Raw genomic sequence first — 57544 nt, forward strand, 5'->3', positions numbered from 1 at the left:
GGAAATAAATCCTTCTCCCGGCTGCTTTTTTAATTTTCCGTCAAGCCGCTAAAGACTAAATACGTCGCTATATAGGCTTTAGTCTATCAAATCTCCAGCTCCACCTTTTTAGTCGCGATGTTTTTGCAAAACTCGCTGTCATGCTCGACAAAAAGAATCGTCGGAGCATGCTCCAGCAGAAGCTCTTCAATTTGCATCCGGGAAATAACGTCGACAAAATTAAGCGGTTCGTCCCAGACATGCAAATGAGCCTGTTCGCAGAGACTTTTTGCGAGGAGCACCTTTTTCTTCTGCCCTCCGCTGTAAGAAGCGATGTCCTTGTCGAATTGAAGGCGGGAGAAATCGAGTTTTCTTAGTATCGATTTAAACAGACTTTCGTCGATGCCGTTGCTTCTGGCGTAATCCGACAGATCGCCGCGCAATTGCGATGTGTCTTGCGAAACGTAAGATATTTTCAATTGGCTCCCGATCCGTAGCGTCCCCGCGTAAGGGATTTCCTCGCCGCAAATGAGCTTAAGCAAGCTGGATTTCCCCGAGCCGTTCGGGCCGGAGAGGGCAATGCGATCCCCCTGCTCGATCGTAAAACTGACGTCGCGGCACACTTGCTTCTCACCGTAATGAATCGAAACCCGATCCAGCTCCACAAGTTGGTGCTTATGGTACGTCAACTGGGATATTTTCAGGCTTTCCGAGCTTTCCACATTTCTCAGCAGCTGAGATTTTTCCTCGATGGCGGTTCGTTGCCTCTGCTCGATGAACTTGGACCTTTTCATCATTTTGGCGGCCTTGTGACCGACGTACCCTTTATCGACTTTGGAGCCGGAGTTACGGGTGCCGTTTTTCGTTTTTTCCACTTCGTGCGACCAGTTGCTCGTCCGCTGAGCCGCTTCGGCCAGCCGCTTGATATCTTTCCTCAGTTTCTCGTTCCCGGCCATTTCGTAATGGTCCTGCCGCTGTTTGTTCTCCCACCATTCGGAGAAATTCCCCTTTTGGACTTCGATATCGGTCTTGTTGATCGAAAGAATATGGTCGACGCAGCGATCGAGAAACGCCCGGTCGTGCGACACCAGGATAAAGCCGCTTTTGCCGCTCAAGTAATCGCTGACCAGTTCCCGGGCATGCAGGTCCAGATGGTTGGTCGGCTCGTCAATGAGCAGAAACCGGTTCTCTTTCAGAAACAGAGCCGCCAGCAGCACCTTCGTTTGTTCTCCCTGGGACAAGGATTCAAACGGCCGGTACAGTACATCTTCCGACACTTTTAGCAGTGAAAGCTCGCGCAGAAGCTGCCAATATTCATAGTCAGGGCAGATCTCGGCGACGATGTCGGCGGTATGGTACTCTTTGTTTTCGACGTGAAAGGGAAAATATTCCATGTCGACGTTGGCGGAAATCGTTCCGCTGTATTCGTATTTGCCCAGCAGCAGGTTAAGAAACGTCGTCTTGCCCCGGCCGTTCCTCCCCGTAAAACCCAATTTCCAGTCGGTATCGATCTGAAAGCTTACATTTTCAAAAATCGAATCGTAACTCCCATCATAGGCGAATGTCAGGTTCGTTACTTTAATTAATGACATGGCGGTATCCTCCTTGCCAAAATAAAAATGAGCCGCAAGAAAGTCACCTTTCTTGCAGCTCAAAAAAATACGGCAAATCCAACCCGGAAACGGGGATGGAATAGGATCTATTTTTTGAGTGAAGAGAATAAGGTAACTTCCTTGCCGAAATAGAATAAAACAAATCTGTCTTATTCCAAATAAAGGCAAGAAATTTTACATTATCCTCTTCATCTCCTGTCGTTAAGCGTTAGCGAAATTGTAGCATAACCTTTTTAACACTGCAACCTCTACGTGCGAGATTAAAAGAAGCCGATCCGGAAAGGAATAATATGACAGGAACAAGAGCATACTAGGTTAGCAGAATCCTGATTTTTATTCGAAGGGGGAACTATGTTGAAAAAACGGTTGTTTATCGGTTTGTTGGCGCTGCTGCTGACGCTTCCGTCCTGGCCGTCCGCCGTATCGGCCAACCACGGAGGGTCTCATGAGGCGGACGGGGGCATAGCATTGGCGGACAATGCGCTGTCGGCGATTTTGATCGATGCGGATACGGGAACGGTCATCTACGAGAAAAAAAGCCATGAGCAGTTGCCGCCAGCGAGTATTACCAAAATTATGACGATGCTCCTGACCATGGAGGCGGTCGATCAGGGCAAGCTGAAACTGACCGATAAGGTTGCCGCCAGCGAATACGCTTCCTCCATGGGCGGTTCGCAAATATTCCTGGAGCCGGGAGAAGAAATGACAGTGGACGAGCTATTGAAAGGCGTCGCGATGGCATCGGGCAACGACGCTTCCGTAGCACTGGCGGAAAAGATCGCCGGAACGGAAAAAGCTTTCGTCCAAATGATGAACGAGAAGGCAAAGCAACTGGGACTTAAGGACACGCATTTCTCCAACTGCAACGGCCTGCCTGTGAAAAATCATTATTCCTCGGCGCATGACATCGCCATGATGAGCCGGGAACTGCTCAAATACGAGACGATTACGAAGTATACCGGTTCGTATCAAGATTACTTGCGCAAGAATACGGAGAAACCGTTCTGGCTCGTGAACACGAACAAATTGGTACGGTTTTATAGCGGTGCGGACGGGCTGAAAACCGGTTATACGTCCGAGGCTCGGTTTTGTCTGGCGGCTACCGCCAAACGCGACGGTCTGCGGCTGATCGCGGTCGTGCTCGGCGAGCCGAACACCAAGACCCGAAATGCCGAGGTATCCGCTATGTTCGACTACGCTTTTTCCCAGTATGCCCTTCATCCGATCTACAAAGCCGGCGAAGTCATCGGCAAAATCAAGGTACAGAAGGGGGAAACCGCTCATTTGGATGTCGCCGCGTCGCGTACGATGAGCGTTCTCGTTAAAAAAGGTTCCGCCAACGGCAACATTACGCACAAGCTGGAGGTTCCGGAAAAAATCGCCGCCCCGGTTCAAGAAGGACAGATCATCGGCAAGCTTGTGGTCTACCAGGACGGCAAGATACTGAACCAATTTGAACTGAAAGCCGCCGCCGCCATCAAAAAAGCCGGATGGTGGACATTGTTTAAGCGGACGGCCTCCCAATTGTTTTTTGTAGATTCGTAGCGGTTTTCTTCTAGTTTTGTCAGCGGGAAGGAATACGGTGCGGGGTCGTAGAATTGTTGTGTTCATGTCAGGGAGGAGAGTGAACAGACGTGAATCTGCAAGTGGAAATGAGAAGACACCGGGATACGCTGATCGTTCGTTTGGTTGGAGAGTTGGATCACCATACCGCCGACGAGGTCCGTTTATCCCTGGACGAGGAAATTGCGAAGGGAACCTGCCGCCATCTATTGCTTAGCCTGGAATCGCTGCAGTTTATGGACAGCTCGGGGATCGGCGTTATTTTGGGCCGGTATAAGCTGATTAAGCAAAAGGGCGGAAGAATGGTCGTCTGCGGAGTGAATCCGCCGGTTCATCGGCTGTTTGACATGTCCGGGCTGTTTAAAATCATGTCGGTGCACGAAGATGAAAGCCAGGCGCTTTCGGAATTGGGGGTTGCCCTATGAACCAGATCGACCGTAATTTCATGAAGCTGCAGTTTGCCGCCAAATCGGAAAACGAATCGTTCGCCCGGGTGACGGTCGCCGCATTCGTCTCCCAGCTCGATCCGACGATGGATGAAATCACCGATTTGAAGACGGTCGTCTCCGAGGCGGTGACGAACTCGATCATTCACGGTTATGACGGCGATCCCGAAGGGATCGTCACCATCACGGCGTCTATTGAGGGGGACACGGTGATCCTTACGGTGGAGGATCAAGGCCGAGGCATAGAGGACGTGGAGCTGGCCAAACAGCCGCTTTATACGTCCAAACCGGAGTTGGAGCGATCGGGAATGGGCTTCACCATCATGGAGAATTTCATGGACGAATTTGAGGTAACCAGCGAGATGGGCGAAGGCACTTCCATCCGGATGAAGAAGAGGATTGTATCTAAGAAAGCTTTGTACAATTAGGGGTTGGAGCTATGGATGCCGAAGTGAAGCAAGCCTCGAGAGAATATTTGGACGATAACGAAGTCAAACGGCTGATCGCCTTAAGCCAGAGCGGCGACAACGCGGCCCGGGACCGGCTGGTGAATTGCAATATCCGGCTGGTCTGGTCGGTGGTGCAGCGGTTCATGAACCGCGGCTACGAACCGGAAGATTTGTTTCAGATCGGCTGTATCGGCCTGTTGAAATCGGTCGACAAGTTTGACCTCAGCTATGACGTCAAATTTTCAACATACGCCGTGCCGATGATCATTGGAGAAATTCAGCGTTTCCTGCGCGATGACGGCACGTTGAAGGTCAGCCGCTCGCTGAAGGAAATGGCCAACAAGGTGCGAAAAAAGAAGGATGAATTGTCCAAGGTGTTGAATCGGCTCCCCACGGTCAAAGAAGTGGCCGAGGAACTCGGGGTGACTCCGGAGGATGTGGTTTTTGCCCAGGAGGCGAACAAACCGCCGGCTTCCATTCACGAAACCGTCTTTGAAAACGACGGGGATCCGATCACACTGATGGATCAAATCGCCGATGAATCCCAGGAACGCTGGTTCGATAAGCTGGCGCTGCACGAAGCCATCGACGGACTCAGCGAACGGGAAAGGCTCATCGTTTATCTGCGATATTATCGGGATCAGACCCAATCCGAGGTGGCAAACCGGCTGGGGATATCCCAGGTTCAGGTCTCCCGTCTCGAGAAAAAAATACTGCAGAGCATTCGGGACCAGATCGCCCAGTAGCTCAGTAAATATTTTAATATGTGACACGAAAGGCCGTCCGGGGAGCATCCGGGCGGCTTTTCGTTTTTGAGTAAACCGCAGGGGGACTTGGCATACTATGGACATTACGGCAGTAGAGGGGTGTCCATGATGGAGAAAGGGACGGCAACTCCCGTTTATCTGCGACTGCGCAAGTATGTCAAACTCCAGGCCGGCCGTGCGGTTCGCTTGGAAGACATCGCCCGCATCCTGGCGGAACCTGCATATGAGGAAGAGCTTAAGGCGCTTGTGCTGGAACGGCCGGATTACCGTGAGGGAAATCTGTTGGTTGTTGACATGCTTCAAGTCATCGAATGCATTCATAAGCGCTTTCCCGGCTTACGTATCGAATTACTGGGGGAGCCCCATGTTCTCATAGAGATGGTGGCCGACGAAAAAAAACCGTCGCGATCCCTGTTTATTCTCGTCTGGTTGCTGTTGTTTTTCGGAGCGGCGCTGACGATCATGAATTTTCATGCCGATGTAAGCATGCCGCAAGTGCAAATCAGAATCGTCGAAATGCTGACGGGAAAGAGGGACGATCACCCCTATTTGTTTCAAGGCGCATACTCCATCGGGATCGGCCTCGGAATGATCATCTTCTTCAACCATCTGTTCAAGAAAAAATGGAATGAAGAGCCTTCCCCGCTGGAAGTCGAAATGTATCTGTATCAAGAGAACCTAAACCAGTATGTGATTGCCGAAGAGTACGAGAAGAAACGTCGAGCGGAAGCCTCCCGGGACCGGAAGGAGACGGAGCCTTGAGTTCCGTTCTGTCATCGTTTGTAACGCTGTTTATCGGCTTGGCGGGAGGCATCGCCGTTGGAGGCGGGGTGATCGCTTTATACATTGTTTTGGATGTGATTCCGCGGTTGGCCCAAGTGACGAAGTCATATAACAAGGTCCATTGGTATGAGGGAGCGATGGTCGGAGGTTCCTTTATCGGGACGATTGCGGATTTCTGGAATTGGAAGCTGTCAGGTCCCTGGCTTGCTTCCGGCTTTATAGGTTTGTTAAACGGCGTGTTTATCGGTATGTTGGCCGCAGCGCTTACGGAGGTGCTGAACGTTCTACCGATTCTGGCCAAAAGGCTGCGGATGCAAAACGATCTGGTCGGCCTCCTGATGGCGATGGTGTGCGGGAAAGTGGCCGGTTCCTTTTTCGAATGGTTTATCTACAGAAAGTAAACAGATTAAGGAGGCTGATGTAAGATGGTGGGTCAGGAACGAGGCGGCCCGGGAAGCGGGGAACACACTGGAGAGGAGCCGAAATTCATGCCGGCTTTTGGCGAGTACGATTGGGAGGGCAGCGAGGAGGCAAAGCGGGCCCTGCGTCATAAGGTGGAAGCCGAACGATCCGACTCCGTGAAGGAATCGATCCGTTATTGGCAGAAGAGCGATCAAATCAGCCGCAGCCTGACGACGACGAAAAAAACGCTCGAGGAAGTCGTCGGGTTGGGCCAGGGTTTCGATATCGTTTTTCGCGAAATGACGTTCGGCGGCAAGAAGACCGGACTTTTCTTTATTAATGGCTTCGTTAAGGACACGATTCTTCAGGAAGTCCTCAAACGGCTGACTTATTTGACTCCCGAAGACTTAAGTTCGGGCGCGCTGCGATCCTTTTTCGAACTGTACATTCCTCATATCCAAGTTGAGAAAACGGATGAACTGAGCAAGGCCATCAACGGTGTTCTGGTCGGCATGAGTGCTTTTTTTATCGAAGGGGAGCAGTCGGCGATTCTGCTGGATACCCGCATTTATCCGGTGCGCAGCCCCGAGGAGCCCTCCCTCGAACGGGTTGTTCGCGGCGCGAGGGACGGATTTACGGAGACTTTGGTGACGAACGTGATTCTGGTACGCAGACGCCTGCGCGACCCCGGTGTAAAATTCGAAGTGATGAAGGTAGGCCGCCGGTCGCAAACCGATGTCTGCGTGGCCTATATCGATGACATCGTGGACAAGGTGCTGGTTGACGCCGTAAAAGAAAAGATTCAGGCGGTGGAACTCGACGGGATTCCGCTGGCCGACAAGCAGTTGGAGGAAGCGATCGTCAAGAGGGGCTGGAACCCCTATCCGATGGTGCGCTATTCCGAGCGTCCGGACGTTGTCGCCTCGCATTTGATGGAGGGACGGGTCGTGATCCTTGTCGACACTTCCCCGAGTGTCATGATTTTGCCGACGAGCTTCTTCGACCTCTGCCAGCATGCGGAAGAAAACCGGCAGACGCCGTTTATGGGCACCTATTTGCGCTGGGTCAGATTTTTCGGCATCTTCGCCTCCTTATTTCTTTTGCCGTTATGGCTTCTCGTCGTCATTCATCCGGAACTAAAACCGGTAGCGCTGGACTTTATCGGACCGCAAAAAATGGCCAAAATTCCGCTGATCGCCCAGTTCCTGATGGTGGAATTCGGGGTGGATCTGATGCGCATGGCCGCGGTTCACACCCCCACGCCGCTGGCCTCCGCCATGGGGTTGATTGCGGCGATTTTGATCGGGGATATCGCGGTAAAGAGCGGTCTGTTCGTTAACGAGGTGGTGCTGTACATGGCGGTCGCCGCCATCGGCATGTTCGCCACGCCGAGCTATGAGCTGGGGCTGGCGAACCGGGTGGTCAGGTTACTGATGATTATCCTGGTGTCGATTTTCGGGGGCCCCGGGTTTATCGGCGGAATCACGGCGTTTGTCATTTTTCTAAGCTTGCAGCGGTCGTTTAATACTTCCTACCTGTGGCCGTTTATTCCTTTTAATGCAAAGGCGATGGCAGCTATCATCCTCCGTGTTCCGGTGCTCACTTCCAAGCTAAGGCCTTCCATGAACAAGACGAGGGACCGGACGAGGATGCCGCGCGAGAGACGGGATTCGTAAGCCAGTCCGAAAAAAACACAAATGATATTCCTAAAAATCCATTTTTCAGTTGGGTGGTTGTTTGCTATACTGATGAAAACTGAAAGTGGAGGACTGCATAGATGTATTTACACGGTACCAGCAAAATCAATTCCAAGGGACATCTGGAAATCGGCGGATGCGATACGGTAGAGCTGAAAGAAACTTACGGCACTCCGCTGTATATTATGGATGAAGCCTTGATCCGGCAAAGATGCCGTGAATATATGGAAGCGTTCCGGGCATCGGGCTTGTCCTTCCAGGTGGCATACGCCAGCAAAGCGTTCTGCGTCATGGCCATGTGCCGGCTGGCCGAGGAAGAGGGACTTTCCCTTGACGTCGTATCGGAAGGGGAATTATATACGGCACTGCAAGCTGGTTTCCCTGCGCAGCGTATCCATTTTCACGGCAATAACAAAACCCCGGAAGAGCTGGAGATGGCCATTCAGGCCAACATTGGCTGTTTCGTCGTGGATAATTTTACCGAGATGCACATGCTGCAGGCGCTTGCCGCCGAAAAAGGCGTCACCGTCAACATCCTGTTGCGCGTAACGCCAGGAGTGGAGGCCCACACCCACGAATACATTTCCACCGGGCAAACGGATTCGAAGTTCGGCTTCGATATCGGGAACGGCTCCGCTTATGAAGCGGTAGAACAGGCTTCCCGGAGCTTGAATCTGAATTTGCTCGGGCTGCATTCCCATATCGGCTCGCAAATTTTTGAGGTCGAAGGCTTCCAGATGGCGGTGGAACGCGTGGCGGAATTTTCGCTTCGCGTTAAAGATCAACTGAATGTGATCTTTAAAGTCATCAACCTTGGTGGAGGCTTCGGCATCCGCTACACGTCCGAGGACACGCCGCTTCAAGTTTCCGATTATGTGAAGGCGATTACGGACGCGGTAAAATCTTCTTTTGCCGCCGGTTATCCGCAGCTGCCGGAAATTTGGGTGGAGCCGGGTCGCAGTATCGTGGGCGACGCCGGAACGACGCTTTACACGGTGGGTACGAGCAAGGACATCCCGGGGGTCCGGAAGTATGTTTCCGTTGACGGCGGTATGACCGATAACCCGCGTCCGGCGCTGTACGAATCCAAGTATGAAGCCATGCTGGCGAACCGCGGGCTGGATGCGGCCGAGGAGACGGTGTCCATCGCGGGGAAATGCTGCGAAAGCGGCGACATGTTGATCTGGGATCTGGAACTGCCGAAGGTCAAATCCGGCGATTTGCTGGCGGTCGCTTGCACCGGGGCGTACAACTACGCGATGGCAAGCAATTACAACCGGATCCGCCGCCCTGCGGTCGTGTTCGTTCAAAACGGTCAAAGCGATCTGGTGGTCAAGCGGGAGACACTGCAGGACATTACCTCCTGCGACGTGATTCCCGAGCGCATCGCCAAACAGCCGTCTTTGAAATAAAAAGGCCTGGTGATAGAAACTTAAAAAACAGAGGTGCGCAGCCAGTTCATTTCGATGAACTGGCTTTTTCGGTACCTGCTTTTTAGTCCGTATTTTGCTACCGGAGGGATTTCATAGTACACTGGAATAGGTTTGTCCCACGTGTATGCTCACTAAAGAAGAAGAGGAAGTGACCCATATGAAAAAAGGAAAGATCGTTTTGGAAAAGGGCGGAGAAGTGGAGATCCAGTTTCTGCCCGAAGAAGCTCCGGGTACGGTGGCGAATTTCGAGAAGTTGGCGAATTCCGGCTTCTATAACGGCTTGACGTTCCACCGCGTGATCCCCGGCTTTGTAGCTCAAGGCGGATGTCCGGTCGGAAACGGCACCGGCGGTCCAGGCTACACGATCAAGTGCGAAACGGCAACGAATACGACGAAGCATGAGCGCGGCGTGTTGTCGATGGCCCATGCCGGGAAAGATACCGGCGGCAGCCAGTTCTTCATCGTGTATGAGCCGCAGCCTCACCTGAACGGAGTACATACCGTATTCGGTAAAGTCACTTCCGGAATGGACCTGGTGGACCAGATCCGCCCAGGGGATAAAATGAAAGAGGTTACCGTCTGGGACGAGTAATCCCCGAAATGCGAAAGGGCTCCCGGCCGATCTTCGGCCAAGGGAGCCCTTTCGCTATTTCATGATGAATGAAGTTAAGATTGCCGGTCGGCCGCTTCGTCCTTGACTTCCTCCCGGAAGCCGCGGATGCTGTCCAGACGGCGGGCGTTCTTTTCTTCAATTTGCCGCTTTTCCTCGCCGGTGATTTCGTCGGCATGCTCGCTCAAGTATTCCTGGCCTTCGCGGAAGTTGCGGATCGTATTTTGGATGTTGTCCTGCAGCTTTTCCACATTATCGGCGCGGTTGTCGGGTTTGGCCATGGCAGTTCCCTCCTGAAGGTTTCTTCCCCGGGAAGCGGGGCAATGTTATTGTCGCACTCAAGCGCTGATTTTATTCCGGAACGGGGTTTGGCTTAGCAGAGCCCAATCCGATTTGCGGCGTTGTTGTATTTTTATTTTTTTTATGCTATTCTTTCCTCAAGTCAGATGGATTTATGACTTTATCAAATTTATATGCATTCCTTCGGGGCAGGGTGAAATTCCCTACCGACGGTGATGGCGGGTCTTGAGATTTCCAGCAATAGCGGAAACCGAGGCCGGCACAAGTCCGTGACCCGTATGCGGGATCTGCCCGCATATGGCTGAGCCGGTGCGATTCCGGGACCGACAGTATAGTCTGGATGGGAGAAGGAGACGCGAAAAGCATTCGTACGTTAAAGTTCATGTTTTCACATGGTCTATTTGTGTTTCCATGTTGAACGATATGTTCGTTTTGACGGAGGCGAAGTATGCCTGCAGGCTATGATTTTATCATGGCTTGGTTAGGTGTAATTTAATGCAGCTTTTATTTCGCGGATGATCACTCTCAACAGCTCCTGCCGGAATGCTCCGGCAGGAGTTTTTTATGTCTAAGGCACAAGGAGGGGCGGTTATGCAAACGATCGGCGATGAATATTACATGGAGCTCGCCCTGCAAATGGCCGAACGCGCCCAGGGGCAGACCGGGATCAATCCGGTCGTCGGAGCCGTCGTGGTGAAAGACGGCGCGGTGGTCGGCCTGGGCGCCCACCTGAAAAGGGGAACGCCGCACGCGGAAGTGCACGCGCTCCGCATGGCGGGCCCCTTGGCCGAAGGGAGCACGGTATACGTTACGCTGGAGCCTTGCAGCCATTACGGCATGACGCCTCCTTGCGCGGAGCGGTTGATCGAGGATAAGGTGGCGCGGGTTGTCGTGGCCACCGAAGATCCCAACCCGCAGGTGGCCGGGCGGGGAATCGGACTGCTGCGGCAAAACGGGATTGAAGTGACGACCGGGGTGCTTCGAGACCGGGCCGTGGCGTTAAACCGGAAATTCATCAAATACATTACAACCGGTCTTCCTTACGTGACGATTAAAACGGCCAGTACGCTGGACGGTAAAATCGCGACGAAAACGGGCGACAGCAAGTGGATTTCGAATGAAGCCTCGCGCGAAATCGTGCATACGATGCGACACCGCCATCAGGGCATTATGGTCGGCTCCGGAACGGTGCTTGCGGATGATCCGCAATTGACGACACGCCTGGCGGTTCCCGGATTGGATCCGGTGCGCATTATCGTGGATTCGACGCTTCGCGTTCCTGTCGCCAGCCGGGTGCTGAGCGACGGAGCGGCGCCGACCCTCGTCCTGACGACCGAGATGGCGGACCGCGCAAAGATGGCTGTCCTGGCGGAGCGGGGCATTGAGGTGATTCCCTGCGGGGCGGGGCCTCATGTTGATTTGCAGCTGGCGCTCCAGAGACTCGGGGAACGGGAAATCTCCTCCGTCCTAGTCGAGGGCGGCGGACGATTGAACGGCTCCCTGCTGGAAAAGAGGCTGGTGGACGAGATCGTCTTGTTTTTCGCCCCGAAATTGATCGGCGGGGGCGAAGCGCCGGGAAGCTTTATTTTCTCGGGATATGAAAAAATGAGCGAGGCCGTAACGCTGACAAGTGTAGAAGTCGAGACGATCGGAGACAATGTCTGTATTCAAGGAAGGCCGGTCTGGCCGGAGAAGGAGCAAGCGGACATCCAAGGAAGTACGGAAGCGTAAAGGAGGCAGCCAATGTTTACAGGGCTTATCGAGGAGATCGGGACGATGAAATCGGTTAGCCGTCAAGGGGAAGCGCTAGTTCTGCACATTGCGGCCAAGGTCGTCACCGAAGGGTTAAAACCGGGCGACAGCATCGCCGTTAACGGGGTATGCCTGACGGCGGTATCTTTTGACGATCATTCGTTTATGGTCGATGTGATGCCGCAAACGTACCGGCATACCAACCTCAAGGATCTGAAGTCCGGCAGCAAAGTCAATCTCGAACGGGCGATGGCGGCCGGCGGCCGGTTCGGCGGTCATATCGTGCAGGGTCATGTGGACGGAACGGGTCAAATCGTGCGTAAGCGTCAGGATCAAAATTCCGTCGTATACGAGATCCGACTGGCCGACGCTTCCCTCTCGCGGTACATCATTCCCCAAGGTTCCATTACGGTGGACGGGATCAGTCTGACCGTGGTAGAAACGCATGACGGCGGGTTTTCCATATCGATTATTCCCCATACCCTAAAAGAGACGATCCTCGCCTATAAAGGGGCGGGGGATACGGTTAACCTGGAGTGCGATGTGCTTGGCAAATATGTAGAACATCTTTTGAATTACGGAGCTTCGGGAAATGGAGTCCGGAAGACGGCTTCCGCTTCCACGCGCGGCATCGATCCGCAATTTCTGTCGGAGCACGGATTTATGTAAAATTGGAGGGATTCCCATGAGCGAGTTTCAACTGGACCGCGTGGAAGAAGCGATATACGAACTGATGCGCGGCAAAGTGATCATCGTGGTGGATGACGAAGACCGGGAAAATGAAGGGGATTTTGTGGCGCTGGCCGAGATGGCCACGCCGGAAGTGATCAATTTTATGATCACTCAGGGCCGTGGGCTGGTGTGCCTGCCGATTACGGCGGAGCGTGCCGAGGAACTGGAACTGGCGCCGATGGTTACCCAAAATACCGACTACCACGGGACGGCGTTTACCGTTTCGATCGATCATAAAGATACGACGACCGGAATTTCCGCCTATGAACGCTCTTTAACGGTTCGCGGGATCATGGACCCGAAGGCGAAGCCGTCGGACTTCCGGCGGCCGGGCCATATGTTCCCGCTGATCGCCAAGAAGGGCGGCGTTCTGCGCCGGGCGGGTCATACCGAAGCGGCCGTCGATCTGGCCCGGATGTGCGGCTCGTATCCCGCCGGCGTCATTTGCGAGGTGATTAAAGAGGACGGGACGATGGCGAGACTCCCCGATCTGGTGGAAATCGCCAGGAAGCATGATTTGAAGCTCATCAGCGTCAAAGACCTGATACATTACCGCAACGAGAAGGAAAAGCTGGTCAACCGGGAAGTCGAGGTACGGATGCCGACCGATTACGGTGAATTCCGGGCGGTAGCTTATACGAATGAGGTGGACACCAAGGAACATGTGGCCCTCGTTAAAGGCGACATCAACGGGAATGAACCGGTTCTGGTTCGGGTTCACTCCGAATGTCTCACCGGCGACGTCTTTCACTCGCACCGCTGCGATTGCGGCCCGCAATTCGAAGCCGCGCTACGCCAGATCGAACAAGAAGGGCGAGGGGTTCTTCTCTATATGCGCCAGGAAGGCCGCGGGATCGGACTGGTCAACAAGCTGAAAGCCTACAAGCTGCAGGAAGAGGGATTCGATACGGTCGACGCCAACCTGAAGCTGGGCTTCCCGGCCGACCTGCGGGATTACGGCATCGGAGCGCAAATTCTCAAGGATTTGGGCGTATGCCAAATCCGGCTGCTTACGAATAATCCGCGAAAGATTAAAGGCCTGGAAGGATACGGTTTGGAAGTGGTGGAACGGGTACCGCTGCAAATGAAAGAGAATGCCGACAATACCCGTTACCTGCATACGAAGCAAGCCAAGCTCGGGCATATGCTGAAATTCGACGATCTGGAGCAGAACGAATCCGCCGAGGTTTAAGATCGGGCAACACGTCCGTTTCGAAATCGGCACATAAACAAGTTTCAATCACAGGGAGGATGAAATTCATGATGAATGTTTTTGAAGGCAATCTGGTATCGGAAGGTTTAAAATACGGCATCGTTGTAGGCCGGTTTAACGAGTTTATTACAAGCAAGCTGCTTAGCGGAGCGCTCGATGCCCTGAAGCGTCACGGCGTCAAGGAAGAAGAAATCAGCGTCGCATGGGTACCGGGGGCGTTTGAAATTCCTTTGGCCGCCCAGAAGCTGGCGGAAAGCGGGAATTACGACGCGGTCATCACTCTCGGCACCGTCATTCGGGGTTCCACGTCGCATTATGATTATGTCTGCAACGAGGTGGCCAAGGGCGTTGCGGCCATCGGTCTGAAGACCGGTATACCGACCATATTCGGCGTCGTGACGACGGAAAATATCGAGCAGGCGATTGAGCGCGCGGGTACCAAGGCCGGGAACAAGGGCTGGGACGCCGCAATGGCCGCGATCGAAATGGCAAACTTGACGAAACAGCTAAAATAGTGCTTATTTAATGTAGTACCCTATTTTTCGGGTACTGCATTTTTCTTTTTAGAGGCACGGGTTGCTTCGCGATTGGTACGACGGGTGGAGGATGTTCATTGACGACCGTATTATATAAACTGGAGACATTTGAGGGGCCGCTGGATTTGCTGCTGCATCTGATCGATAAGGCCGAGATCGATATTCACCAAATTTCGATCAGTGAGATCACGGACCAGTACCTCGAGTATTTGCACAATATGCAGGAATTGGAACTTGAGGTAACCAGCGAGTTCCTCGTCATGGCGGCCACGCTGCTGTCCATAAAATCCAAACAGCTCCTGCCCAAACCGCCCGTTATTGAACTGGAGGACGATTTCGATTATTTGCTGGAGGAAGAAGAGGATCCGAGGGACGAGCTGATCCGCCAGTTGATCGAGTATCGCAAATATAAAGGGATTGCCGAGCATCTTCATGAGCGCGAGTGGGAACGCAGCTTGATCTTTTCCAAAGAGCCCGAAGATTTAACGCCCTATTTGCCGGACATCGAGGAGAACCCGGTAAAGGGGCTCCACGCCGCCGATCTGATCGCGGTGTTTCAGAAGGCGATCCGTAAATCCGTCAAGCGTAATGCGGTGGCGCGGATTCATCGCGACGAAATTTCGGTAAAGGACCGGATTAGGGAGGTCGTGTCCGCCCTGGAAACCGTGGGAAAAGGCGGAAGACTGTTATTTTCCAAGCTGCTGCATCAGGAGATGCACAGACATGAGATTGTCGTGACTTTTTTGGCCGTATTGGAGTTAATGAAAATGAAACAAATCGTATGCTACCAGAACAAATTGTTCGATGATATCGTCATGGAGTGGAGAGGGGAAGGAAAGGCCGATGAATTATCAGGAATTGAAATCGATTATTGAGGGGTTGCTCTTTCTGGCGGGGGAGGAAGGCATCAGTCCGAAGCAGCTGGCGGAAGTGACGGACCAGCGGCAGGACTTGATTGTCGAAGCCTTGCAGGATATGAAGAGCTCCTTCGAGAATCAGGGTCGGGGGCTGCAGATCGTTCAGATCGCCGGAAACTACCAGTTGGCCACGTTGCCTCAGCATGCGCCGTATTTCGAGAAACTGGCCTACTCCCCCTCGCGTTCCACTTTGTCGCAGGCGGCCTTGGAGACGCTCTCCATCATCGCATACCGTCAGCCGATTACCCGGATTGAAGTGGAGGAAATTCGCGGGGTCAAGTCGGAACGGGCGATCCACACGCTGGTCAACAAGGATTTGATCGAAGAAGTGGGCCGGGCGGATGCGATCGGCAGACCGATTTTGTACGGGACGACGAAGGCGTTCCTCGATTATTTCGGACTTGCGAGCCTTCAAGATTTGCCGGATTTGGCCGATTTCGAAAGCAGCGAGCAGTTGGAAGAGGAAACGCAGCTGTTATTCCAGAAACTGGAGGAACAGCAGTTGACGTTTGACGATGTGGACAAGGATGAACCGAATTAATTAGAACCGTCCCGGTGGGGCGGTTTTTTTATTTTTGGCAAACCTGTAATTTTTTTAGGAACCCCGAGTCATACTAATCGGAGCTTAATATTCCATAGAATGGCATGGAGGGCTTTCCTGTGTGGATTTTTTGGCTCGGAAGCATCCTGGTTTTGTTGCTGCTGGTCGTCCTATTCGTCATCCTGAATTCCAAAATTACAATTCGCTTGAGAGCTAAAAAAGAAAACCGGGACGAACTTATCCAGCTTGACGTCACACTTCTGTTCGGTTTGTTATCGCTTCATTATGAAATTCCGGCCATGGGTTTTGCCGATCTGAAGAAAGGTTTGTGGGTCGAGAGCGGCCGGATCGACAATTTTACGCCCGGGCCTTCGGCGGCCGGGGAGGACGCGATCAACAAGGATAAGGTAAAACATTGGATGCAGCAGCTTCGTGAGTTGGTGACGGCGACGGAAGGGTTTAAAAGATGGCTGGTCAACACGCTTCAAAAGATCTCTTTTGTCCAGTTCGATTGGTCCACCAATGTGGCCATGCGGGACGCGGCGCATACCGCTACGCTAACCGGAGCTTTGTGGGCCGTAAAAAGCACGATTGTCGGATGGCTGTCCTATCATATCAGGCTGCGCCGGCGTCCCAAGCTGTTTGTCGTTCCCCTGTTCGGGACAAGCCCGACATTCTCCACGGAATTGGTCTGCAGGGCTGAAATTAGCTTCGGTTATGCTGTTTACGCCGGACTGATATTGATTTATCGGGTTTTGAAAGTAAAGGGCGGCTTGAAAAGATGGCGTCGGCTCCTTACCGGAACAAAACCGCAATAGGGACGGCTTGCATATTTCCCTTCGGGACAGGACAACCTAATGCTTGCTTAATAAATTCGGTTTATTAAGGAGGTAATGACCCAATGAATGAACATCCAATCCAAGGCCTTATGCAGACCGCTATGGAAAATATTAAAGATATGGTCGATGTGAACACGATCGTGGGCGAGCCCGTCCAGACGCCGGACGGAAGCGTCATTTTACCGATCAGCCGCGTTGGCTTCGGCTTTGCCGCAGGGGGAAGCGACTTTAACCTTGACGAGCAAGACGGAAAAAGCGCAACGCATGCCGACGGCGGAAAAGGCCGGCCTTTCGGCGGCGGCAGCGGCGGCGGCGTATCGATCAATCCCATCGCCTTCCTGGTCGTGGGCAAGCAGGGGGTAAATATCGTTCCGTTGGACAATCAGACCCATCTGATGGAGAAAATCATCGACGCCGTTCCTTCGGTGATCGACCGAATCCAATCGATGCTGCCGAACAACGGCGGAGCACAGACACAGACAACAGGCGCAATGTCAACGGCAAACATGGCGAACGCGACGGTTGGAACACCCCCAACTCCCGCTATCCATCCTTTTGCGTAATCGCTGCTCCCTTTCCGGGACCCCGGGAGGGGTCTTTTTTTGAACAGTAGCGAAAGTGCCGTTGTGTTTGCCGATCAGGGCTTGGACATACTCCCATGAACCGCAGCATATAATATACCAGTTCGCATAAGCGAAAGTCGGAGGAATAAAGATGAAACGTACATCCAGAATTCAGGCTCTTGGCATGTTTAGCTTAAGCCTTATATGTGCGCTATCGTTATCGGGACGCGCGCAGGGTGAGCCGGCGGCCCCGACAACGCACGCTCAGGCAGCCTCGCTGATCGATGTGTCATCCGGGCGGATCCTATACAGTTCGTCGGGAGACCAAGAGCTCCCCATCGCCAGTCTGACCAAGATCATGACGGCCATCGTCGCGATCGAGCACGGTAAACCCGGCGACCTTGTCAAAGTGAGCCGGAACGCGTACGGCAAAGAGGGCTCGTCGATCTATCTTCGCCTCGGCGAGGAAATGAGCCTGGAGAACATGCTCTACGGCTTGATGCTCAGGTCCGGCAACGACGCGGCGACGGCGATCGCCGAGCATGTCGGCGGTTCCGAGGAAGGGTTCGTTTACTTGATGAACCAGAAGGCCAAGCTGCTTGGGCTGGAGCATACGCAATTTAAGAATCCACACGGGCTTGATGCCAAAGGGCATTATTCTTCGGCGAACGATTTGGCCAAGCTTACGGCGTACGCCCTGCATAACCCTTTATTTAAAGAAATCGTGAAAACGCCGAGCCGCAAAGCGCCGAACCCTAACGATCCCTGGGATTACCGCTGGGATAACAAAAATAAAATGCTCCGCTTTTATGAAGGGGCAGACGGCGTGAAAACAGGGTATACCAAGACGGCAAGGCGCTGTCTGGTCAGTTCCGCCACCCGTGGCGGCCAGCAGTTGGTCGCGGTCACGATCAACGACGGGGATGACTGGAACGACCATCGAAAATTGCTGGATTTCGGCTTCGCCCATTTTCCCCTGCAAACGCTGATCGAAGAAGGGCAAGCGGTGAAAACCGGCTTAACCGCCGGCAGCGGGTTTCGATACCCGCTCACGGATAGCGAGAAGCGGGAGGTCGAGCTCCGTCTGAAGATCAGGGAAGGGGGTGCCTTGTCCTTCGGTTATCGCGGAGAGATTGTAGTTTCGCTTCAAGGGCGGGAAATCGGCAAGGTACCGGTCTACCAAAGTCGCTCCGACGACGGCGCCCCGCCCGCGGCAAGCAGCTTCGGGCAGGGTGCGGCTTCTTCTTTCGATCAATCGGGCGGCAAGCGGCCCGGCTCGCTGGAAACGGTGCTGAGGAGGCTGTTCCTGGCGGGGGATTAATGGAGCGTTTTTGCGGAAGGGGGAAATCTTGGTGGTCAATAAAATATGGCTAGCCTTAATACTCATCGGTTTTTTATTCGCCGCCGTGAAAGGCGACATTAACGTGGTTACCCAGGCTGCTTTTGAAGGAGCCGCTACCGGAGTAACCGTTTGTTTCGGACTCATCAGTGTTCTGGTTTTTTGGATGGGGGTGATGAAGCTTGCCGAGGAATCCGGCCTGGTCAAAGTCATCTCGCGTCTTTTGGGGCCGGTCGTTTCCTATTTGTTTCCCGATGTTCCGAAGAACCATCCCGCCATGGGATATATTTTATCGAATATGAGCGCCAATCTGCTGGGGCTTGGCAATGCCGCCACCCCGATGGGCATTCGGGCGATGCAGCAGCTGCAGGAGCTGAACCCCGACAAAGAAACGGCATCTCCCGCCATGTGTACCTTGCTGGCGCTGAATACGGCGAGCATTACGCTGATTCCGACGACCTTGATCGCCATACGCATGAATTACCATTCGGCAAATCCCGCGGAGATCGTCGGATCTACTCTGTTAGCCACAGCCATCGCCACATTTGCCGCCATCGCCGCGGACCGTTGGTGCAGAAAAAGATACAGCTGGAAAAAGCCGCCGACCGTTACGCCCTCCACGCCCAATCTATCGATGAAGAGGTGAGATGACATTTGCTGAACTGGGTCAATCTGTTGTCCGCCTGGGCCGTGCCGGTTATGATCGCATTCATTCCTTTATACGCCTACATAAAGAAAGTTCCCGTCTACGAATCTTTTGTGGATGGGGCCAAGGACGGCTTTTCAACGGCGATCGGGATTATTCCGCATTTGGTAGGTATGATGGTAGCCATCAGTGTCTTTCGGGCTTCGGGTGCGCTGGAGTTTTTCGTCGGGTGGATGACGCCTTTTCTGGAGGCGCTTCGCGTCCCTTCGGAAGTACTGCCCCTCGGAATTCTTCGGCCGTTGACAGGGACCGGTTCATTGGCTTTTACGACCGATTTGATCAAAACGTACGGACCCGATTCGATGATCGGACGCATTGCCTCTACCATCCAGGGAAGCACGGATACGACGCTTTATGTGTTGACGGTGTACTTCGGAGCAGTCGGGATCCGGAACGGAAGATACGCGTTGAAGGTCGGATTGTTTTCCGACGTGGTCGGGTTTGTCGCGGCGATTGCCGTATGTCTTGTATTGTTTGGATAATTTTGCGTGACCTTTTTCCTAGATGAAGTTCCTATTAGTCCTAAATTCACGGACCGATACTCCTGATTACGCTCAGGGTTATCGGTTTTTTTTAGTTGTTATGGTTAAATGAATAGGTCTGCATTTTTTGCAAATACATAACGGAAAGAGGGAATTACATAACATGCGGATGAAAAGTGCATGGAAGAAAAAAATGGGGGCGGCCGCTATAACGGCGCTGCTGCTTACTACCGTGTTCTCGTCCACCGGCGTACAAGCCGAGACGGAACTGAACTGGGTCGTAGGGCAAGGACAAACGGTAACGCTCGGGAACAATCTGGCCGATCTGAAGCTGAGCGAGGACTTTGTGTTCCTGAATGGCACCGACACCCAAACCTTCGAGCGGGAAAGCGGAGGCGTCCCGAACGGCTTGGAGATCGGTTCCGTATTCCCGATCGCCGAAGATCAAACGTGGTCGGTCTACTTCGAATATGAAGAAAGCGGTCATATTTCGGATGACGAGAAGGACGAAATCGACGCTGACGCCTTATTGGACAGCTACAAAAAGGGGACTGAAGAGAGCAACAAAGAACGGCCGGAAGAAGATCACATGTTTGTGGACGGATGGGAAACGCCTCCGGCCTACGACGAGAAGCTGAAAAGCTTGACCTGGGCATTGCGAGGGCATGACATTAACAACAACACCTTTATCAACTACAACATTAGAATTTTAACGCGACAGGGCAACGTATCCGCCATTTTGGTCTCCGATCCGAACGAACTGGGGGCATCCAAGAAGATCTTGGAGGACCAGCTGCTGCCGGCCTTTACGCTTAAAGAAGGTCAGCGTTATGAGGATTTCGACGCCAAGACGGACAAGAAGGCCGAATACGGGTTGACGGCCTTGATTCTTGGCGGAGCGGGTTTAGCGGTGGCGAAAAAAGTCGGGCTGATCGCCGGTCTGGTTCTGCTGTTGAGAAAGTTCTGGTATGTCATTATCGCCGCTTTGGGCGTCGTTTGGCGCTTGATCACCGGTAAGAAAAAGAATAACCAGAATCCGCCGACGGAAGTGGCGGAAGGCCCTCAGGACGGGATGAACGGCGAAACCGGGCAGCCGGAAGAATCCCAGGATCGTCCGGCCAATCCGCCGGGGCCAGGGCAAACCTTATAACGAAAAAGGATAGGATGCGGGAGGCGCAAGTTGCCTCCCGCTATTGTTAATTTCAGGTTCTATGGGTATCATGTGTATGAGGTGACTTATTTACATGGAGAGATTGCAGAAGATTTTGGCGGGGGCGGGTGTCGCGTCACGCCGGAAGTGCGAGGAACTGATTCAAAGCGGCCGGGTTCAGGTCAACGGGGAGACCGTTACCGAACTGGGAACCAAAGCGGATCCCGCAGCGGACGTGATTACCGTCGACGGGAAAACGGTCGGTGCGCAGAAGAAAATGTACATCGTGTTCAACAAACCGAAAGGCGTCATCACGAGCGCCTCGGATCCACAGGGCCGAAAAATCGTCACCGACTATTTGAAGGGGATTAACGAGCGGCTGTACCCGGTAGGCCGCCTGGATTACGATACGGAAGGCTTGCTGCTGTTAACCAATGATGGCGAATTTGCCCATCTGCTGACTCATCCGAAGCATCATGTGGCGAAGACTTATCTGGCTACGGTCAAAGGCGTCCCTCATGGCACGGCTTTGGACAAGCTGAAGAACGGGATCATGCTGGAGGACGGAATGACGGCCCCCGCCGAGGTGGAATATTACGATATCGATCCGGAAGAGAAACACGCGACCATTTCCATCACGATTTACGAGGGAAGGAACCGGCAGGTGCGCAGAATGTTTGAGGCGATTCAACACCCGGTCACCAAATTGAAGCGGATATCCTTCGGCGATCTGTATCTCGGCAACCTCAAGAGAGGGTTATACCGTCACTTGACCAAGGAAGAGGTCGAAGGTTTAATCAAGCTGGCGAGAACGGCCGGCAAGCCCGGAAACAGACCAACCCCCAAAAAAGACAAATGAAAAAATAACACAGCACAACGTCGGTGCTGTGTTATTTTTTATTACATGAGTTTAGGAATCCATTCCTTTTAGGTCGTAAAGTAAAATCGAAAGGCCTGAAGAAGCCTTGATTTTATAAGGTTGTGTAAGCTTTAATAACAGGAAGCGATTACATTTGCAAAAAAAACTATTGATTATTTTGGGATGATCTTCTATGCTAAGAGTACAAAAGAAATAAAGTTAAAGCACTTAAACTTTAGGTTAATGCGTGTGAGTATTGAAATCACATGTAATTTGACGACAAAAAGTTAAAGCGCTTTAATTTTAGAAAGAGGATGGTGGTTTTGTGACTCGTCGTGAGAGTCGGAGGCAAACATTTTACATGTACTTGTTTATTTCACCTTGGATCATCGGCTTCCTTGTTTTTGCGCTTTACCCGATTTTGTCGTCGCTTTATTTCAGCTTTACGGACTATGACATCATTCATCCCCCCGAGTTTATCGGATTGGCGAATTACCGGGAGATGTTCCAAAATGAACTCTTCTGGCAATCCGTTCGGGTAACCCTGAAGTTCACTTTTATCAGCGTTCCCGTCCAGCTTTTGCTCGCGCTCGGGTTTGCGCTGCTGCTGAACCAGAAAATTCCGCTGCGCGGATTTTTCAGAACGGCGATGTATTTCCCGAGCATGGTGTCGGGGGTTGCGATGTCATTATTGTGGTATTGGATTTTCAATCCGCAAATCGGTCTGTTCAATTACATGCTGTCCTGGTTTGGAATCAGAGGTCCGGCCTGGCTGATGGACCCGGATACCGCTTTGTACGCGCTGATTATTATGACGTTTTGGACAGCCGGGTCCGGAATGATTCTGTTCCTTGCCGGACTTCAGGGCGTGCCGTCCAGTTTGGTGGAGGCGGCCAGACTCGATGGGGCGGGAAGGTTCAAAATTTTTGTGCACGTCGTCTTGCCCATGATCTCCCCGGTTTTGCTGTTCCAACTCATCATGGGCATCATCGATTCGTTCCAGGTCTTCACACAGGCCTACGTAATGACGCAGGGCGGGCCGAATTACTCCACCTGGTTTTACGTCTACAACCTGTACACCAGCGCATTCAAAGAATATCGCGCCGGCTACTCCTCGGCGCTTGCCTGGGTACTATTGATCGCGGTTATGCTTTGTACCGCCTTGATTATGAAGCTGTCCAACCGCTTCGTTCATTATGAGGGAGGTGGCCGAAGATGAGCACGGTTCGAACGGCCGCGGAACGCGGGCGCCCATCGTTTGAAACCCCGGGTGCGCGCAAACCGGATACGGTGAAAATCGTCAGTTTTCTGCTTTTGCTGGCGACGACTTTTACGATGCTGCTTCCCCTGTTTTTTATGGTTTCCACGTCGCTGAAATCGAGCCGGGAGATGTTGAAATTCCCGCCGACTTTTATACCGGAAACCTGGAGTTTTGGGAACTACCTCGAGATTTTCGATACGCTGCAATTCGGCACGTTGTATAAAAACAGCCTCATCGTCGCCGCGATGAGCGTACTCGGAACGTTGATCTCCTCGGCGCTGGTGGCTTACGGGTTTGCGAGATATCGGGGTCGGGGCAACAACATCTGGTTTATGCTGCTGCTCAGCACGATGATGCTGCCTTATCCGGCGATCATGGTGCCGCAGTTCATCCTGTTTTCCAAGCTGCAGTGGATCGATACTTTTTTGCCGCTGATCGTACCCGCGTTTTTCGGGTCCGCGTATAACATCTTTTTACTGCGCCAATTTTTCCTGACCCTGCCCGATGATTTGTTTGACGCGGGACGGATGGACGGGTGCAGCGAACTGCGGATCTGGTACAAGATCGCGTTGCCGCTCTCCGGGCCCGCTTTGGCTACGGTGGCGATATTCGCTTTTATCTATAGCTGGAATGATCTGCTGACCCCGGTGCTCTACTTGAGCTCGTCCGAGCATTTTACGCTTCCGATCGGTATGTCGTCGTTAACATCGTCGAGATTTCGGATTCCGCCTTGGCATTTACTGATGGTCGCGTCCGTTCTGGCGATGGTTCCGATCGTCACTTTGTTTGCCGTAGCCCAGAAGCAGTTTGTGGAGGGGATCGTTCTCACCGGCATTAAGTCGTAGTATAGCTTGGGGGAGCGAGTCCATCAAAATCATATTCAATGAGGAGGATTTGAACATGAACATTCGGAGAAGGCGAAAAGGTATTGTTGGAATGATATTGATCCTGGTAGCGGCGATGGCCTTGTCTGGCTGCGCCGGCGGAAAGTCGGCGGCGGATACGGCCCCCGGCGGCGGTGAAACGGATTCCGGCGGAGGCGGTCAAGTGACCATCACGCATTACACGATCGATTCCCCGGATCGTACGTTTATCGAGCAGCTTGTCCCTGAATTTGAAAAGCAGCATCCCAATATCAAGGTGAAAGTGGAGAAAGCGCCTTACGAGCAGTTCGACAGCAAACTGCAGACGCTGATCGCCGGCGGAAATTCGCCCGATGTGACGAGCCACTACGGCTACGGCGGTTTCGCGGAATATTACAACAAAGGCATGCTGCTTGATTTGACCGACCTGATGAAGGAAGACGGGTTTGACGCCGCAACGTACAGCATTCCCAAGGAACTGATGGAAATCTATAAAGTGAACGAGCAAACCTACGGTATACCGGTCAATATCTACGTAACTTTGATGATGTACAACAAGGACATGTTTGATGCGGCCGGTTTGCCGTACCCGCCGAGCGATTATGAGGACAAAAGCTGGACGTTCGACAAGATGGTGGAGTATGCCAAACAAATGACCGTGGTATCCGACGATATCGCCAAGACCCAATACGGGGTGGATTTCGCTTGGTCGGAACGCGACATGAAACCGCTGTATTTTGGAGCCGAGCCTTACTCGAAGGATACATGGACGAACGGCGGGGTGCCGTCGGAGACGTATTTTGATTCTCCGGAAGTGATCGCCGCCTACAATAAACTCTTCGACCTGATCTTCAAAGAGAAGGTGTCGCCGACTTCCGAGTGGAGCAAGAGCGTCGCGGGGCAGAACGGGGACCCGTTTGTGGCCGGCAAAATCGGCATGACGGTTGGGGGCTCCTGGATTCTCGCCGGCTCCAACGACTTTCCGTTTAAGGTCGGCGTGGCGGCCGTACCTTGGGGCGGGAACGACAAGGTTCGCAGCAACCTGTTTGTCGATCCGCTGATGATCCTGAAAGATTCGAAGCATCCGAAGGAAGCGTTTGAGTGGATCAAATATTTGCTGACCGACGAAATCCAGGAGAAGTCGATCGAGCTCAGCGGCGGCAACCCGCCCGTGAATACAAAGGCGGCCGAAGCGTATTATAAGCATTTTGAAGGGATCGAGCCGGAGGATGTCAAAAAGGTGATTGAAGGATCGACAAAGTATGGCTTTGAATCGTATAACCATCTCGTCGTTCATTACTCCCAAATCAACGATATGTTTATAAATGAGATGCAGCCGATCGAAACCGGGCACAAAACCGTGGAGGAAGTGATGCCGGTCATACAGAAGAAAGTAACGGAAATCCTGAACAGGTAGTTCATGGAGCAAAACGAGCCGCCCGGAAGGGCGGCTTTTTTGAGAGCGGGGTTAGCGGAAGATCTGTTGGCAATGTATACTGGGGGTAGACCCTGGGTCGGAATCTGATGCCGCAAGGAGAAATGGGAATGAAAGTTAGCATTTTTGACGTGGCCAAAAAGTCCGGACTTTCCGTAGTCACGGTATCGCGTGTGCTGAACGGGGCGGAAACGGTCCGGGAAAAGAATCGACAAAAGGTGCTGGAAGCCATCCGGGAGCTGGATTATCGCCCGAATGCCGCCGCGAGAAGTCTTGCCCGCGGCAAGACGGGGATCATCGGCTTGATCGTCACAACGCTGCAAGATTCTTTTTTCGATGCCATCGTAAAAGAAATGAATGAAGTGTTGGCCATGCACGGGTATTTTCTGGCGATCTCGGTGTCCGACGGACTCGGCAGCGACGGAAGCCACTACCTGATCCAGGAAGACCGGGTTGACGGTCTGATCCTTCTCTCACCGATGGAAGAGGACAGCTATATAGTTGAAATGAAGCGGCGGGGGATCCCTTACGTCCTGATCGATAACCAGAAGCCGGAGAACGACGCTTTTTCCGTAACGATCAACAATCTGAAGGGGGGGTACGCCGCAGCAGCACATCTGCTGGAACTCGGTCACACTTCCATCGCCCACTTGTGCGGCAACGAAACGTTCCGAAGCACCCGGGAAAGGCGTGCGGGCTTTCTTCAGGCTCTTGAGGAAAGGGGAATCGCCCCTTTTGAAATCGTTAACGGGGATTTTGAAATCGCCTTCGGATATGAGACCGGCAAGCGATGGTTGGAACAAGGGAAGCTGCCGAGTGCTGTTTTTGCGGGCGATGACAATATCGCCTTGGGCGTCGTGAACGCGCTGATGGAAGCGGGAGTCCGGGTTCCCGACCAGGTCGCGGTGGTGGGATATGACGACCAATACATCGCGTCGCAGCTGCACCCCCAGATGACGACCGTTCGCCAGCCTGCCGACAAAATCGGCCTGGCGGCCGCCGAGATGCTGCTGAAACGCATCGAGGGGAAAAACAAAAGAAGCGCGGTGCAGAGGATTGACCCGGAACTCATCGTCCGGGAGTCGACGGTCGGAATAAGCCATAGAGAACGGTGAGCGTTCTCGTTAAATCGTGTCAAGCTGGGAGGCCGCCGATGGAGCGGCCTTTTGAATTGCAGCTATGCGATTTTATTATATAATGAGAAGGTCACATAATATTCAAAATTTCCCCGGCGGAAAAGGTACTCCTTTTAGCTATAATGTTCATAGGATGTTCACTTTTTCGTCAATGATTATGATAATCATCACAGAGGAGAGTTGTTTCATGGGGAAGGCTAGACGGCCTGTTCAAATCATTATATTGGTTTTCATCGTCATTCTCGGGGGATATGCCATCAGTTCGGCCGTATTCGGCGGGGGCACCGGCAAGCCGGAACCGGGAGACAAGCCTCCTGCCGTAAAGCTGCTTGGGCTGGACGGCAAGGTACATACGCTGGAGGAGTACAAAGGGCAAGCCGTGGTCCTCAACTTTTGGGCGACTTGGTGTACCTATTGTGTCAACGAAATGCCTGCCCTGCAAGCGCAGTGGGAGAAATGGCGCGATCAAGGGGTTGTTGTGCTCGGAATCAACACCGGGGAGGATGAGATGACCGTACGGAATTTTACTGAACAATTGGGCATCGATTTTCCGATCCTGCACGATTTCGAGAACGACGCGGTCCGCAATTACGGCGTAGTGCCGATGCCGACGACCTTTTTTGTGAACAAGAAGGGCAGGATCGCCTCTATCCGCGAAGGGGAGCTGGATTTGGAGACGCTGGACGACCAAATCAAGCAACTGGTTAATCCTTAACGACGATAGGGGGCGAAGTAGCCATGATAAAAAACACGAAGTGCGAGTGCGGTCATCAGAACCGGGTCGGAACCGTTCTCTGCGAGGCGTGCGGGAAACCATTGGAAGATAACGGCGATTCCACCGAGCTGCTCGAAATGAGATATGACGGGGCCGCCCGGCGATCGCAGCGGGCCAACCCGAATTGGATCGATAAAGTTTGGAATTTCTTCTCCTCGGTGAAAGTTGCGGTATATCTGATTATATTTACCTTGATCGGGGCCATATTCGGAACGATTTTCGAACAGGAGAGCAATTTCGTCAGTTTCGATCCCTCAACGTTTTATAAAGAAAAATACGGGACGATCGGGGACCTTTATTACAAGCTGGGCCTGTCCCATACGTATGAGTCCTGGTGGTTCGTCACGCTGCTCGTCATGATCGGGGCTTCCCTGGTCATTTGCAGTCTGGACCGGGTGTTGCCGCTTTACAAAGCGCTTTCAAAGCAGAAGATCAAAAAGCATATGCAGTTCCTTACGCGCCAAAAGGTGGTTTACCAGGGACCGGTTTCGGAGAACGGTGCAGCCTGGACGCAGCGGGCGATCGCGCCGTTGAAGAAAAAAGGGTACCGGGTGCATACGGACGGCGATGCGCTGCTGGCGGAGAAGCAGCGGTTCAGCCGCTGGGGGCCTTACGTCATTCATATCGGACTGATCGTCTTCCTGCTGGCCGTGCTGTTCCGCGGTCTTCCGGGACTGCATCTTGACAAGCATTACTGGTTCCCCGAAGGCGAGATTACCAAAATTCCCGATACGAATTTGTATCTTAAAAATGAGAAGTTTACGGTGGAATACTATACGGAAGAGGAAATGTCCAAGGAATTCCGGGAAACCGGTAAAGTCGTTCCCAAGCTGTTTGAGACTAAAGCGGTGCTTTACAAATGTACGGCGAATTGCGACGACCCTTCTAAAGAGCCGGTGCTCACGGAAGTCAAACGGCATGCCATTCGCGTGAATGATCCGCTGAATTACCAGGGCTTTAAAGCCTACCAGTTCGATTTCGATCTTACGCCGAAGCTTCGGTCCGTGAAACCCGTTCTGGTCGATGTAAAAACGGGGAAACAGTACGGCAAGTTCCAATTGGACATGACCGACCCGCAGTTGAAATACGAACTCGGGCCTTACACGCTTGAACTGAAGAACAAGTTTATGGACTTTTCCCTCAATGAAAAAGGGCAGCCGGTCTCCATATCGAACAATCCGAACGCCCCGGCTTTTTTGTTTCTGGTGAAAGGCCCCGATTTGCCGCAAGAAGGGGTCCAATATATTTATTTTCCTAAAGTCATAGACAAAGAGCGGTTTCAACAGGATGCCATTAACGAGAAGCTGGGCGGACTTCAGAACAAACTTGCGCTGGATGTCCTCGGGATGGAGGATGTCGATTTTATCGAGTCTTCCAGTTATCTGAACATTCGCGTCGACCGCGCGATGCCGTTCGTATGGTTGGGTCTCGGCATTGTGATGATCGGTCTGGTTATGGGATTTTACTGGCATCACCGCCGGATCTGGCTGCGCATCGATGACGGTGTACTGACGCTCGGGGCGCATACGTCGAAGAATTGGTTCGGCCTGCGCCGGGAAGTAGCCGCGTTCCTGAAAACGATGGACGTGGATGTGGATGAGAAGGACTTGGAAAACGGAGGGAATCGGTCATGAATTTTTTGGAGATCAGCAGGCTGGCGTTTGTAACTGCCTTTTATCTTTATTGTCTTTCTTTTATCTTTTACGTAATCGCGGTCACCGGAAAAACGTGGAAAAACCGGGATCCCAAGCAGCATGAACGCAAATGGGGACGGATTTCGTTCGCGACCTCGTCGCTCGGACTTCTGGCCCACTTGATCTATTGCGGAACCCGCTGGGCCTACAGCGGCCATATTCCGGTAAGCAACATGTACGAATTCATGACCTTCTTGTCCATGATGATCATGATCGCTTTTACGGTTGTATTCCTCATCTACCGGAAAATATTGCTCGGCATGTTCGCGCTGCCGGTCGCGATCCTCGTGATGGCGTACGCGGCGGTGTTTCCGCAGGAAGTTCAGCCTTTGATCCCGTCGCTGAGGTCCATTTGGCTCTACATTCACGTCACTTTGGCGGCGACGGGCGAATCGTTCTTCGCTGTCGGTTTCGCCGCGGGACTGATGTATTTGCTGCGCACCGTCGACTTTGGCAGCCATGACAAAAGTGCCCGCCGGCAAAAAAGATGGGTTGAATTTACGCTTTTTTCTATTATTATAGTAGTGGGCTTCATTGTCTCTGTATACTCGTTCCGGGCTGCCGGATACGAGGCGGTTTTCACTCAAAATACGACAAATATTGACAGCCAAGTAGAGGAAGATAGTACAATAGGTAAAGAAGTGTACAATTTGCCGCCTATCGTGGCTCCTCATAACAGCACGATGGAATCCGTCCAGCCTTTCCTGGGGATGGATCATGCCTTATTTGAAGCTCCGTCCTGGATGAAGGGCGTGAATGCGGGACGTAAATTTAACACGGTGTTGTGGTCGATATTATCAGGTATAGTGATTTATGCTCTGTTAAGGTTGATTTTGCGCCGGCCGCTCGGTCAGTTGCTGGCTCCTACGGTGAGAGGAATCGACCCGGACGATCTCGACGAGATCAGCTATCGGGCTATCGCGATCGGTTTCCCGATCTTCACGCTGGGGGCGCTGGTCTTTGCCATGATTTGGGCACAGCAGGCTTGGGGGCGGTTTTGGGGCTGGGACCCCAAGGAGGTTTGGGCTTTGATCACGTGGCTGTATTACAGCGCGTACCTGCACCTTCGGTTATCCCGCGGGTTTCAGGGCAAGAAGGCTTCTTGGCTTGCCGTTCTCGGGTTTCTTGTCGTTATGTTTACGCTGGTCGGCGTAAACCTTATTATTGCCGGTCTTCATTCCTATGCGGGAACGGACTGAACCGGCCTGACTTCGAAGTTAGGCCGTTAAGCTGAAATGTAAGATGATGAATAGGGGTTGTTGTCCATGTCAGATCAAGAAAATCGCATCCTGGTAGTCGACGATGAAGAGCGGATTCGCCGCTTGCTTAAGATGTATTTGGAAAAAGAAGGTTATGAAATCGATGAAGCCGAAGACGGCGAAACGGCGCTGAAAAAAGCGACGGCCAATGATTACGGCCTGATTCTTCTCGACGTCATGCTGCCGGGCATCGATGGCGTGGAGGTCTGCAATCGGCTGCGGCAGGTGAAATCCACGCCGGTTCTGATGCTGACGGCCAAGGGGGAGGAAATCAACCGCGTTCAAGGGTTTGAAGTCGGCGCCGACGATTACGTGGTAAAGCCGTTCAGCCCGCGCGAAGTGATTTACCGGGTCAAGGCGATTATGCGCCGCGCTTCGGCAACCGCCTATTTGACCAAGGAAAGCGGGACCAGCAACAACATCGTGTTTCCGCATCTGGTTATCGAGCACGACGCCCACCGGGTAACGGCCAGCGGCCACGAAGTCAGTCTCACGCCGAAGGAATATGAACTTTTGCATTATTTGGCGGTATCCCCGGATAAAGTGTTTTCCCGGGAGGAGCTGTTGAAGGATGTCTGGAATTACGAGTTTTTCGGCGACCTTCGCACGGTCGATACGCATGTCAAGCGTCTTCGTGAAAAGCTGAACAAGGTTTCGCCCGAATCCGCGGCCATGATTACGACGGTGTGGGGCGTGGGGTATAAATTGGAGGTCGCGAAATAAGTGCGCTTCTGGAGAACGCTCGTCGGTAAACTATGGATTACGATCATTTGTTTGGTTGCGTTTATTCTGCTTTCCATGGGCCTGTTTCTGCTTCCGTATATCGACACCAATTTCACGAACCCCGGAGCGGTCAAACAGCTGTTCGTCATCGTAGGGATGATCGGATTCTCTCTGACTACGTTCTTTGCCTTGTTTCTGTTTACGAAAATAACCCAGCCGATGCAGCGGCTGATCCAGGCGGCCGATTCGGTCCGGAAAGGAAAGTACGATACCCGGTTGTCGCTGCGCACGAGCGATGAAATCGGCGTGCTCTCCAACACGTTCAATCATATGGCCGAGGAACTGGAAAGGACGATCCGCAGCTTGAACCACGAGAAGGAGCATCTCTCCAGCGTGCTTCGCAGCATGAATGACGCGGTGATCACACTGGACGGAAACGGCTATGTCATCCTGACCAATCCCCCCGGGGACCGCATGCTGCAGATGTGGGGGGATTTGCCGGAGGAGGAAGGCGATCCGGCAAAGGGAAGCCCTTCGTCCCCGTCCGATTCGGGGAACGCTGCCAAAGTACCCAGACCGTTAATGGAGATGTTCCACCGGATATTGGCGCAGGAAGGCGACCAGAGTATGAACATCCACGTCAAGAAGGGCGTGTGGTCCGTGCATATGGCGCCGCTGACCTCCGACGGAGAGATCCGCGGGGCCGTGGCGGTGCTCCGGGACGTCACCGAGGAGGTCCGGCTGGAGAAAATGCGGCGGGATTTCGTAGCCAACGTGTCCCACGAAATCCGCACGCCGTTGTCGATGATGCAGGGATACAGCGAGGCGCTGCTGGACGGGATGGCGACATCCCCCGAGGAGAGCGCCGAACTGGTGCAGGTCATCCATGACGAGTCGCTGCGGATGGGGAGGTTGGTCCGCGACCTGCTGGACCTGGCGCGCATGGAAGCCGGCCATACCGACATGCCGATGCGCGATGTGGATTTCCGGGAACTGGCCGAAAGGGTATACCGCAAATTTCTGGTACGGGCGAAGGACCATGAAATCGCCTTGCGGCTCGAACTGGGGGAGAGCCGCCTGCTCTTGGCGCATGCGAATGAAGATCGATTAGAGCAAGTGTTGACGAACCTGCTGGATAACGCGTTTCGGCATACGCCGGATGGCGGCGAAATCGTGATCGGCGCACATAGGGAGACGCGGCGGGAAGGACCCGCGCTTCATGTCAGCGTAAGGGACAGCGGTGTAGGCATCCCGGCGGACGATTTGCCCTTCGTCTTCGAGCGGTTTTATAAAGCCGATAAAGCTCGGGTGCGCGGCGAAAGCGGCGGAACGGGGCTCGGTCTGTCCATCGTGAAAAATATTGTGGACGCTCACGGCGGGACCATACATGCCGAAAGCGAGCTCGGCAAAGGTACGGTATTTCATCTGCTTCTTCCTGTCGAGAAACCGCAGGAAAGATAAAAATGTAAAAACACCCTTTAAGAAAAGGGTGTTTTTTTGTTGAACCCGGAAGATTAATCTTGTTCAACGTGAAACATATCGGATTGAATTTTTACGCGAAAGCGATTTGCTGCGCCTTATTGATCTCCGGCAATTTCGTCAATTCGCCGAGGACTTCCTTAGGCGTTTCCTTATCGACGGTGAGGACCATGATCGCTTCGCCGCCGACGATTTTGCGTCCGACCTGCATCGCGGCGATATTGACGTCGTTCTTGCCGAGCAGCGTGCCGACGCTGCCGATGATGCCGGGTTTGTCGTTATGCGAGATGAAGATCAGATGGCCTTCGGGAGCGATGTCCACCGGGAACTTGTCGATCTGTACGATCCGGGCGCCGTAACCGTTCAGCAACGTCCCGGCTACACGGCGTTCCGCCCCGTCCTGGGTTTTCAGGGAGACGCTGATCAGGTTCGTGAACCCTTTGGTGGCCGAAGCCTGGGATACGACGACGTTCACGTCGCGGACCTTGGCCAAATGCAGCGAGTTAACGGTGTTGACGTCGCTGCCGAAATGGCGGGACAGCACCCCTTTAATAATATAGCGGGTCAGCGGCTGAGTATCGACCTCGGCCAGGTCGCCGGCGTAATCCACATGAATTTCCTGAACCGCCTCATTGTTCAGTTGAGCGGCAAATGCGCCGAGTTTCTCGCCGAGTTCGAAGTACGGCTGCAGTTTATTCATGACGCTAGGAGCGACCGGCGGCATATTGACGGCGTTTTTGAACGGTTCGTTGCGCAGGATATGCAGCACCTGCTCCGAAACGTCGATGGCCACATTTTCCTGGGCTTCGACCGTGGAAGCGCCCAAATGCGGGGTCACGATAATTTTCGGGTTATGCAGGAACGGGTGATCCGCTTCGGGCGGTTCTTTCTCGAATACGTCAAAAGCGGCACCGGCCACGATTCCTTGATCGATCGCCTCGACAAGCGCCATCTCGTCAACCACGCCGCCGCGCGCACAGTTGATGATCCGCATGCCTTTCTTCATCACTTCAAATTGCGGACGCGAAATCATATGTTTCGTCTCCGGAGTGAGCGGGGTATGCACCGTAATGAAGTCGGCGTTCCGCACGATATCATCCACCGTCGCGAGCTTGATGCCGAGTTTCTCGGCGCGCTCCTCGGTCAAGAACGGATCATAGCCGAGAATATCCATACCGAACGCTTTGGCGCGTTTGGCGACCTCGCTGCCGATCCGGCCCATACCGAGCACGCCCAATGTTTTGTTGCGCAGCTCAACCCCGAGGAATTTACGGTCCCAAGTGCCTTGAATCGTCTTGGCGTAGGCTTGCGGGATATGGCGGGCGAGGGCCATCATCATCGCGAAAGCATGCTCGCAGGTCGTAATGGTGTTGCCGTCCGGCGCGTTGATAACGACAATCCCGCGCTTCGTGGCGGCCTCCAAGTTAATGTTGTCGACGCCCACACCGGCTCGTCCGATGACCTTCAGGTTCTTGCCGGCTTCCATAATCTTCTCGGTCACTTTCGTCTGGCTGCGAACGAGCAGAGCGTCGTACTCGGGAATGATTTGAACCAGCTCATCTTCGTTGAGTCCCGTCTTTTTGTCTACGACGACGTCGCTGGCGTCCATCAGCTGTTGGATTCCCATGTCACTGATCGGATCCGATACTAACACTTTAAACATGATTTCTTCCTCCTAAGTATTTGTTTATATAGGATTGCTGTTCGAAGAGAGATCATGCCTGACGGATCCCCTTCGAAAGCACTCGCAAACATGAACACTTTTCTCCACTACCGTTATAGTGCGTCAAAGAGCGGAGGTCGGCCAAATCCGCCATTTCAAGCCTACCCGAAAACAGATGATAAAAAAACTCCCGAACCGCATACTACTGCCGTAGTAAGGGACGAGAGTTGTTCGTGGTACCACCCTAATTCGCCGCGCCTTTACAGGTCACAGCCTCAGTGTCGAAATGACGGAATGATAACGGAGTTCATCCGACTGCGCCTACTGACTTGTCGCAAGAGGTTCAACGCAGTGACTCAGGATCGCTAAAGTTGTCTTTCCGCTACCGGTTTGCAGCACCACCGGCTCTCTGAGAGCTTTCGGACGACTTCTTTTCCTTCAACGTGTTTTGCAGATCTAATTTTTCATAATGTATCATGCTGCGTAAGAACGTGTCAATACTCTTTCGGAACCCGAGCAGTCGAAGGCTTGACGGCCTTGAATCGAGGTGGCATTTTAGTTATCATTTTAGGTATGTCGAAAACTCCCGACTGAAGGCGTATGCTCAGTTCTCCATAAAGAAAGGGAGCTCGGGCAGAAGCTCGGATTTATAATACGTCGCTCTCCACTTTTTGAATTCTTTGCTTTGAACGGCTTCCGTTTCTGTGAGGATTTTCACAATGGAAGACACAGAATTTAGTTTCAGGGCGGAAGCCTTGCCGCTAGCGATCATTTGGTCGATTTTAGCCGTCATATCCTGCGGATGATAAGTTACATACAATCTGCTGTTCTGCATGATGTCCGATACCGCCTTGTTTTTCTGAGCGAGCGGGTATGTTTTCCATTGCTTGATTGTCGTGTCGGCCTGGAACGAGTATTGATCCGGAATTTGCCGATCCGTTTTGGCGCTCCATTTCAAAATCGAAGCGTAGAACTTGGTTTGAGCTTTCAATCCGTAATCCATGGCGTTTTGCGTGAATTCGTCGCCGGACAATGCCTTGGCAAGCTCGGGACCGGCTTGGCCGCTCATGAAGGATACGTTTCGGGATATGCCTTCGTCAAACAGTTTCAGGCTCTTTAAAATGTCGTTCTGGGCCTGCTTCAGCAGAGGCGAAGATCCTGAAATCGGATTGGCCGAGATCAGGCCGTATTGGTTTTGCGCGGAATTCTGCGTCTCCTTTAAAATCTTGGCCGCCGCAAGTTTGGAATCCGCTCTTTGCAGGCGATCTTCCATGCTTATGTATTCTTCTTTAAATTGCTGATAGGGTTGATAAACGACATAATAGAAAGTGACCAGATCCTGCTGTCCGTAGGAAGCCTCGGTTTCCGATTCGAGGGCGGAGGCTTTATAATTTAAATACTTGGCCTCCGTCCGGGTAATCCCCATGCTCAGCCCGAGCATGAAAGTGCCGAACGCCGCAATTAGCGTAAACAGGAATCCGAAGGTAAACCAGACCTCAAAACGCGATGATTTCTTACTGTTCATAGAACGAACGCTCCTTATCCATATTTTAGTCCGTGAGTCTGTAAGACTAGGCCGGATGCATCTTCATACCATATTCTAAAGGACAGGGTCTGACATAAACTATGAAAAAATTCAAATTCGGCAACATAAAAATTCAAAAAGTGGATCCGGCTCAGATCGACGATCGACTGCTGCTGATCAACCTGTACTTTACTCAGGGACTTGCTTTATTTATCGGCTTAATCATCCTTTTTTTTCAGAAAAGAAACCCGCTTTCCATCTTAAATTTTCCAAATGATCCAAATTTCCTATATTGGGGCGCAGGCCTGGCGGCCGCCATGTTTCTAATCGATCTGGCGCTCTCCAAATTGATCATGGAGGAAGCGATGGATGACGGCGGGATTAACAACAAGCTGTTCAGGACCCGGCCGGTTTGGCACATCGTGCTGATCGCCCTGGTCGTAGCGGTGTGCGAGGAGCTGTTGTTTCGCGGCGCCATTCAGCACGGAATCGGGCCGTATTGGACCAGCGTGCTTTTCGCGGCCATCCATATCCGTTACTTGAGGCATTGGCTGCCGACGGGCTGGGTTTTTGCCAGCAGCTACGGTCTCGGCTATATCTATGTACAAACAGGGACCCTCTGGGCCCCGATCGTTTGCCATTTTCTCATCGACCTCATCTCTGGGTTAGTGATTAAATATCGGAGGGAACCATGAACGAACGTTTAAGTAGATCGGAACGTCATAAACGGAGTCGCAAAGGAAAAAGCGCGATAGCGGAAGGCGGTGCGCTGCCATCTCGGGCCATGCCGGCGGAGCTAACCGGAGGGGTTGCTCCCGGGAGAATTACCCGCACGGGCGGGGAGGAGTCCGCCGAGGTGGAGGTGAGCAAGCTTCCGACCCGTAGGGAGCTCTACCCCTCGCAGCGCGTCAAGTGGACAAAATGGTTTTTTAATACGCTTCTTTATGTTTTCGTCGCTATCCTGCTCGTCCTGCTATGGTGGGGCCTGAGCGATTCCCCATGGGGGGAGAAGTACGGTCTCTCCGGCGGGGTTGCATTTCCGCTGGGTTTTAGTTAAAATGATAAAAATTTCAAATCCGTACTATGCCGATGAAGAGCATCCAACTCGGAGGCGTATTCGCCAGGAGAGCGTGTTATCTCCAAGTTTACCGGACCGCCCGTTATCGCGGAACCAAGCGATTGCAGTGTTTGGCTTGCTGCAATAAGTTGGGTGGCACCGCGAGCAGAGCGCTCCTCGTCCCAAGGATGAGGGCGCTCTTTGTCTTTTTATCTCAAGGAAAAGAGGCGGTGTGGGTATGTTGGATGTAAGATGGATTCGCGAACACCGGGAAGCGGTCCAATTGGCGGCGGACGCCAAAAAAATCGGCGTCTCGGTCGCGGAGCTGCTGCTATGGGACGACCGGCGGCGAGAGCTGCTGAAGCAAGCGGAGGATTTGAGGCGGCGGAAAAACGAGAGCACGAAAATGATAGCGGAATCCTCTCGGTCGGGGGAGCGGCTGAATGAGAGCGTCGATCATTCGAAAATGCAGGTCAGGCGCTGGAATGAGGCGTTGAAGGAGACCGAAAAGGCGCTGGATAAGGCCCAGCGGGAATTCGACCGGCTGATGGGCCTCATCCCTAACGTGCCATCGCCCGACACGCCGCCGGGGGACAGCGATGCGGATAATGTGGAGCTCCGGAAACATGGGGCGCCGCCAAGTTTTGACTTTCAAACTCGCGACCATGTGGAGCTGGGTCTTATGCACGGCATGCTGGATATTCCACGCGGGGTCAAGGTTGGCGGCAGCCGGAGTTATTTTCTGCGAGGGCCTGGAGTGATGCTTCATCGGGCGGTTCAGCAGCTAGCTCTGGATCTGGTGATGGAGGCTGGGTTCCAGCCGGTGGAGGTCCCCATGCTTGTGAGAGGGGAGCAAATGTGGAACACGGGATTTTTTCCGCTGGGCGCAGACCAGGCCTATCAAATCCATGGGGAAGATTTATGGCTCGCAGGCACTTCGGAGGTTCCGCTTATTTCGTTTTTTCAAAATGAGATCGTGGATGTGAGCGAGCCGATCAAGCTGGCTGCGGTCTCGACTTGCTTCCGTAACGAAGTAGGGTCGGCGGGGCGGGATGTCCGCGGGTTGTATCGGGTTCACCAATTCTCAAAGGTGGAAATGGTCGTAGTGTGCCGACCGGATCCCGCCGTGTCGGAATCGCTTCACCAGGAAATTACCCGGCACGCGGAACGCTTGCTGGAGTTGCTGGAGCTTCCGTATCGGGTTATGGCGGTCTGTGCCGGGGACATGTCGCAGAAAACGTACAAGCAGTATGATATTGAAACCTGGATGCCCAGCCGTGGGGCATACGGCGAGACGCATTCGTCTTCGAATTTGCACGGCTTTCAAGCGCGCAGATCGAACATTCGCTGCCGGAACGAGGCGGGGAAGCTTGAATATTGCCACACCCTCAACAATACGGCCGTCGCGTCGCCGCGAATCCTGATTCCTTTACTCGAGAACCACCAGCGGGAGGACGGTTCGATCCACATCCCGCAGGCATTGCGCAAGTATATGGCCGGGATGGACATATTAAAGCCGAATTTATAAGCTTAAAAAAGGGGCCGACTGAAGGCATGCTTCAGTTCGGCCCCTTTTTTGGATATGTTCCTTTCTTTGGCTCAAAGTTTACTGACCGGCAACCGGCTTGTCTCCGATGCTGCGGGGATCCGCAAAACCGTAGCCCTTGGCCTCCAGCTTCGTCAGCAGTTCGTCGAGGGCTTCCACCGTCCACGGCAGTTCGTGCATAAGGATGTTGCTGCCGGGATGAAGCTGGTCAAGCACATTCTGGATGACCGCCTCCGGTTTGTTCTTGTTTTTGGAATCCCAGTCCAAGGAACCGTTTGACCAGGTCATATAGATCATGTCGTTCTCCTCGACAATTTGATGAAGCCGGTCGTTTCCGGAGCCGAACGGCGGCCGGAAAAAGCGCGGGCGCTCTCCGATCGTTTTCTCCACAATGTCCTGAACGTCCTCCACCTGTTTGCGGGCGCTTGCCGCCGATTCTTTCTTCAGATCGATATGATCCCAGCTGTGGTTCCCGATAATCTGCCCCCGCTCGTGAATCAGGGTTAGAAGCTCCGGATGCGCCTTGACACGATACCCGTTCACGAAAAAGATCGCCTTCGCCTGATGTTTGTCCAGCGTATCGATCAATCCCTCGATCATTTCCTTCTCCTTTGGACCGTCGTCGAAAGTCAGCAATACGACTTTTTTCTCGGTTCCGTCTTCATTCGGCTTCACATTGTAGGCCTTATCGATATGATAAAGCAATGGCGGGAGTTCCGTATCCTTCGTCGGTTCGGCGTTCGGCTTGTCCGAATCGCCGGCTTGCGCCGGGGTCTCTTCTTGCACCGTTTGACTGTCGCTCGTGTCGCCGGCGGATGGAGCGTTTGCCGGAACGGTTTGTGCCTGAGTCGTTTGCTCCGCTTGGGGAGGTTCGTCCTGTTTCTGGGCACACGAGCTTAACAACAGACACAAGGCTGCGATGAGCAGCGCTTTCTTGCTGATCAAGCGTATCAACTCGCTTTCCTGTATTTAAGCCGCATGAGTTTGTTGTAAAGCGCGAACACTACAACTGATTTTAACATATCTAAGGAGGTTGTTTAGGTGAAATCTTCCTCGTTTTTATTTGGCGTTATCCTAGGCGCCGTGGCGACGGGCTTGGCATCCCGGCGAAAAGGCGGTTGGATGTCCATGCTTAGCGAAGCGGGATCCATGATTAAACTGCCGGCGATCCAGGATGGGAACAACGATGACAAAACGTCGCATGCAGCCTCGAATTCAGTTTCGGGAAAAAATGGAGCCGACCCCACGGCCCAGGTGTATCCCAGTTCGGTTTCAAAGGCAGATGCGGGTCATTCGAAAGAATACAGTCTGAAGCAGATCACCGATTTCATTAAAGGGGACGCCGATGTCCGCCGCGAGGTCGAGGCGATCCTCAAAGAAACCCGTTCGGCCATTCCCGGCATCTAATTTCGGCACGCTTAAGAATCATTTTTCGCGTCCTTTGGAGGAATGCGGAAAATGATTCTTTTTTGATTATTTTATTACGTGCATTTAGAGAAAATTAATGATAACATACTTACAAAGAACCATTTCCAGCACATATTACAGCAGGTTTCATAATCTGTTATAACAAGGCATGGAGAGGAGGATCCTGTATGAGGATTGAAAGACTTGGTCAGGATAAAATACGGATTTTCCTCACGTTTGACGATCTGAGCGAACGCGGTATTCAGAAAGAGGATATGTGGCAGGAAATTCCGAAGGTCCACGATCTGTTCACGGAGATGATGGATCAGGCTTACAACGAAGTGGGCTTTGATGCTACGGGTCCTTTGGCGGTCGAAGTGTTCGCGCTTCCTGCTCAAGGTATGGTCGTCATCGTTACACGAGGCAAATACGATCACCATCATTTTGGAGCAAGTTCGCCTTATGAAGACGAACTGCCCGAGGAAGTGTACGAGATGGAAGTGACGCTGGAACAGAGCGATACGATTCTCTACTCTTTCGATGATTTTGAGGTGCTGATTGAAGCGGCTCACGTTCTCCGGCCTATGCTAGACGACGCCGGGAGACTGTATAAATATAACGGGAAATGGGTTCTGAGGCTGGAACCTGACGAGCTTGACGAGACGAAAGTGCCGGCATTGATTGCCGTTCTCGCCGAATTTGGCGAGGCTACCTCCGTAACATCGGCCATGCTGGACGAATACGGAGACGTGATCATGGCGGAGAACGCGATCGGCGTCATCTGCAGCCATTTTAAACGTCAGGATTGAAGATAGCTGTTTCTTGCGTGAACGAGTCACGGGAGAGAAGACGGTCATTGAGGAAGGTAAGGGGGGATACCGTTGCTCTTTTTCTCGATTGCCACAGCAGCGGTTGCTCCCGGTATTGCTCTCTTGACCTATTTTTATTTGAAGGACAAGTATGATGCCGAACCACTGCATATGGTTATTAAAGTGTTTCTGCTCGGTTTTCTGATCGTTCTGCCGGTAATGATCGTGCAGCGCGGCATCGCGATTTGGTTGGGGGAAGGTCCGCTTATTTCGGCCTTCGGTATTTCCGCCGGGGTGGAGGAAACCCTAAAGTGGTTTGTTCTTTTCCATATGATCTACAATCACACCGAATTTGACGAGCCCTATGACGGCATTTTATATGCGGCCGCGATATCCTTGGGTTTTGCCACCGTGGAGAACGTCATTTATGCGTTCGCCAGCCACGCTTCGATCGGCACGTTGATCGTGCGGGCGCTGCTTCCGGTGTCAGGGCATGCGATGTTCGGCGTGATGATGGGATATTACATGGGAAGGGCGAAATTCTCCACCGGGCGGAAGAGCACCAAGTTCTTGATTTATTCCTTGTTGCTCCCGCTTTTGTGGCACGGGGTCTACGACTGGATCCTGGACAATGTGACGCATTATTGGATTTGGTACATCGTCCCTCTGATGGCTTTTTTATGGTACGGAGGGATCGGCAAAATGTACCGCGCCAACAACCGGTCTCCTTTCCGTCTCACGGAAGCCAGGGGACAAGATTAAGATGAATTCAAAGAGGGCATCCTTTATTTTGGAAGCGCGGCTGATGGCCGGTATTCTGAAAGGGGTGCTTTTTTTGTGCGCGTAAAAGTGAAAATTTTATGCAAGAACTGCGGGGAAAGGTTTATTCTCCGCGGGAAGAAAGAGAAGGGACAGATTGATACGGGTTTTAAGCAGTGTGTCTGCGACAACCGCCACGCTTTTGAAATCGAGGAGGAGCACCTCTAGGCGTGAGCAGGATGAACGGTTCTTCTCTTCTGAAGTTATGAATGCATAAACCTCCCAGCTTCTAGTCAAACTACCCTCAGACAGTTGAAGAAGGGAGTCCGATTACCGATGTATAAACGATTGAGTGCTATACTTTTTCCGGTTGCCACGATACTATTGATCGGCGCCCTGGTTTGGGGCTATCAGGAGAACCAGGAAAAAAACGCGATTTTGATCAAGGCGGAAAACCAGTACCAACGGGCGTTTCATGATTTGTCCTTCCATGTGGACAAACTCCACAGGGAGCTCGGGAATACGTTGGCGGTACATACCGCATCCACAGGTTCGCACCGGAAAGGCCTGGTTAACGTATGGCGGATTACGAGCGAAGCCCAGAATGAAATCAATCAACTGCCGCTGACGCTGCTGCCGTTTAACAAAACCGAGGAGTTCCTGTCGCGCATTTCCAAGTTTTCTTATCAGACGGCAATTCGGGATTTAACGAAGCAGCCTTTGACCGACGGCGAGCTTAAAAACCTGAAGGAACTTTATAAAAGTTCCGCTGAGATCTCCAAGAATCTTCAGGAAGTTCAGAACAAGGTTATCAGCAACCGTCTGCGCTGGATGGACGTGGAGACGGCCTTGGCGAGCCAAAGGGAACCTAATGACAACACCATCATCGACGGTTTCAAAACCGTTGACAAGAAGGTGGGCGAATATCCCGAGTTGGATTGGGGTCCATCCGTCTCAAGCATGTACAATAAACGGTCGGTCAAGAAATTGGGGGGAGCCCCGGTGACCGAGCAGAAGATCAAAACGGAAGCCGCCCGCTTTACGGGCACGCCGGATGCGAATTCGTTTAAAGTAGTCGAAAACGGCCGCGGCACCGAGTGGGCTTCGTTTACGGCGCAGCGGCAAGGCAATCAGGGGGAAAGGGTCACCCTGGACTATACCCGAAACGGAGGTTACCTGATTTCCTACGTGCATGACCGAAATATCGGGCCTAAAGCGGTCGGTACCGGCAAAGCCAGAGCGTCCGCGGAAAAATTTCTGCAGGAAAAGGGATATCCGGATCTTACTCCCGTTTCCTATGACGAGTATGACAACATTGGCACCTTTACTTTTGTATCCAAGCAGGATGGCGTGTTGCTGTACCCCGAGAAGTTAACCGTAAGGGTGGGTCTGGATAACGGCCAAGTGACGGGCTTGCAGGCCAGCGATTACGTGTACGAACGGGAAAATCGGGAGCAAGTGCCCAAACCGAAGCTGACGCTGCAGCAAGCGCGGAAATTCCTGAACTCGGAATTTAAGGAGAAATACCATCGTCTGGCCCTGATCGAGAACGACATGTCGGAAAAGGTGCTTACCTACGAATTCGGGGGATCGATCAACGGCTCGGATTATAAGATTTTCATCAATGCGGAAACGGGGACCGAAGAAACCGTTGAAGAAATTCGCAGCCGCGGACAGGGAACCCGTTCATAAGTGAATAACGGTTTAAAGAAGGAGGCCCGGCATCGGGTTCTCCTTTATTGTTTTTTGGGAATAGTCTCAATAAAGGGTTTCTTGTAATTCGCCGGTACAAAACTCTCCTCCATCGACCCGGCTCATGATATAATCGTTTAAGTGACGAAAAGCAGCAAGATGAATAAAGGGGTCGGTGGAAACGTTGTTGCCAAAAGTAAATGATTTGATTTATATCCAGGTCGCCTCTGCGGATAAAAAGGAAGATGACAAGGAATGCAAATCCCGAATCGCGGACCTCGGGGATGAGTTTTACTTGATCGAGGTGCCGATCGAAGTCGGCAGCGGAAGAATAAGAAGGCTATTTGCGGGAGACGAGCTGTCCGTCTATTTTTTAACCGAAGACGGTGTGAAAAATTATTTTAATACATATGTCCTCGGCTACGCGGACGATGTCGTTCAATTGGTCCGGATTCGCAAACCGGAACCGGAGGCGATCACCAAAATTCAACGCCGGCATTATTTGCGGGTCGTTGCCGAGCTGGAAATCGCGGTTCGGGTGCAGGACAACACCCGCTTTGTGGCGCTGACCGAAGATGTTGGCGGCGGTGGGGTTTCGATGATTTGCGACGGTAAGTACAGATTAAAAGAAGGCGACCCTTTATATTGTTGGCTGCTGTTGCCTTATAAGAACGGGAGCATTGAACACGCTCCGTTTGAAGCCGAAGTCGTGCGGACCAAGAAACTGGAAACGGGGAAAGACCTCGTGATGTTGAAATTTGTCAGCATTTCCGATATGGAGCGGCAGAAGATTATCCGCTACTGCTTTGAGCGGCAATTTGATTTCCGAAACCGCTAATTATCGGTATCTCCGGGCGGATGCAAGGTTCTGCCTTTTTTTGGGCAACCTGTTGGGACAGGGTGACTTTTTCGGAAAAAGGTGAAACTTCATGCGCGAAAATAAAGATCGGGAAATTTACGTATCGCTGTTCCTGCAATTTTCGGACAGGGTGGAGCATGGGCTACGCAAGGCGCTGATCGTCCTGCTATGCTGTCTGATTCTGTCTCAGGCGCTCATGTCCTTTCCGGTCATTCGACATCTTTTGGCATCCGCCGAAAAATACGAAGGAACTCCGATTCGCCGCGCGGAAAACCGTTAAAATCTGCCTTTTCGCGCGGAAGGCTTTTGCATCCCATTGCTTTGTGTGGTATAATTTTCACGTCGCAGGCAATGCCTGCTTTTTTCTTGAGACCGTCTTCTGAGGAGGAATCCCCTTTTGGTTAGCGGAGCGTCATCATCATCTGGCAAAATCAACATCGCGATCGACGGACCGGCCGGAGCCGGCAAAAGTACGATCGCCCGCAGGGTTGCAGGCATGCTGTCATACATATACGTCGACACCGGTGCGATGTACCGGGCGGCAACCTGGTATTTTCAGCAGCTTGGAATCGAACCGGAAGACGAAGAAAAAGTGCTTCAAACGGTGCCCAACCTGGTTATTGAATTAATACCCGGAGAAGATGGGCAACGGGTTAGCGTCAACGGGCAAGAGGCGACGGAGGAGATCCGTTCCCTTGCGGTGAACGCCCAGGTGTCCCGATATGCTCAAATCGAGGGGCTGCGAGGCAGGCTTGTCTCTCTGCAGCGGCAAATGGCTTTGCGCAAAGGCGTCGTCATGGACGGTCGCGATATCGGTACAACGGTTCTTCCCGATGCGGAGGTCAAGGTTTTTATGACGGCTAGCGTCGAGGAACGCGCCCGGCGGCGTTACAAAGAGATGAAGGAACGGGATCAGATCACCTTGGATCAGCTCATTCGCGATATAGACGAGCGGGACCGGCTGGATCGGGAAAGGGAAATTTCCCCGCTCCGGCAGGCGGAAGACGCCGTCCTGCTGGATACCACGAACATGACGCCGGACGAGGTGGCCGAGGCCATCGTTTCCATGTGCAGAACTTATGTTAGAAAGAGAGAAACGGAATGATCTACAGTTTTTGCCGGGGTGCGCTGCGCCTCATTTACAAGCTGTTGTTCCGCTTGGAGGCCCACGGCTTGGAACATATTCCGGCCGAAGGGGGAGTGCTGTTGTGCTCCAATCACCTAAGCAATCTTGATCCGCCGACCATAGGCATTTTGCTTCAGCGGAAGGTGCATTTTATGGCCAAGAAAGAGCTGTTCGACATCTTCGGTTTAGGCTGGCTTATCAAGCAGCTCGGAGCTTTCCCGGTTAAACGGGGCGGAGTAAGCAAGGAGTCGATCAAGACCGCGCTCACCCTGCTTCGTGAAGGGCATGTCATGGGGATTTTTCCGGAAGGGACCCGAAACAAAGGGGAAGACGCGAGCATCGGCAAACGAGGAGCCGCTACATTCGCGCTCCGGAGCGACGCTGCCGTTATACCGGTGGCGATTATTGGGAATTACAAGCTTTTTCGCAAAATGAAAGTGGTTTACGGTCCGCCTGTCGATCTGTCGGCCTTCAAGGAAGACAAGGGCGCGGACGCCGCCGAAATGGCCACCGAAGCGATTATGGCGCGTATTGCGGAATTGAAATCACGCGGCTGACCGCCTCCCTTTTCATGCATGAAGGCAGGAGGTATTTGGCAAGCTAGGAATGAATGTTTTGAACTTCGCTTCAGGCGGGTTTAAATAAATGGGTTTTCTGAATTGAGGAGGGTATTCACATGTCGGAAGAAACAAAAAACGAGTTTGAAGCTGCCGAAACGGCAAGCCAGGAAGAAATGGAACAAATCGTATCCTTGAAAAAAGGGGACACCGTAAAAGGAACGATCGTCAAAATTGAAGATAACCAGGCTTATGTAAGCATTGGATATAAATACGACGGCGTTATTCCTATTCGTGAATTGTCCTCGGTTCACCTGGACAACGCAGCCGATGCCGTTCAAGTGGGACAGGAAGTGGAAACCAAAGTTGTCAGCATCGACGACGAGAAAGAGCGTCTGGTTCTGTCCAAGCGCGCGATCGATAGCGAGAATGCTTGGGAAGAGCTGAAGAAGCGCTTCGAAAGTCAAGAGACGTTCGAAGTTACGGTCGCCGATGTCGTAAAAGGCGGAATCGTGGCGGACGTCGGCGTACGCGGATTCATTCCGGCCTCGATGGTAGAGCGTCATTTCGTGGAAGATTTCAGCGACTATAAAGGACGCACTCTGCGTGTTAAAGTCAAGGAAATCGATCCGGAGAACAACAAAGTCATCCTTTCCCAAAAGGATGTGCTGGACGAAGAGTTTGAAGCCAACAAGCTGAAAGTCATGAGCGAACTGAAGGAAGGCGAAGTGCTGGAAGGTACGGTACAACGCTTGACTCAATTCGGCGCATTTGTGGACGTAGGCGGGGTGGACGGACTGGTCCATGTATCTGAAATCGCTTGGAACCATGTCGACAAACCGGCTGACGTTCTCTCCGAAGGCGACAAGGTGAAGGTAAAAGTGTTGAAGGTTGATCCGGAGAAGGGCAAAATCAGCCTTAGCATCAAAGCCGCTACACCGGGACCATGGGAGACGGCTGCCGAGAAGTTCCACACCGGGGACATCGTAAGCGGTGAAGTGAAGCGTCTGGTTAATTTCGGGGCCTTCGTGGAAATCGCGCCTGGGGTTGAAGGACTTGTTCATATCTCTCAAATTTCGCATAAACATATCGGCACGCCTCATGAAGTGCTGAAAGAAGGTCAAACCGTTCAAGTGAAAGTGCTGGATGTTAATCCGGCCGAGAAGCGGGTAAGCCTTAGCATTAAGGAAACCGAAGAAGCTCCTGCTCCGGCTCCTAGAAGCGAGAAGCCTTCCAAAGGCAGCAGCGTGAGAAAAGAAGATTTGGGCGACAACCCGAACGTTTCGCTGAGCAACCAAGGACTGAGCATCACGCTGGGTGAACGTTTCGGCGATAAGCTGAGCAAACTGAAATAAGCGGGATACAGGCAGACGAATGGATCGGCGGACCCTTGCAAGCGGGTTCGCCGATTTTATTTAGGCAAAGGGAAATAGCGAAGTCGGCCCGGTTCGCCAATCGTGGTTTTTTTTGCTATGATGTTCTAGGTATAACGAAAAAAGGACACGAAAAATTAAAATATAGACGAATGGTTAGGGAGGAATGCGTATGGCAAGACCTGTAGTGGCCATTGTGGGCAGGCCGAACGTCGGCAAATCGACGATTTTTAACCGTATTATCGGCGACCGCTTGGCCATCGTGGAAGACAAACCGGGGATTACCCGGGACCGGATTTACGGAGCCGCCGAATGGAACGGTAAAGCTTTCAGCATTATCGATACGGGCGGAATTGAGCTGGATGACGAGGAGCCGATTCTGAAGTCGATCCGGATGCAGGCCGAACTCGCTATTGAAGAAGCGGATGTCATCGTCTTTATGTGCGACGCCAAGGCCGGTGTCATCGGCTCCGATGAAGAGGTGGCCGGAATGCTCTACCGCTCCGGCAAGCCGGTGATCGTGGCCGTAAATAAAGTCGATAATATCGGGCGGATGGACAATATTTACGAGTTCTACAATCTTGGATTCGGCGACCCGATCGGCGTGTCGGGCAGCCATGGCACCGGGGTCGGCGATCTGCTGGACGCCATCGCCGAGAACTTGCCGGAGCTGCCGGACGACGAGTATGAAGACGATGTAATCCGCGTCGCGTTAATCGGTCGCCCGAATGTCGGTAAATCTTCGCTCGTCAACGCCATACTCGGCGAGGAGCGGGTCATCGTCAGCGACATTGCCGGTACGACCCGGGACGCGATCGATACCCCTTTCGAGAAGGACGGGCAGAAGTTCGTGCTGATCGATACGGCGGGGATGCGCAAGCGCGGCAAGGTCTATGAAACGACCGAGAAGTACAGCGTGATGCGGGCGATGAAAGCCATTGAGCGCGCCGATGTCGTCCTGGTCCTCATCAACGGGGAGGAAGGGATTATCGAGCAGGATAAACATATCGCCGGTTACGCTTATGAAGCGGGGAAAGCCTCGGTATTCGTCGTAAACAAATGGGATGTCGTGGAGAAGGACGATAAAACAATGCACCAATTCGAGCAAAAAATCCGCGACCATTTCCTGTTTATGACTTATGCGCCGGTGGTGTTTTTGTCCGCCAAAACCAAGCAGCGCCTGCATAAGTTGCTTCCGGTGGTTCAGCATGTCGCAGACCAGCATACGAAACGTGTGCAGACGCATTTGCTGAACGACGTCGTCTCCGACGCGATTGCGATCAATCCTCCGCCGACCGACAAAGGGCGCCGTCTGCGGATTAATTACGTGACGCAAGTGTCGGTCAAGCCGCCTACCATCGTAGTTTTCGTGAACGATCCGGAGCTGATGCATTTCTCGTACGAACGGTACCTGGAGAACAAAATCAGAGCCGCCTTCGACTTTGAAGGCACGCCGATCCGGTTGTTCACGCGGCGCAAGTCAGATGAAGGTTAGGGGAGTAGAGGCGAAGTGATTTTACCTGTCGTAGCTGTAATTGTGTGTTATCTGCTGGGCTCCGTCAGCTTCAGCGTACTGCTGGCCAAGTCGCTGAAAGGGATCGATATCCGCCAGCACGGGAGCGGGAATGCCGGCGCAACCAATACGCTCCGCGTCCTCGGCAAAGGTCCGGCCATTCTTGTGCTGGCCTTGGACGTGCTCAAGGGGATCGCGGCCGTATGGATCGGACGCTGGCTGGGCGGCGACTCCGCCTGGGTCGCCTCGCTTAGCGGAATCGCCGCGATCATCGGGCATAACTGGCCGGTTTACTTCCGCTTTCGCGGCGGAAAAGGCATCGCCACGACCATCGGGGTCATGGCGACCCTGGTTTTCTTTCCGGCCTTGTATGCCGGAATCATCGCGATTCTTTCGATCGTGTTTACGAGATACGTCTCGTTGGGCTCTTTGATTTTCGTGTTTTTGACGCCGGTTTTTCTTGCGGTGACAGGCGAATTCGGCCCCTATTTCTGGGCAAGTCTGGTCATTTGCGTTTTCGCCTTTTGGAGACACCGCACCAACATCGTGAAAATCGCCCAGGGCAAAGAGAACAAGCTGGGCTCCAAAGGAGGAAAACGCGTTGTCTGACAAAGCTGCTGTGCTGGTGGCAGGGAGTTGGGGAACGGCCCTCGCCAGCGTATTGGCTGACAAGAAAATGGATGTCATGGTATGGACCCGGAACGCAGCGCAACGGGATGAAATCAACGATTTGCACCGTAATGAGCGCTTTTTGCCGGGCGTGGAACTACCGCCCCATCTGCGCGCAACCACAGACATGAAGGAAGCCGTCGAAGGCGCCAAAGCGGTGGTCATTGTGGCACCTTCTTCGGCCGTACGGGAGGTTGCCCGCTCCTTGAAGCCGCATTGGACGGAAGATATGCTGATCGTCCACGCCACCAAAGGGTTTGAAACCGAGAGCTTAAAACGGATCTCCACGGTTATTGCCGAGGAACTCGGCTGCGAGGAGGGCCGGATTGTCGTGCTGTCCGGTCCGAGCCACGCGGAGGAAGTGGTGAAACGATGTCCGACGACGGTGGTCGTAGCCTCGTTGGATGAATCGCAGGCCTCCGCGGCCCAAGACTTATTCATGAATTCCTATTTCCGGGTATATACGAACCGGGATTTGGTCGGCGTTGAACTGGCCGGGGCTTTGAAGAACATTATCGCCCTGGGCGCGGGCATGTCCGACGGACTCGGATATGGGGACAACGCCAAGGCGGCGCTCTTGACCCGGGGCTTGGCCGAAATTACCCGGATCGGGGTGGAGATGGGCGCGAATCCGCTCACCTTCGCCGGATTGGCCGGCATCGGCGACCTTGTGGTAACGGCAACGAGCCGGCACAGCCGGAACTGGCGGGCCGGCTATTTGCTCGGGGAAGGCAAATCGCTGGAGGAGGTGCTGGGCTCGATGGGGATGGTTGTCGAAGGCATACGGACGACGAAAGCGGCCCACACCATCTCCGAGAAATACCAGGTCCAGATGCCGATCGCCAAACAGCTTTTCCACGTGCTGTTCGAAGGAATGGATCCCAGAACCGCGGTGGAGGCGCTGATGGGACGGGACCGAAAAACCGAAATGGAGGTCATGTCGCTGGAAACCTGGGAGCAGTGGCATACCTGAGTTATCTAAAGGGCATCGGGGATCATCCGCTAAGGCCTAGGACCTTTTCCTGCTCCTTCTCATAAACTGTTGGGGAGGACAATGGAGGAGGCGAGAATATGGGCAAAGTTTCCAAGGATGCCTTGGATGCCATCAATAAGAAGACCGGGAAGAAGATTTCGGAAGGCGCGGTCAAAAAGCTGGCCAGCACGGTAAAGCCCTCGACGATGCAGAGCGAGGCCGAACTGAGAAAGCTGATCAAGCAGGTTTCCGCGATGGCCAAGGTCCCCGTCTCGGAGAGCACCGTCAACGAAATTGTCGGAGCTGTCAAGAAAAGCGGCATGAATCCCAACAATATGGAAGCCTTAATGAAAATGATGATAAAGAAATAAATATGAGATGGCTGCCCGAATGGGCAGAGCTGCCGCCTATGGCAGCTTTTTTTATTAGACTCTCGTTTACATAGCCTGTACGCTTCGGAGATGCTATAATAATCATCATAATCATGCCGTGAATTCAGATAGGGAGTGTACCGATCATGGACGCAATGACTAAAATGTGGCTGTCCTTGGCCGCGATTCTTGTCATGGGCTTGTCTGTATTTTTGATTACGTTTGCCCGGACCAAAACGAAAGGGATCCTGCGCGGCGTTCTTTCCTTGGTCGCCTTCGTCATTATGCTGGCGGGTTTTCTAACGGGACTCGTATCGATCACCTAGAATTTCTGGGATAAGAGAAGAGGATTAAATATGGACTTGGATATGAAGGGATTCAATGAAAAATTCCCGGATATCAGCCGCGCTCTCCAGTCGCTTGCGCAGCGGTGTGAGGGAGCGAAGGAAGCTTGGCTGCTTGGGGGAAGCTGCGGACTTTGGCTGCAGGGCGTACCCCTGGATACTTCGCCCCGGGATATCGACATTTATGCGGATATGACCGGAGCGGAGGAACTGCACGGCCTGTTGGCTGAAAGTGCCTTGGACGAACCGCGCCTGGACCAAAGCGGACTTTACGTGTCCCAACTCAGCCATTACCGGCTGAACGAATGGACTTTGGAGCTGGTCGGCGGTTTTCAGGTGAAAACCGAAGGGGCCGTATACCGGACGGAAGTGGACGAAGTTTTGGCGCCCGGCGCGCCGATGGTAAGGTTGGGCGAGTCGGAACTACGCCTGATGCCCTTAAGTCATGAATTTGTGTTCAACCTCTTGAGAGGTCGCCCGGATCGCTATTTGAACATCGCCAGTGTCATGCGCCGGAACGCCGAGGGGCATCTTCCGCTGCTCTATCAACTGCTGCGTCGGAACCGGTGGTCGGCCGAGGTTGTTGCGAGAATGGCGGAGCTTTTGAATCAGCCGCTGCTGTCGGGCCCGTGGGGCGAACTGGAGAACGCCCGCCGATAAGGAGGTATTCCGAGAATGGAGCCGCAAGTCACCTTTTTGCCGGGTAATCGAACGTTAAAAGTACGCTCCGGCACGAATCTCCTGCAGGCGGCCCGAAAAGCCCGGATTCATATTCCGACCCGCTGCGGCGGAAATGCGGGCTGCCTGATGTGTAAAGTGGAGGTTAGGAGCACGGACGGGACGCCGGCTGGACTTACGCCTCCCGGCGAGGCGGAACGCCGCAAGCTGGGTCCCCTGCTGGAACAGGGGATCCGCTTGGCCTGCCAGGCCAAGGTTGTGGGACCCGCCACGGTCAGTTTGCCGGAAAATCCGCTGAAGGCGGCGATCCGCAAGCAGCTGGAAGCTCAAAACGAGGAAGACAGCCTTTGGTGACCCATCCGGCGAAAGAGTATAAAATGAAGGAGCTTGAATTGAACCATGCAGAATCGAAAACGACGGGGCGGAAGGATGTACCGCCGTTTTGCGTGCGGATTGACGATATTTTTATTATCGGGGTTGCTGTCGGGCTGTTTGTATCGGGGAGAACCGCAGGAAAGGCGGGTTTCGTACATTGAAAGCGTTGACAGGGTGCAAAGGGCCATCGACCGATTCCAAGAAGATCAGGGGATTTTGCCGATTATAACGGCGGGTGAAGAGACGCCAAGATACGAGAAATTCAGAATCAATTTGGACCAGTTGAATCAACAGGGGTATTTGGAGCAAATCCCGCAGGCCGCCTTCGAAAAAGGGGGGAGCGTCTATTTTCTCGTGATCAATGAGGAAATTGATCCCACGGTCAAGGTGATGGATTTGGCTACCGTGCAAAAGGTCAATGACGTACAGCGGGCGGTCGATCTATACCGGAGCAAGCGGGATGGTAAACTTCCCGTTCAGGAGAACGGTGAGATTTCCCCGGGCGTGTACAGGATCGACCTGGAAGCGGCCGGAGCGGAAAACTATAGCCTCAAAAGCGTTTATTCCGGTCAGCCTCTAGACTATCTCGTGGACAAGGACGGCCGCGTTTATGTAGATTATGCATTCGATATTATGCAAGCGTTGGACCAAACGGGCGCAAAGCCCGGGGAAGATAAAGATTTAAGGGAGATTTTGACCGACCAGTCCTATTTCGTTCCGGTCAAGTCGCTCCCTTACCGCTGGGTCGACGGTACTCCCGTACCGCAAATCGAATAAGTTATCTTCATTTCGCAGCCGCCGGCTGCGGTTTTTTTTGCCCAAAAATACATATTGGAAACGATAGATTCATAACTATTCAATATGGCGGGAGATGGCCCGTCATATTCGCGACGAAGCGAGGCGCGAAAAAAAGCTGGCTCGGACGGTCTAAACCGTCATAATTCCGCATCTGGTACATATGATTTTACTAGTCCAAATGCATGTACGAGTTACGCCGCTTCGTTGCTGTTCTCTCCACCCGGGTTTGCGGCGGCGGACACAGGTACAAAGGAGCTGCCGCTCCTAACCGTAGCTATGATTTCAAATTATTGGCGAATAACGAAGCGGATGCTCGGCGAGCATTTTTCCTTCGGCGAATTTTGAGGAGGGGATATCATTGGTATTGGAGAAAGTGGACATTTTTAAGGACATTGCCGAACGTACCGGAGGGGATATTTATCTGGGTGTCGTCGGAGCTGTCCGCACCGGCAAATCTACATTTATCAAAAGATTTATGGAAACGGTGGTGCTCCCGAACATCGCGAGTGAAGCCGATCGGGCGCGTGCGGTGGATGAACTTCCGCAAAGCGCCGCCGGCAAAACGATCATGACGACCGAACCGAAATTCGTGCCGAACAACGCGGTGCAAATCAAGGTGGCCGAAGGGCTTGAAGTGAATGTCAGACTGGTGGATTGCGTAGGTTACGCCGTGGAAGGCGCCAAGGGATATGAGGATGAAAACGGTCCCCGTATGATTTCGACGCCGTGGTTCGAAGAGCCGATTCCGTTCCAGGAGGCGGCGGAAATCGGAACGCGCAAGGTGATTCAGGAGCATTCCACGCTGGGCGTCGTCGTCACCACGGACGGTACGATCGCGGATATTCCACGCTACTCGTACGTCGAATCGGAAGAGCGGGTCGTGGCCGAACTGAAGGAGGTCGGCAAGCCGTTCGTGCTCGTCATTAACTCGACGCGCCCGAACAGCGAGGAAACGCAGCAGCTCCGGGGCGAACTGGCCGCGAAGTACGACATTCCGGTCATTACTCTCAGCGCGGCTACGATGACCGAGGAGGACGTCACGGGCGTCCTGCGCGAGGTCCTGTACGAGTTCCCGGTGCACGAGGTCAACGTCAATCTCCCGAGCTGGGTCATGGTGCTGAATGAGAACCATTGGCTCCGCAGCAACTATGAAAATTCCGTACGCGACACGGTCAAGGACATCCGCCGTCTGCGCGACGTGGACCGGGTCGTCAGCAACTTCATGGAGTACGACTTTATCGAGCGGGCCGGGCTCAGCGGGTTGAACATGGGGCAAGGCGTCGCCGAGATCGATCTTTACGCGCCGGACGATTTGTACGATCGGATTTTAATGGAAGTGGTCGGCGTGGAAATCCGGGGCAAAGATCATTTGCTCCAGCTCATGCAGGAATTTACGCATGCCAAGAAGGAGTATGACCGATTCGCGGAAGCGCTGGAGATGGTCAAGACGACGGGATACGGGATCGCGGCTCCGTCGCTGGCGGAAATGGCGCTCGACGAGCCGGAACTGATCCGTCAAGGCTCCCGGTTCGGGGTTCGCCTGAAAGCGACCGCGCCTTCGATCCACATGATCCGCGTCGATGTCGAGTCCGAATTCGCGCCGATCATCGGAACGGAGAAGCAGAGCGAGGAACTGGTCCGCTATTTGATGCAGGATTTCGAAAACGATCCGATCAAGATTTGGGAGTCCGATATTTTCGGCCGCTCGCTGCATTCGATCGTCCGGGAAGGCATCCAGGGCAAAATCGCCATGATGCCGGATAATGCTCGCTATAAACTGCAAGAGACGCTGGGGAGAATTATTAACGAAGGTTCGGGCGGCTTGATCGCCATCATCCTTTGATCGATAGACATCAAACGCGTTTGGCTGGGAACAAGAGCCAAACGCGTTTTTTGCGTTAAATTACTAAAACCGATTTACATACTTGGTATTTGGCATTATAGTAATCTATAAAGATTTTTACATATCATAATTCAGGGGGAGAAACGATGAAGAAAATCACAGATTTGAAAAAAACGGGCTTCATCCTGCTGCTGCTTGCGCTTGTGTTGACGATCAGCGCCTGCGGCATCAAGAAAATGCCCGCCGAAAATAGCGGGACCACCGAACCGGCAGCGGCCGCCCAGGCGGAGGGGGAAGGGAATACCGCGGAAGGCAAAGAACTGGCCGGCAAACGGATCGCATTGATCATGGAATTCAATACCGGCACCTTTTCACAGCAGTACGTACAGGGCGTCACGGAAGAAGTGAAAAAATTCGGCGGGGAACTGACGACCTTCGTCGCGGAGAACAATCGGGCCAAAATGGCTGACTTGCTGGAGTCGGCGATCAATCAGAGGTTCGATGTCATTTTGACGGATCACGGTTCGGCGGAATTTTTAGAACCCGGCATCAAGAAGGCGGTCGAGCAGAAGATCGCGGTCGTGGTGTTCGATGCGCTGGTAAACGTTCCGGGGGCCACGGTGCTGTCCCAGGATGACCAGAGTCTCGCGGCGCTTACCCTGGACAAATTGAAACAGGACAGCGGCGGCAAGGGCAACATCGTCAAGGTGTGGGTAGCGGGTTTTGCGCCGATGGAACGGCGCGAGCAGGAGTATAAGAAGTTCCTTGCGGAAAATCCCGAAATCAAGGAAATCGCCGCGTTCGGCAATGCGTCCAATCCGGCGCTGGACAGCCAAACGCAAATGGAAGCGGTGCTGAAGCAGTATCCGAAGGGCGAAATCACCGCGGTATGGGCCGCCTGGGATGAATTCGCCAAAGGCGCGGCCCGGGCGATTCAATTGGCGGGCCGCGATGAGATCAAGGTGTACGGCATGGACCTTAGCGATGAAGATCTGCAGATGATCCAGGATCCGAAGAGCCCGTGGGTCGCATCGGCGGCGGTGGATCCGAAGGATATCGGACGGATTCAGGTCCGCTACGCTTATCAGAAGCTGCATGGCGATGCGACGGACGATCAGGTGGTCTTGAAGGCCGTTCTGGTTACGCGCGAGGCATTGCCGGAACAGCAGATTTCCACCGATGAACTGTCGCAGTATGTGGAAGGCTGGGGCGGATCGAAGCAAGGGATTCAGGAATGGATGAAGGAATACGGCGTGGAATAACGCGGTAAACCTATAATTTTCGGAGAATACCAAGGCGCGCCGTCCGGCAACGGACGGCGCCGCCTTTTCCCGGTGAAAGGAGGAAGACTTGGAGATGTCATTATCACCGAAGGTGCTGGAGATGCGGGAAATCACGAAATCGTTTGCCGGAGTGACCGCCTTGAACGGAGTGGACTTGACGCTGGAAGGCGGGCAGATCCACGCTTTGCTCGGGGCGAACGGCGCCGGAAAAAGCACGTTGATGAAGATCTTGTCGGGCGCCTATGGGCGGGACGGAGGCAGCATGAAGCTGCTGGGGCAGGAGGTCCGCTTTCAAGGACCCTCCGACGCCAAACTGCACGGCGTCCACTGCGTATATCAGGAGGTGGATGCCGCCCTGGTGCCTCAACTGACGGTGGCGGAGAACGTTATGCTGGACGAGCTCGCCAAGCCCGGGGCGAAAACCTGGATCTCCCCGGGCGAGACCGCCCGCCGGGCCGAAGCTGTGCTGGAGCGGCTTAAGGTCAACGTTCCGGTCAAGCGAAAAGTGGCGGAGCTGAGCATCGCGGAGAAACAGATGATCTTGCTGGCGCGCATTTTGTCCCAGGATGCGAAGGTGATCATCTTTGATGAACCGACAGCGCCGCTCAGCGGAGCGGAGGCGGAGAGCTTCTTCCGGATCCTTCATGAACTGAAGGATCAAGGCGTTGCGTGCGTATTCATTACGCACCGCTTGCAGGAGGTCATGGATCATGCCGACCGGGTGACGGTCATGCGGGACGGCCGGGTGGTTTATACCGGCCCTCTGGGGGATGCCGGAGGGATCGACGGCCTCATTTCACACATGCTCGGCAAAACCTTTGCCGAGGAATTCCCCAAGGTTCCCGCGGAGATCGGCGACGTGCTGCTGCGCGTCAACGGTTTGAAACGGGGAACCAAGGTGCGCGGCGTCGACCTGGAGGTTCGCCGCGGCCAGATCGTGGCCGTCGTCGGACTGGTCGGCGCCGGAAAGAGCGAGCTGGCCCGCCTTCTGGCCGGCGCGGATCGCCCCGATGCCGGGACGATCGAATTGAAGGGGCGGGCCTTCCGCTTCAGACAGCCGGCCGACGCGGTCCAAGCCGGCATCGTCAGCATTCCCGAGGAGCGGCGCAAGCAGGGGATCGTCATCCAGGACAGTGTGGAGCGGAATCTCAGCCTGCCGCTGCTCAGCCAATTAAGCCGCCTCGGCGTCATGTCCGCCCGCAGGGAGCGCAGCTTGGCGGAGAGGGTCATCTCCGCGCTCGGCATCAAAACCTCGAGCCCCAAGCTGGAGGTTAAATACTTGAGCGGCGGCAACCAGCAAAAGGTCGCCATCGGCAAGTGGCTGGAGCGGGGGGCCGAGGTGCTGGTCTTCGACGAACCGACCAAAGGGGTGGATATCGGCGCGAAAAGCGATATTTTCCGGATCATCGGCAACCTGGCCGCCCAGGGCAAAGGCATCGTTTATTTCACGAGCGAGCTGGATGAAGGCCTCGGGATCGGTGATCGGATCGCCGTCATGGTTGACGGCCGGATCGCGGGCGTGTTCGAGCGGGGAGAAATCACACAGGAACAAGCGTTGTTTTACGCTAGCGGGGGACGGAGGGAACAACTGTCATGAGAGAGAAATTGCTTAACTTGTCGTTTAAATACGGAGCGTTGGTCGTGGTTGTGCTGGTTTTCGCCTTTTTTTCGTTCCGGCTGCCTTACTTTTTCACCTACAGCAATATATCCGATATTTTAAATTCGATCGCCATCGTAACCTTTGTGGCGATCGGGGTTACCTTATCGCTGGCGGTCGACGGGTTTGATTTGTCCGTAGGCTCCACGGTGTCGCTTAGCACCGTCGTTACGGCCACTCTAATGATCTGGTACCAGATGCCGCTGTACATCGTTCTAATCGTGCCGCTGGCGATCGGGGCCATTATAGGCCTGCTCAATGCGTTTCTTATCGTCAAAATGCGGATTCCCGATCTCCTTGCCACGTTGGCGATGATGTACATCGTGGGCGGAATCCATAAAACATATGCCCAAGGCTACACGATTTATAAT

General features: G+C 53.3%; 60 protein-coding genes, 1 riboswitch and 1 other annotated feature (1 of these 62 only partly in view). Of the genes, 55 read left to right on the forward strand and 5 right to left on the reverse strand.

Annotation, left to right across the window (positions count from 1 at the left end):
• Positions 1-86: 86 nt before the first annotated feature.
• Complete coding sequence (locus FRY98_RS11285) at positions 87-1571, reverse strand: Lsa family ABC-F type ribosomal protection protein (RefSeq protein ID WP_148451843.1); 1485 nt, start codon at positions 1569-1571, stop codon at positions 87-89.
• A 375-nt stretch (positions 1572-1946) separates the two neighbouring features.
• On the opposite strand from FRY98_RS11285, the gene FRY98_RS11290 reads away from it, so the two are divergent.
• From FRY98_RS11290 to FRY98_RS11330, 9 genes are all read left to right on the forward strand, one after another.
• A complete protein-coding gene (locus tag FRY98_RS11290) occupies positions 1947-3137 on the forward strand; it encodes a D-alanyl-D-alanine carboxypeptidase family protein (RefSeq protein WP_211373296.1) in 1191 nt (396 codons plus the stop codon).
• Between the two features lie 89 nt (positions 3138-3226).
• On the forward strand, positions 3227-3580 hold the full coding sequence (spoIIAA, locus tag FRY98_RS11295; protein WP_148451845.1) for an anti-sigma F factor antagonist: 354 nt from the start codon (positions 3227-3229) through the stop codon (positions 3578-3580).
• On the forward strand, positions 3577-4029 hold the full coding sequence (gene spoIIAB, locus FRY98_RS11300) for an anti-sigma F factor (protein ID WP_148451846.1): 453 nt from the start codon (positions 3577-3579) through the stop codon (positions 4027-4029). Before spoIIAA ends, spoIIAB begins: the two co-directional genes overlap by 4 nt.
• 11 nt (positions 4030-4040) lie before the next feature.
• Positions 4041-4796 (forward strand): RNA polymerase sporulation sigma factor SigF, encoded by a 756-nt coding sequence (gene sigF, locus FRY98_RS11305; RefSeq protein ID WP_148451847.1) that lies wholly within the window; start codon positions 4041-4043, stop codon positions 4794-4796.
• Positions 4797-4925: 129 nt separating this feature from the next.
• Positions 4926-5579 carry a stage V sporulation protein AA gene (locus FRY98_RS11310; RefSeq protein ID WP_148452683.1) on the forward strand — a complete coding sequence of 218 codons (654 nt, stop codon included), beginning with the start codon at positions 4926-4928 and terminating at the stop codon, positions 5577-5579.
• Complete coding sequence (locus tag FRY98_RS11315; protein WP_148451848.1) at positions 5576-6001, forward strand: stage V sporulation protein AB; 426 nt, start codon at positions 5576-5578, stop codon at positions 5999-6001. Before FRY98_RS11310 ends, FRY98_RS11315 begins: the two co-directional genes overlap by 4 nt.
• Positions 6002-6088: 87 nt before the next feature.
• Positions 6089-7678 carry a spore germination protein gene (locus FRY98_RS11320; protein WP_225039668.1) on the forward strand — a complete coding sequence of 530 codons (1590 nt, stop codon included), beginning with the start codon at positions 6089-6091 and terminating at the stop codon, positions 7676-7678.
• Between the two features lie 101 nt (positions 7679-7779).
• Positions 7780-9111, forward strand: coding sequence for a diaminopimelate decarboxylase (gene lysA, locus FRY98_RS11325; protein ID WP_148451850.1), 1332 nt, complete (start codon positions 7780-7782; stop codon positions 9109-9111).
• Between the two features lie 178 nt (positions 9112-9289).
• A complete protein-coding gene (locus FRY98_RS11330) occupies positions 9290-9724 on the forward strand; it encodes a peptidylprolyl isomerase (protein ID WP_148451851.1) in 435 nt (144 codons plus the stop codon).
• Positions 9725-9798: 74 nt separating this feature from the next.
• On the opposite strand, the gene tlp is transcribed toward FRY98_RS11330, so the two are convergent.
• Complete coding sequence (gene tlp / locus FRY98_RS11335) at positions 9799-10023, reverse strand: small acid-soluble spore protein Tlp (RefSeq protein ID WP_148451852.1); 225 nt, start codon at positions 10021-10023, stop codon at positions 9799-9801.
• A gap of 194 nt (positions 10024-10217) precedes the next feature.
• A riboswitch (FMN riboswitch) is annotated at positions 10218-10398 on the forward strand.
• Positions 10399-10633: 235 nt separating this feature from the next.
• On the opposite strand from tlp, the gene ribD reads away from it, so the two are divergent.
• The 22 genes from ribD (at position 10634) to FRY98_RS11445 (ending at position 32278) form a co-directional block, all read left to right on the forward strand.
• Positions 10634-11773 carry a bifunctional diaminohydroxyphosphoribosylaminopyrimidine deaminase/5-amino-6-(5-phosphoribosylamino)uracil reductase RibD gene (ribD, locus tag FRY98_RS11340; RefSeq protein WP_148451853.1) on the forward strand — a complete coding sequence of 380 codons (1140 nt, stop codon included), beginning with the start codon at positions 10634-10636 and terminating at the stop codon, positions 11771-11773.
• Positions 11774-11785: 12 nt separating this feature from the next.
• On the forward strand, positions 11786-12463 hold the full coding sequence (locus FRY98_RS11345) for a riboflavin synthase (protein WP_148451854.1): 678 nt from the start codon (positions 11786-11788) through the stop codon (positions 12461-12463).
• Positions 12464-12479: 16 nt separating this feature from the next.
• Positions 12480-13718, forward strand: coding sequence for a bifunctional 3,4-dihydroxy-2-butanone-4-phosphate synthase/GTP cyclohydrolase II (locus tag FRY98_RS11350; protein ID WP_148451855.1), 1239 nt, complete (start codon positions 12480-12482; stop codon positions 13716-13718).
• A gap of 68 nt (positions 13719-13786) precedes the next feature.
• Positions 13787-14254 (forward strand): 6,7-dimethyl-8-ribityllumazine synthase, encoded by a 468-nt coding sequence (gene ribH / locus FRY98_RS11355; protein WP_148451856.1) that lies wholly within the window; start codon positions 13787-13789, stop codon positions 14252-14254.
• Between the two features lie 98 nt (positions 14255-14352).
• The gene (locus FRY98_RS11360) at positions 14353-15150 is read left to right on the forward strand and encodes a segregation and condensation protein A (RefSeq protein WP_148451857.1); all 798 of its coding nucleotides are present in this window, start codon (positions 14353-14355) and stop codon (positions 15148-15150) included.
• The gene (gene scpB / locus FRY98_RS11365) at positions 15119-15733 is read left to right on the forward strand and encodes an SMC-Scp complex subunit ScpB (RefSeq protein ID WP_148451858.1); all 615 of its coding nucleotides are present in this window, start codon (positions 15119-15121) and stop codon (positions 15731-15733) included. The genes FRY98_RS11360 and scpB overlap by 32 nt, the downstream gene beginning before the upstream one ends.
• Before the next feature lie 119 nt (positions 15734-15852).
• The gene (locus FRY98_RS11370) at positions 15853-16551 is read left to right on the forward strand and encodes a DUF2953 domain-containing protein (RefSeq protein WP_148451859.1); all 699 of its coding nucleotides are present in this window, start codon (positions 15853-15855) and stop codon (positions 16549-16551) included.
• 83 nt (positions 16552-16634) lie between these two features.
• On the forward strand, positions 16635-17135 hold the full coding sequence (gene ytfJ, locus FRY98_RS11375; protein ID WP_148451860.1) for a GerW family sporulation protein: 501 nt from the start codon (positions 16635-16637) through the stop codon (positions 17133-17135).
• Positions 17136-17286: 151 nt separating this feature from the next.
• On the forward strand, positions 17287-18456 hold the full coding sequence (locus FRY98_RS11380; protein WP_148451861.1) for a D-alanyl-D-alanine carboxypeptidase family protein: 1170 nt from the start codon (positions 17287-17289) through the stop codon (positions 18454-18456).
• A 31-nt stretch (positions 18457-18487) separates the two neighbouring features.
• On the forward strand, positions 18488-19120 hold the full coding sequence (locus tag FRY98_RS11385) for a nucleoside recognition domain-containing protein (RefSeq protein WP_148451862.1): 633 nt from the start codon (positions 18488-18490) through the stop codon (positions 19118-19120).
• 8 nt (positions 19121-19128) lie between these two features.
• The gene (locus FRY98_RS11390) at positions 19129-19662 is read left to right on the forward strand and encodes a spore maturation protein (protein WP_148451863.1); all 534 of its coding nucleotides are present in this window, start codon (positions 19129-19131) and stop codon (positions 19660-19662) included.
• A gap of 163 nt (positions 19663-19825) precedes the next feature.
• Positions 19826-20812, forward strand: coding sequence for a DUF2167 domain-containing protein (locus tag FRY98_RS11395; RefSeq protein ID WP_148451864.1), 987 nt, complete (start codon positions 19826-19828; stop codon positions 20810-20812).
• A gap of 94 nt (positions 20813-20906) precedes the next feature.
• Positions 20907-21671 (forward strand): pseudouridine synthase, encoded by a 765-nt coding sequence (locus FRY98_RS11400; protein ID WP_148451865.1) that lies wholly within the window; start codon positions 20907-20909, stop codon positions 21669-21671.
• A gap of 361 nt (positions 21672-22032) precedes the next feature.
• Positions 22033-22890, forward strand: coding sequence for a carbohydrate ABC transporter permease (locus tag FRY98_RS11405; protein WP_211373282.1), 858 nt, complete (start codon positions 22033-22035; stop codon positions 22888-22890).
• Positions 22887-23777: a carbohydrate ABC transporter permease gene (locus tag FRY98_RS11410; protein WP_148451867.1), complete on the forward strand. Its 891-nt coding sequence runs from the start codon at positions 22887-22889 to the stop codon at positions 23775-23777. The genes FRY98_RS11405 and FRY98_RS11410 overlap by 4 nt, the downstream gene beginning before the upstream one ends.
• Before the next feature lie 55 nt (positions 23778-23832).
• Complete coding sequence (locus FRY98_RS11415; protein WP_148451868.1) at positions 23833-25212, forward strand: ABC transporter substrate-binding protein; 1380 nt, start codon at positions 23833-23835, stop codon at positions 25210-25212.
• Positions 25213-25340: 128 nt separating this feature from the next.
• Positions 25341-26345 carry a LacI family DNA-binding transcriptional regulator gene (locus FRY98_RS11420; protein WP_148451869.1) on the forward strand — a complete coding sequence of 335 codons (1005 nt, stop codon included), beginning with the start codon at positions 25341-25343 and terminating at the stop codon, positions 26343-26345.
• 208 nt (positions 26346-26553) lie between these two features.
• Positions 26554-27081, forward strand: coding sequence for a peroxiredoxin family protein (locus tag FRY98_RS11425; protein WP_148451870.1), 528 nt, complete (start codon positions 26554-26556; stop codon positions 27079-27081).
• A 23-nt stretch (positions 27082-27104) separates the two neighbouring features.
• Complete coding sequence (resB, locus tag FRY98_RS11430; protein WP_148451871.1) at positions 27105-28775, forward strand: cytochrome c biogenesis protein ResB; 1671 nt, start codon at positions 27105-27107, stop codon at positions 28773-28775.
• Entirely contained in the window at positions 28772-30034 is a 1263-nt protein-coding gene (gene ccsA / locus FRY98_RS11435; RefSeq protein WP_148451872.1) for a cytochrome c biogenesis protein CcsA, read from the forward strand. Before resB ends, ccsA begins: the two co-directional genes overlap by 4 nt.
• 66 nt (positions 30035-30100) lie before the next feature.
• Positions 30101-30817, forward strand: coding sequence for a response regulator transcription factor (locus FRY98_RS11440; RefSeq protein ID WP_148451873.1), 717 nt, complete (start codon positions 30101-30103; stop codon positions 30815-30817).
• A complete protein-coding gene (locus FRY98_RS11445; protein WP_148451874.1) occupies positions 30818-32278 on the forward strand; it encodes an ATP-binding protein in 1461 nt (486 codons plus the stop codon). It begins immediately after the preceding gene.
• Positions 32279-32369: 91 nt separating this feature from the next.
• Here FRY98_RS11445 and serA read toward each other — a convergent pair whose 3' ends face one another.
• Positions 32370-33959 carry a phosphoglycerate dehydrogenase gene (serA, locus tag FRY98_RS11450; RefSeq protein WP_148451875.1) on the reverse strand — a complete coding sequence of 530 codons (1590 nt, stop codon included), beginning with the start codon at positions 33957-33959 and terminating at the stop codon, positions 32370-32372.
• Positions 33960-34172: 213 nt separating this feature from the next.
• Positions 34173-34410, reverse strand: a binding site (T-box leader).
• Positions 34411-34563: 153 nt separating this feature from the next.
• Complete coding sequence (locus tag FRY98_RS11455; protein WP_148451876.1) at positions 34564-35484, reverse strand: hypothetical protein; 921 nt, start codon at positions 35482-35484, stop codon at positions 34564-34566.
• Positions 35485-35585: 101 nt separating this feature from the next.
• Between FRY98_RS11455 and FRY98_RS11460 the strand changes: the two genes are divergently transcribed.
• From FRY98_RS11460 to serS, 3 genes are all read left to right on the forward strand, one after another.
• Positions 35586-36179, forward strand: coding sequence for a CPBP family intramembrane glutamic endopeptidase (locus FRY98_RS11460; protein ID WP_148451877.1), 594 nt, complete (start codon positions 35586-35588; stop codon positions 36177-36179).
• Positions 36176-36541, forward strand: a complete 366-nt coding sequence (locus FRY98_RS11465) for a hypothetical protein (RefSeq protein WP_148451878.1) — start codon at positions 36176-36178, stop codon at positions 36539-36541. The genes FRY98_RS11460 and FRY98_RS11465 overlap by 4 nt, the downstream gene beginning before the upstream one ends.
• Before the next feature lie 238 nt (positions 36542-36779).
• On the forward strand, positions 36780-38069 hold the full coding sequence (gene serS / locus FRY98_RS11470; RefSeq protein WP_148451879.1) for a serine--tRNA ligase: 1290 nt from the start codon (positions 36780-36782) through the stop codon (positions 38067-38069).
• A 78-nt stretch (positions 38070-38147) separates the two neighbouring features.
• Here the strand turns inward: serS and FRY98_RS11475 are convergent, their stop codons facing one another.
• Positions 38148-39032 carry a polysaccharide deacetylase family protein gene (locus FRY98_RS11475; protein ID WP_148451880.1) on the reverse strand — a complete coding sequence of 295 codons (885 nt, stop codon included), beginning with the start codon at positions 39030-39032 and terminating at the stop codon, positions 38148-38150.
• A gap of 96 nt (positions 39033-39128) precedes the next feature.
• Here FRY98_RS11475 and FRY98_RS11480 point away from each other — a divergent pair, with 96 nt between their 5' ends.
• From FRY98_RS11480 to FRY98_RS11580, 21 genes are all read left to right on the forward strand, one after another.
• Positions 39129-39494, forward strand: a complete 366-nt coding sequence (locus FRY98_RS11480) for a hypothetical protein (RefSeq protein WP_148451881.1) — start codon at positions 39129-39131, stop codon at positions 39492-39494.
• Positions 39495-39682: 188 nt separating this feature from the next.
• Positions 39683-40303, forward strand: coding sequence for a genetic competence negative regulator (locus FRY98_RS11485; protein WP_148451882.1), 621 nt, complete (start codon positions 39683-39685; stop codon positions 40301-40303).
• Between the two features lie 72 nt (positions 40304-40375).
• Positions 40376-41065, forward strand: coding sequence for a glutamic-type intramembrane protease PrsW (gene prsW, locus FRY98_RS11490; protein ID WP_148451883.1), 690 nt, complete (start codon positions 40376-40378; stop codon positions 41063-41065).
• A 333-nt stretch (positions 41066-41398) separates the two neighbouring features.
• Positions 41399-42754 (forward strand): germination protein YpeB, encoded by a 1356-nt coding sequence (gene ypeB, locus FRY98_RS11495; protein WP_148451884.1) that lies wholly within the window; start codon positions 41399-41401, stop codon positions 42752-42754.
• Positions 42755-42938: 184 nt separating this feature from the next.
• Positions 42939-43592, forward strand: a complete 654-nt coding sequence (locus tag FRY98_RS11500) for a flagellar brake protein (protein ID WP_211373283.1) — start codon at positions 42939-42941, stop codon at positions 43590-43592.
• Between the two features lie 91 nt (positions 43593-43683).
• Positions 43684-43893, forward strand: a complete 210-nt coding sequence (locus tag FRY98_RS11505; RefSeq protein WP_148451886.1) for a hypothetical protein — start codon at positions 43684-43686, stop codon at positions 43891-43893.
• Between the two features lie 117 nt (positions 43894-44010).
• Positions 44011-44718, forward strand: a complete 708-nt coding sequence (gene cmk, locus FRY98_RS11510) for a (d)CMP kinase (protein ID WP_148451887.1) — start codon at positions 44011-44013, stop codon at positions 44716-44718.
• Entirely contained in the window at positions 44715-45296 is a 582-nt protein-coding gene (locus FRY98_RS11515) for a lysophospholipid acyltransferase family protein (protein WP_148451888.1), read from the forward strand. The genes cmk and FRY98_RS11515 overlap by 4 nt, the downstream gene beginning before the upstream one ends.
• Before the next feature lie 119 nt (positions 45297-45415).
• Positions 45416-46651, forward strand: a complete 1236-nt coding sequence (gene rpsA / locus FRY98_RS11520) for a 30S ribosomal protein S1 (RefSeq protein WP_148451889.1) — start codon at positions 45416-45418, stop codon at positions 46649-46651.
• A gap of 190 nt (positions 46652-46841) precedes the next feature.
• Complete coding sequence (gene der, locus FRY98_RS11525) at positions 46842-48164, forward strand: ribosome biogenesis GTPase Der (RefSeq protein WP_148451890.1); 1323 nt, start codon at positions 46842-46844, stop codon at positions 48162-48164.
• Between the two features lie 15 nt (positions 48165-48179).
• On the forward strand, positions 48180-48791 hold the full coding sequence (plsY, locus tag FRY98_RS11530; RefSeq protein WP_148451891.1) for a glycerol-3-phosphate 1-O-acyltransferase PlsY: 612 nt from the start codon (positions 48180-48182) through the stop codon (positions 48789-48791).
• Positions 48784-49824 (forward strand): NAD(P)H-dependent glycerol-3-phosphate dehydrogenase, encoded by a 1041-nt coding sequence (locus FRY98_RS11535; protein ID WP_148451892.1) that lies wholly within the window; start codon positions 48784-48786, stop codon positions 49822-49824. Before plsY ends, FRY98_RS11535 begins: the two co-directional genes overlap by 8 nt.
• Before the next feature lie 98 nt (positions 49825-49922).
• Positions 49923-50195 (forward strand): stage VI sporulation protein F, encoded by a 273-nt coding sequence (locus FRY98_RS11540; RefSeq protein ID WP_148451893.1) that lies wholly within the window; start codon positions 49923-49925, stop codon positions 50193-50195.
• Between the two features lie 146 nt (positions 50196-50341).
• Complete coding sequence (locus tag FRY98_RS11545; RefSeq protein ID WP_148451894.1) at positions 50342-50521, forward strand: DUF2768 family protein; 180 nt, start codon at positions 50342-50344, stop codon at positions 50519-50521.
• Between the two features lie 30 nt (positions 50522-50551).
• Positions 50552-51199, forward strand: a complete 648-nt coding sequence (locus FRY98_RS11550) for a nucleotidyltransferase family protein (RefSeq protein ID WP_225039621.1) — start codon at positions 50552-50554, stop codon at positions 51197-51199.
• 15 nt (positions 51200-51214) lie between these two features.
• Complete coding sequence (locus tag FRY98_RS11555; protein WP_148451895.1) at positions 51215-51571, forward strand: 2Fe-2S iron-sulfur cluster-binding protein; 357 nt, start codon at positions 51215-51217, stop codon at positions 51569-51571.
• A 45-nt stretch (positions 51572-51616) separates the two neighbouring features.
• Positions 51617-52369: a DUF3939 domain-containing protein gene (locus tag FRY98_RS11560; RefSeq protein WP_148451896.1), complete on the forward strand. Its 753-nt coding sequence runs from the start codon at positions 51617-51619 to the stop codon at positions 52367-52369.
• A gap of 385 nt (positions 52370-52754) precedes the next feature.
• A complete protein-coding gene (spoIVA, locus tag FRY98_RS11565) occupies positions 52755-54233 on the forward strand; it encodes a stage IV sporulation protein A (RefSeq protein WP_148452687.1) in 1479 nt (492 codons plus the stop codon).
• Between the two features lie 146 nt (positions 54234-54379).
• A complete protein-coding gene (locus tag FRY98_RS11570) occupies positions 54380-55495 on the forward strand; it encodes a sugar ABC transporter substrate-binding protein (RefSeq protein WP_148451897.1) in 1116 nt (371 codons plus the stop codon).
• Between the two features lie 94 nt (positions 55496-55589).
• The gene (locus FRY98_RS11575) at positions 55590-57113 is read left to right on the forward strand and encodes a sugar ABC transporter ATP-binding protein (RefSeq protein ID WP_148451898.1); all 1524 of its coding nucleotides are present in this window, start codon (positions 55590-55592) and stop codon (positions 57111-57113) included.
• Positions 57110-57544: the 5' end (the start) of an ABC transporter permease gene (locus FRY98_RS11580; protein ID WP_148451899.1), read on the forward strand. The gene runs 552 nt beyond the window's last position; the window shows 435 of its 987 coding nt (coding positions 1-435); it begins with the start codon at positions 57110-57112; its stop codon lies beyond the right edge, outside the window. The genes FRY98_RS11575 and FRY98_RS11580 overlap by 4 nt, the downstream gene beginning before the upstream one ends.

Origin of the sequence: Paenibacillus faecis (genome assembly GCF_008084145.1) — a bacterium.
Lineage (GTDB): Bacteria > Bacillota > Bacilli > Paenibacillales > Paenibacillaceae > Fontibacillus > Fontibacillus faecis.

What these genes read in the sequence shown, in the direction of transcription:
- FRY98_RS11540 (WP_148451893.1), top strand. Translation starts at nt 49,923, where the DNA reads ATGGGCAAAGTTTCCAAGGATGCCTTGGATGCCATCAATAAGAAGACC.
- FRY98_RS11425 (WP_148451870.1), top strand. Translation starts at nt 26,554, where the DNA reads ATGGGGAAGGCTAGACGGCCTGTTCAAATCATTATATTGGTTTTCATC.
- FRY98_RS11560 (WP_148451896.1), top strand. Translation starts at nt 51,617, where the DNA reads ATGCAGAATCGAAAACGACGGGGCGGAAGGATGTACCGCCGTTTTGCG.
- ribH (WP_148451856.1), top strand. Translation starts at nt 13,787, where the DNA reads ATGATGAATGTTTTTGAAGGCAATCTGGTATCGGAAGGTTTAAAATAC.
- spoIIAB (WP_148451846.1), top strand. Translation starts at nt 3,577, where the DNA reads ATGAACCAGATCGACCGTAATTTCATGAAGCTGCAGTTTGCCGCCAAA.
- FRY98_RS11350 (WP_148451855.1), top strand. Translation starts at nt 12,480, where the DNA reads ATGAGCGAGTTTCAACTGGACCGCGTGGAAGAAGCGATATACGAACTG.
- resB (WP_148451871.1), top strand. Translation starts at nt 27,105, where the DNA reads ATGATAAAAAACACGAAGTGCGAGTGCGGTCATCAGAACCGGGTCGGA.
- sigF (WP_148451847.1), top strand. Translation starts at nt 4,041, where the DNA reads ATGGATGCCGAAGTGAAGCAAGCCTCGAGAGAATATTTGGACGATAAC.
- FRY98_RS11310 (WP_148452683.1), top strand. Translation starts at nt 4,926, where the DNA reads ATGGAGAAAGGGACGGCAACTCCCGTTTATCTGCGACTGCGCAAGTAT.
- der (WP_148451890.1), top strand. Translation starts at nt 46,842, where the DNA reads ATGGCAAGACCTGTAGTGGCCATTGTGGGCAGGCCGAACGTCGGCAAA.
- FRY98_RS11505 (WP_148451886.1), top strand. Translation starts at nt 43,684, where the DNA reads ATGCGCGAAAATAAAGATCGGGAAATTTACGTATCGCTGTTCCTGCAA.
- FRY98_RS11485 (WP_148451882.1), top strand. Translation starts at nt 39,683, where the DNA reads ATGAGGATTGAAAGACTTGGTCAGGATAAAATACGGATTTTCCTCACG.
- FRY98_RS11400 (WP_148451865.1), top strand. Translation starts at nt 20,907, where the DNA reads ATGGAGAGATTGCAGAAGATTTTGGCGGGGGCGGGTGTCGCGTCACGC.
- rpsA (WP_148451889.1), top strand. Translation starts at nt 45,416, where the DNA reads ATGTCGGAAGAAACAAAAAACGAGTTTGAAGCTGCCGAAACGGCAAGC.
- serA (WP_148451875.1), bottom strand. Translation starts at nt 33,959, where the DNA reads ATGTTTAAAGTGTTAGTATCGGATCCGATCAGTGACATGGGAATCCAA.
- FRY98_RS11380 (WP_148451861.1), top strand. Translation starts at nt 17,287, where the DNA reads ATGAAACGTACATCCAGAATTCAGGCTCTTGGCATGTTTAGCTTAAGC.
- FRY98_RS11570 (WP_148451897.1), top strand. Translation starts at nt 54,380, where the DNA reads ATGAAGAAAATCACAGATTTGAAAAAAACGGGCTTCATCCTGCTGCTG.
- FRY98_RS11465 (WP_148451878.1), top strand. Translation starts at nt 36,176, where the DNA reads ATGAACGAACGTTTAAGTAGATCGGAACGTCATAAACGGAGTCGCAAA.
- FRY98_RS11320 (WP_225039668.1), top strand. Translation starts at nt 6,089, where the DNA reads ATGCCGGCTTTTGGCGAGTACGATTGGGAGGGCAGCGAGGAGGCAAAG.
- FRY98_RS11575 (WP_148451898.1), top strand. Translation starts at nt 55,590, where the DNA reads ATGTCATTATCACCGAAGGTGCTGGAGATGCGGGAAATCACGAAATCG.
- FRY98_RS11285 (WP_148451843.1), bottom strand. Translation starts at nt 1,571, where the DNA reads ATGTCATTAATTAAAGTAACGAACCTGACATTCGCCTATGATGGGAGT.
- FRY98_RS11440 (WP_148451873.1), top strand. Translation starts at nt 30,101, where the DNA reads ATGTCAGATCAAGAAAATCGCATCCTGGTAGTCGACGATGAAGAGCGG.
- ypeB (WP_148451884.1), top strand. Translation starts at nt 41,399, where the DNA reads ATGTATAAACGATTGAGTGCTATACTTTTTCCGGTTGCCACGATACTA.
- FRY98_RS11555 (WP_148451895.1), top strand. Translation starts at nt 51,215, where the DNA reads ATGGAGCCGCAAGTCACCTTTTTGCCGGGTAATCGAACGTTAAAAGTA.
- ytfJ (WP_148451860.1), top strand. Translation starts at nt 16,635, where the DNA reads ATGAATGAACATCCAATCCAAGGCCTTATGCAGACCGCTATGGAAAAT.
- FRY98_RS11420 (WP_148451869.1), top strand. Translation starts at nt 25,341, where the DNA reads ATGAAAGTTAGCATTTTTGACGTGGCCAAAAAGTCCGGACTTTCCGTA.
- ribD (WP_148451853.1), top strand. Translation starts at nt 10,634, where the DNA reads ATGCAAACGATCGGCGATGAATATTACATGGAGCTCGCCCTGCAAATG.
- ccsA (WP_148451872.1), top strand. Translation starts at nt 28,772, where the DNA reads ATGAATTTTTTGGAGATCAGCAGGCTGGCGTTTGTAACTGCCTTTTAT.
- FRY98_RS11345 (WP_148451854.1), top strand. Translation starts at nt 11,786, where the DNA reads ATGTTTACAGGGCTTATCGAGGAGATCGGGACGATGAAATCGGTTAGC.
- FRY98_RS11395 (WP_148451864.1), top strand. Translation starts at nt 19,826, where the DNA reads ATGCGGATGAAAAGTGCATGGAAGAAAAAAATGGGGGCGGCCGCTATA.
- scpB (WP_148451858.1), top strand. Translation starts at nt 15,119, where the DNA reads ATGAATTATCAGGAATTGAAATCGATTATTGAGGGGTTGCTCTTTCTG.
- FRY98_RS11550 (WP_225039621.1), top strand. Translation starts at nt 50,552, where the DNA reads ATGGACTTGGATATGAAGGGATTCAATGAAAAATTCCCGGATATCAGC.
- serS (WP_148451879.1), top strand. Translation starts at nt 36,780, where the DNA reads ATGTTGGATGTAAGATGGATTCGCGAACACCGGGAAGCGGTCCAATTG.
- FRY98_RS11410 (WP_148451867.1), top strand. Translation starts at nt 22,887, where the DNA reads ATGAGCACGGTTCGAACGGCCGCGGAACGCGGGCGCCCATCGTTTGAA.
- FRY98_RS11460 (WP_148451877.1), top strand. Translation starts at nt 35,586, where the DNA reads ATGAAAAAATTCAAATTCGGCAACATAAAAATTCAAAAAGTGGATCCG.
- FRY98_RS11455 (WP_148451876.1), bottom strand. Translation starts at nt 35,484, where the DNA reads ATGAACAGTAAGAAATCATCGCGTTTTGAGGTCTGGTTTACCTTCGGA.
- FRY98_RS11545 (WP_148451894.1), top strand. Translation starts at nt 50,342, where the DNA reads ATGGACGCAATGACTAAAATGTGGCTGTCCTTGGCCGCGATTCTTGTC.
- lysA (WP_148451850.1), top strand. Translation starts at nt 7,780, where the DNA reads ATGTATTTACACGGTACCAGCAAAATCAATTCCAAGGGACATCTGGAA.
- FRY98_RS11415 (WP_148451868.1), top strand. Translation starts at nt 23,833, where the DNA reads ATGAACATTCGGAGAAGGCGAAAAGGTATTGTTGGAATGATATTGATC.
- tlp (WP_148451852.1), bottom strand. Translation starts at nt 10,023, where the DNA reads ATGGCCAAACCCGACAACCGCGCCGATAATGTGGAAAAGCTGCAGGAC.
- FRY98_RS11330 (WP_148451851.1), top strand. Translation starts at nt 9,290, where the DNA reads ATGAAAAAAGGAAAGATCGTTTTGGAAAAGGGCGGAGAAGTGGAGATC.
- FRY98_RS11405 (WP_211373282.1), top strand. Translation starts at nt 22,033, where the DNA reads ATGTACTTGTTTATTTCACCTTGGATCATCGGCTTCCTTGTTTTTGCG.
- FRY98_RS11515 (WP_148451888.1), top strand. Translation starts at nt 44,715, where the DNA reads ATGATCTACAGTTTTTGCCGGGGTGCGCTGCGCCTCATTTACAAGCTG.